This is a genomic window from Ruegeria sp. CDSA077 (genome assembly GCF_059612265.1).
In genome coordinates this window covers 1-56,568 of the sequence record NZ_JBXWQG010000013.1, presented here as the reverse complement: position 1 = coordinate 56,568, position 56,568 = coordinate 1, and the positions used below count along the sequence as shown (strand labels likewise).

57 protein-coding genes, 1 tRNA gene and 1 riboswitch (1 of these 59 only partly in view) are annotated in these 56,568 nt (G+C 56.8%); of the genes, 33 read left to right on the top strand and 25 right to left on the bottom strand.

Annotated features, from left to right (window positions below; translation table 11 throughout):
• Together AC2FLE_RS18365 and AC2FLE_RS18360 are read left to right on the top strand one after the other, a co-directional pair.
• On the top strand, positions 1-388 hold the 3' end of the coding sequence (locus tag AC2FLE_RS18365) for an NAD(P)/FAD-dependent oxidoreductase (protein ID WP_496698812.1). It extends 917 nt beyond the left edge of the window; the window shows 388 of its 1,305 coding nt (coding positions 918-1,305); the start codon falls outside the window, past its left edge; its stop codon occupies positions 386-388.
• A 55-nt stretch (positions 389-443) separates the two neighbouring features.
• On the top strand, positions 444-1,166 hold the full coding sequence (locus tag AC2FLE_RS18360; RefSeq protein ID WP_496698811.1) for a hypothetical protein: 723 nt from the start codon (positions 444-446) through the stop codon (positions 1,164-1,166).
• Between the two features lie 20 nt (positions 1,167-1,186).
• On the opposite strand, the gene AC2FLE_RS18355 is transcribed toward AC2FLE_RS18360, so the two are convergent.
• On the bottom strand, positions 1,187-1,546 hold the full coding sequence (locus AC2FLE_RS18355) for a DUF3307 domain-containing protein (protein WP_496692932.1): 360 nt from the start codon (positions 1,544-1,546) through the stop codon (positions 1,187-1,189).
• Positions 1,547-1,790: 244 nt separating this feature from the next.
• On the opposite strand from AC2FLE_RS18355, the gene AC2FLE_RS18350 reads away from it, so the two are divergent.
• A complete protein-coding gene (locus AC2FLE_RS18350) occupies positions 1,791-4,787 on the top strand; it encodes an ABC transporter transmembrane domain-containing protein (RefSeq protein ID WP_425595606.1) in 2,997 nt (998 codons plus the stop codon).
• Here AC2FLE_RS18350 and AC2FLE_RS18345 read toward each other — a convergent pair.
• The 9 genes from AC2FLE_RS18345 to AC2FLE_RS18305 all read right to left on the bottom strand — a co-directional run bounded on the left by AC2FLE_RS18345 (position 4,784) and on the right by AC2FLE_RS18305 (position 12,962).
• Positions 4,784-5,077, bottom strand: a complete 294-nt coding sequence (locus AC2FLE_RS18345) for an ArsR/SmtB family transcription factor (RefSeq protein WP_142639497.1) — start codon at positions 5,075-5,077, stop codon at positions 4,784-4,786. The genes AC2FLE_RS18350 and AC2FLE_RS18345 overlap by 4 nt on opposite strands.
• 109 nt (positions 5,078-5,186) lie before the next feature.
• On the bottom strand, positions 5,187-6,419 hold the full coding sequence (locus AC2FLE_RS18340; RefSeq protein ID WP_496698808.1) for a mandelate racemase/muconate lactonizing enzyme family protein: 1,233 nt from the start codon (positions 6,417-6,419) through the stop codon (positions 5,187-5,189).
• Between the two features lie 24 nt (positions 6,420-6,443).
• Positions 6,444-7,538 (bottom strand): zinc-binding dehydrogenase, encoded by a 1,095-nt coding sequence (locus AC2FLE_RS18335; protein ID WP_496698873.1) that lies wholly within the window; start codon positions 7,536-7,538, stop codon positions 6,444-6,446.
• Between the two features lie 82 nt (positions 7,539-7,620).
• Entirely contained in the window at positions 7,621-8,820 is a 1,200-nt protein-coding gene (locus tag AC2FLE_RS18330; protein ID WP_496690370.1) for a TCR/Tet family MFS transporter, read from the bottom strand.
• A gap of 73 nt (positions 8,821-8,893) precedes the next feature.
• Positions 8,894-9,619: an alpha/beta fold hydrolase gene (locus AC2FLE_RS18325; protein WP_496698806.1), complete on the bottom strand. Its 726-nt coding sequence runs from the start codon at positions 9,617-9,619 to the stop codon at positions 8,894-8,896.
• A gap of 12 nt (positions 9,620-9,631) precedes the next feature.
• A complete protein-coding gene (pcaD, locus tag AC2FLE_RS18320; protein ID WP_496698804.1) occupies positions 9,632-10,420 on the bottom strand; it encodes a 3-oxoadipate enol-lactonase in 789 nt (262 codons plus the stop codon).
• Between the two features lie 57 nt (positions 10,421-10,477).
• A complete protein-coding gene (locus AC2FLE_RS18315) occupies positions 10,478-11,452 on the bottom strand; it encodes a threonine ammonia-lyase (RefSeq protein ID WP_496698802.1) in 975 nt (324 codons plus the stop codon).
• A complete protein-coding gene (locus AC2FLE_RS18310; RefSeq protein ID WP_496698800.1) occupies positions 11,449-12,276 on the bottom strand; it encodes an alpha/beta fold hydrolase in 828 nt (275 codons plus the stop codon). Before AC2FLE_RS18310 ends, AC2FLE_RS18315 begins: the two co-directional genes overlap by 4 nt.
• Positions 12,276-12,962, bottom strand: coding sequence for a haloacid dehalogenase type II (locus tag AC2FLE_RS18305; RefSeq protein ID WP_496698799.1), 687 nt, complete (start codon positions 12,960-12,962; stop codon positions 12,276-12,278). The genes AC2FLE_RS18310 and AC2FLE_RS18305 overlap by 1 nt, the downstream gene beginning before the upstream one ends.
• 109 nt (positions 12,963-13,071) lie before the next feature.
• On the opposite strand from AC2FLE_RS18305, the gene AC2FLE_RS18300 reads away from it, so the two are divergent.
• Positions 13,072-13,500: an FKBP-type peptidyl-prolyl cis-trans isomerase gene (locus AC2FLE_RS18300; RefSeq protein ID WP_142639411.1), complete on the top strand. Its 429-nt coding sequence runs from the start codon at positions 13,072-13,074 to the stop codon at positions 13,498-13,500.
• Between the two features lie 15 nt (positions 13,501-13,515).
• On the opposite strand, the gene AC2FLE_RS18295 is transcribed toward AC2FLE_RS18300, so the two are convergent.
• The 4 genes from AC2FLE_RS18295 to fabA are packed head-to-tail and all read right to left on the bottom strand — an operon-like array spanning position 13,516 to position 16,328.
• Entirely contained in the window at positions 13,516-13,701 is a 186-nt protein-coding gene (locus tag AC2FLE_RS18295; protein WP_142639413.1) for a hypothetical protein, read from the bottom strand.
• 59 nt (positions 13,702-13,760) lie between these two features.
• The gene (locus AC2FLE_RS18290; RefSeq protein WP_142639415.1) at positions 13,761-14,552 is read right to left on the bottom strand and encodes an enoyl-ACP reductase FabI; all 792 of its coding nucleotides are present in this window, start codon (positions 14,550-14,552) and stop codon (positions 13,761-13,763) included.
• 5 nt (positions 14,553-14,557) lie between these two features.
• Positions 14,558-15,787, bottom strand: coding sequence for a beta-ketoacyl-ACP synthase I (fabB, locus tag AC2FLE_RS18285; protein WP_142639417.1), 1,230 nt, complete (start codon positions 15,785-15,787; stop codon positions 14,558-14,560).
• A gap of 31 nt (positions 15,788-15,818) precedes the next feature.
• Positions 15,819-16,328 carry a bifunctional 3-hydroxydecanoyl-ACP dehydratase/trans-2-decenoyl-ACP isomerase gene (fabA, locus tag AC2FLE_RS18280; protein WP_142639419.1) on the bottom strand — a complete coding sequence of 170 codons (510 nt, stop codon included), beginning with the start codon at positions 16,326-16,328 and terminating at the stop codon, positions 15,819-15,821.
• Between the two features lie 187 nt (positions 16,329-16,515).
• Here fabA and irrA point away from each other — a divergent pair, with 187 nt between their 5' ends.
• On the top strand, positions 16,516-16,932 hold the full coding sequence (gene irrA / locus AC2FLE_RS18275; protein ID WP_142639421.1) for an iron response transcriptional regulator IrrA: 417 nt from the start codon (positions 16,516-16,518) through the stop codon (positions 16,930-16,932).
• A 2-nt stretch (positions 16,933-16,934) separates the two neighbouring features.
• On the opposite strand, the gene AC2FLE_RS18270 is transcribed toward irrA, so the two are convergent.
• The gene (locus tag AC2FLE_RS18270) at positions 16,935-17,825 is read right to left on the bottom strand and encodes a LysR family transcriptional regulator (protein WP_496698796.1); all 891 of its coding nucleotides are present in this window, start codon (positions 17,823-17,825) and stop codon (positions 16,935-16,937) included.
• 86 nt (positions 17,826-17,911) lie between these two features.
• On the opposite strand from AC2FLE_RS18270, the gene AC2FLE_RS18265 reads away from it, so the two are divergent.
• On the top strand, positions 17,912-18,709 hold the full coding sequence (locus AC2FLE_RS18265) for a phytanoyl-CoA dioxygenase family protein (RefSeq protein ID WP_271951572.1): 798 nt from the start codon (positions 17,912-17,914) through the stop codon (positions 18,707-18,709).
• Between the two features lie 5 nt (positions 18,710-18,714).
• Here AC2FLE_RS18265 and AC2FLE_RS18260 read toward each other — a convergent pair whose 3' ends face one another.
• Positions 18,715-19,578, bottom strand: coding sequence for a glycosyltransferase family protein (locus AC2FLE_RS18260; protein ID WP_496698871.1), 864 nt, complete (start codon positions 19,576-19,578; stop codon positions 18,715-18,717).
• A gap of 121 nt (positions 19,579-19,699) precedes the next feature.
• Between AC2FLE_RS18260 and miaB the strand changes: the two genes are divergently transcribed.
• The 19 genes from miaB (at position 19,700) to AC2FLE_RS18165 (ending at position 39,677) form a co-directional block, all read left to right on the top strand.
• Entirely contained in the window at positions 19,700-21,019 is a 1,320-nt protein-coding gene (gene miaB / locus AC2FLE_RS18255; protein WP_496698794.1) for a tRNA (N6-isopentenyl adenosine(37)-C2)-methylthiotransferase MiaB, read from the top strand.
• Between the two features lie 182 nt (positions 21,020-21,201).
• Entirely contained in the window at positions 21,202-21,966 is a 765-nt protein-coding gene (locus tag AC2FLE_RS18250; RefSeq protein WP_496698792.1) for an outer membrane protein, read from the top strand.
• Between the two features lie 142 nt (positions 21,967-22,108).
• Positions 22,109-23,131: a PhoH family protein gene (locus AC2FLE_RS18245; protein WP_142639428.1), complete on the top strand. Its 1,023-nt coding sequence runs from the start codon at positions 22,109-22,111 to the stop codon at positions 23,129-23,131.
• Between the two features lie 39 nt (positions 23,132-23,170).
• Entirely contained in the window at positions 23,171-23,665 is a 495-nt protein-coding gene (gene ybeY, locus AC2FLE_RS18240) for an rRNA maturation RNase YbeY (protein WP_496698791.1), read from the top strand.
• 35 nt (positions 23,666-23,700) lie between these two features.
• Positions 23,701-24,588: a hemolysin family protein gene (locus AC2FLE_RS18235; protein WP_142639432.1), complete on the top strand. Its 888-nt coding sequence runs from the start codon at positions 23,701-23,703 to the stop codon at positions 24,586-24,588.
• Entirely contained in the window at positions 24,585-26,081 is a 1,497-nt protein-coding gene (lnt, locus tag AC2FLE_RS18230; RefSeq protein WP_496698790.1) for an apolipoprotein N-acyltransferase, read from the top strand. Before AC2FLE_RS18235 ends, lnt begins: the two co-directional genes overlap by 4 nt.
• A gap of 42 nt (positions 26,082-26,123) precedes the next feature.
• Positions 26,124-26,172, top strand: a riboswitch (SAM-SAH riboswitch).
• Between the two features lie 5 nt (positions 26,173-26,177).
• Entirely contained in the window at positions 26,178-27,359 is a 1,182-nt protein-coding gene (gene metK, locus AC2FLE_RS18225) for a methionine adenosyltransferase (RefSeq protein WP_142639436.1), read from the top strand.
• A gap of 129 nt (positions 27,360-27,488) precedes the next feature.
• Positions 27,489-28,199, top strand: a complete 711-nt coding sequence (trmB, locus tag AC2FLE_RS18220) for a tRNA (guanine(46)-N(7))-methyltransferase TrmB (RefSeq protein WP_496678946.1) — start codon at positions 27,489-27,491, stop codon at positions 28,197-28,199.
• Between the two features lie 69 nt (positions 28,200-28,268).
• Complete coding sequence (aroA, locus tag AC2FLE_RS18215; RefSeq protein ID WP_496698788.1) at positions 28,269-29,621, top strand: 3-phosphoshikimate 1-carboxyvinyltransferase; 1,353 nt, start codon at positions 28,269-28,271, stop codon at positions 29,619-29,621.
• Between the two features lie 5 nt (positions 29,622-29,626).
• Complete coding sequence (locus tag AC2FLE_RS18210; protein ID WP_281973467.1) at positions 29,627-30,244, top strand: (d)CMP kinase; 618 nt, start codon at positions 29,627-29,629, stop codon at positions 30,242-30,244.
• Between the two features lie 101 nt (positions 30,245-30,345).
• The gene (locus AC2FLE_RS18205; protein ID WP_496698786.1) at positions 30,346-30,861 is read left to right on the top strand and encodes a hypothetical protein; all 516 of its coding nucleotides are present in this window, start codon (positions 30,346-30,348) and stop codon (positions 30,859-30,861) included.
• 254 nt (positions 30,862-31,115) lie between these two features.
• Positions 31,116-32,801 (top strand): tryptophan halogenase family protein, encoded by a 1,686-nt coding sequence (locus tag AC2FLE_RS18200; RefSeq protein WP_496698785.1) that lies wholly within the window; start codon positions 31,116-31,118, stop codon positions 32,799-32,801.
• Positions 32,802-33,101: 300 nt separating this feature from the next.
• Positions 33,102-34,778 (top strand): 30S ribosomal protein S1, encoded by a 1,677-nt coding sequence (gene rpsA, locus AC2FLE_RS18195; RefSeq protein WP_142639449.1) that lies wholly within the window; start codon positions 33,102-33,104, stop codon positions 34,776-34,778.
• A 270-nt stretch (positions 34,779-35,048) separates the two neighbouring features.
• Entirely contained in the window at positions 35,049-35,333 is a 285-nt protein-coding gene (gene ihfB / locus AC2FLE_RS18190) for an integration host factor subunit beta (protein ID WP_037310872.1), read from the top strand.
• A 6-nt stretch (positions 35,334-35,339) separates the two neighbouring features.
• Positions 35,340-35,690 carry a lipopolysaccharide assembly protein LapA domain-containing protein gene (locus tag AC2FLE_RS18185; protein WP_271951622.1) on the top strand — a complete coding sequence of 117 codons (351 nt, stop codon included), beginning with the start codon at positions 35,340-35,342 and terminating at the stop codon, positions 35,688-35,690.
• Positions 35,691-35,698: 8 nt separating this feature from the next.
• Entirely contained in the window at positions 35,699-36,349 is a 651-nt protein-coding gene (locus AC2FLE_RS18180; RefSeq protein WP_496698782.1) for a phosphoribosylanthranilate isomerase, read from the top strand.
• Between the two features lie 92 nt (positions 36,350-36,441).
• Positions 36,442-37,689: a tryptophan synthase subunit beta gene (gene trpB / locus AC2FLE_RS18175; protein ID WP_281973469.1), complete on the top strand. Its 1,248-nt coding sequence runs from the start codon at positions 36,442-36,444 to the stop codon at positions 37,687-37,689.
• A 366-nt stretch (positions 37,690-38,055) separates the two neighbouring features.
• Positions 38,056-38,130, top strand: a tRNA-Asn gene (locus AC2FLE_RS18170).
• A 401-nt stretch (positions 38,131-38,531) separates the two neighbouring features.
• On the top strand, positions 38,532-39,677 hold the full coding sequence (locus AC2FLE_RS18165) for a slipin family protein (protein WP_496698780.1): 1,146 nt from the start codon (positions 38,532-38,534) through the stop codon (positions 39,675-39,677).
• A gap of 42 nt (positions 39,678-39,719) precedes the next feature.
• Here AC2FLE_RS18165 and AC2FLE_RS18160 read toward each other — a convergent pair whose 3' ends face one another.
• The 7 genes from AC2FLE_RS18160 to AC2FLE_RS18130 all read right to left on the bottom strand — a co-directional run bounded on the left by AC2FLE_RS18160 (position 39,720) and on the right by AC2FLE_RS18130 (position 45,739).
• Entirely contained in the window at positions 39,720-40,094 is a 375-nt protein-coding gene (locus tag AC2FLE_RS18160; protein ID WP_142639459.1) for a DUF2237 family protein, read from the bottom strand.
• Between the two features lie 9 nt (positions 40,095-40,103).
• Positions 40,104-41,267 carry a serine hydrolase domain-containing protein gene (locus AC2FLE_RS18155; protein ID WP_496692952.1) on the bottom strand — a complete coding sequence of 388 codons (1,164 nt, stop codon included), beginning with the start codon at positions 41,265-41,267 and terminating at the stop codon, positions 40,104-40,106.
• A gap of 82 nt (positions 41,268-41,349) precedes the next feature.
• Complete coding sequence (gene pth / locus AC2FLE_RS18150) at positions 41,350-42,030, bottom strand: aminoacyl-tRNA hydrolase (protein WP_496698869.1); 681 nt, start codon at positions 42,028-42,030, stop codon at positions 41,350-41,352.
• Between the two features lie 137 nt (positions 42,031-42,167).
• On the bottom strand, positions 42,168-42,821 hold the full coding sequence (locus AC2FLE_RS18145; protein WP_142639464.1) for a 50S ribosomal protein L25/general stress protein Ctc: 654 nt from the start codon (positions 42,819-42,821) through the stop codon (positions 42,168-42,170).
• 243 nt (positions 42,822-43,064) lie between these two features.
• A complete protein-coding gene (locus AC2FLE_RS18140; protein WP_496698777.1) occupies positions 43,065-44,231 on the bottom strand; it encodes an alpha-hydroxy acid oxidase in 1,167 nt (388 codons plus the stop codon).
• A 152-nt stretch (positions 44,232-44,383) separates the two neighbouring features.
• The gene (trpA, locus tag AC2FLE_RS18135) at positions 44,384-45,175 is read right to left on the bottom strand and encodes a tryptophan synthase subunit alpha (RefSeq protein WP_142639469.1); all 792 of its coding nucleotides are present in this window, start codon (positions 45,173-45,175) and stop codon (positions 44,384-44,386) included.
• Between the two features lie 78 nt (positions 45,176-45,253).
• Positions 45,254-45,739 carry an acyloxyacyl hydrolase gene (locus tag AC2FLE_RS18130; RefSeq protein ID WP_496698775.1) on the bottom strand — a complete coding sequence of 162 codons (486 nt, stop codon included), beginning with the start codon at positions 45,737-45,739 and terminating at the stop codon, positions 45,254-45,256.
• Between the two features lie 194 nt (positions 45,740-45,933).
• Here AC2FLE_RS18130 and ychF point away from each other — a divergent pair, with 194 nt between their 5' ends.
• On the top strand, positions 45,934-47,031 hold the full coding sequence (ychF, locus tag AC2FLE_RS18125; RefSeq protein ID WP_281995894.1) for a redox-regulated ATPase YchF: 1,098 nt from the start codon (positions 45,934-45,936) through the stop codon (positions 47,029-47,031).
• A gap of 11 nt (positions 47,032-47,042) precedes the next feature.
• Positions 47,043-47,546, top strand: coding sequence for a GNAT family N-acetyltransferase (locus AC2FLE_RS18120; RefSeq protein WP_496698773.1), 504 nt, complete (start codon positions 47,043-47,045; stop codon positions 47,544-47,546).
• Between the two features lie 62 nt (positions 47,547-47,608).
• Here the strand turns inward: AC2FLE_RS18120 and AC2FLE_RS18115 are convergent, their stop codons facing one another.
• Complete coding sequence (locus AC2FLE_RS18115) at positions 47,609-49,234, bottom strand: GMC family oxidoreductase (protein WP_496698771.1); 1,626 nt, start codon at positions 49,232-49,234, stop codon at positions 47,609-47,611.
• Positions 49,235-49,337: 103 nt separating this feature from the next.
• Here AC2FLE_RS18115 and AC2FLE_RS18110 point away from each other — a divergent pair, with 103 nt between their 5' ends.
• Positions 49,338-50,216, top strand: a complete 879-nt coding sequence (locus AC2FLE_RS18110) for a LysR substrate-binding domain-containing protein (protein WP_496698769.1) — start codon at positions 49,338-49,340, stop codon at positions 50,214-50,216.
• A 4-nt stretch (positions 50,217-50,220) separates the two neighbouring features.
• Here AC2FLE_RS18110 and AC2FLE_RS18105 read toward each other — a convergent pair whose 3' ends face one another.
• Positions 50,221-50,790 (bottom strand): helix-turn-helix domain-containing protein, encoded by a 570-nt coding sequence (locus AC2FLE_RS18105; protein WP_496698867.1) that lies wholly within the window; start codon positions 50,788-50,790, stop codon positions 50,221-50,223.
• A gap of 180 nt (positions 50,791-50,970) precedes the next feature.
• On the opposite strand from AC2FLE_RS18105, the gene glyA reads away from it, so the two are divergent.
• From glyA to AC2FLE_RS18080, 5 genes are all read left to right on the top strand, one after another.
• Positions 50,971-52,224: a serine hydroxymethyltransferase gene (gene glyA / locus AC2FLE_RS18100; protein ID WP_496692960.1), complete on the top strand. Its 1,254-nt coding sequence runs from the start codon at positions 50,971-50,973 to the stop codon at positions 52,222-52,224.
• 9 nt (positions 52,225-52,233) lie between these two features.
• Complete coding sequence (gene lpdA, locus AC2FLE_RS18095; protein WP_496698767.1) at positions 52,234-53,616, top strand: dihydrolipoyl dehydrogenase; 1,383 nt, start codon at positions 52,234-52,236, stop codon at positions 53,614-53,616.
• A 14-nt stretch (positions 53,617-53,630) separates the two neighbouring features.
• Positions 53,631-54,575 carry a lipoyl synthase gene (gene lipA / locus AC2FLE_RS18090; RefSeq protein ID WP_496692962.1) on the top strand — a complete coding sequence of 315 codons (945 nt, stop codon included), beginning with the start codon at positions 53,631-53,633 and terminating at the stop codon, positions 54,573-54,575.
• Positions 54,576-54,600: 25 nt separating this feature from the next.
• Entirely contained in the window at positions 54,601-55,974 is a 1,374-nt protein-coding gene (locus AC2FLE_RS18085) for an alanine/glycine:cation symporter family protein (protein WP_282022286.1), read from the top strand.
• 78 nt (positions 55,975-56,052) lie between these two features.
• Positions 56,053-56,475, top strand: a complete 423-nt coding sequence (locus AC2FLE_RS18080) for a universal stress protein (RefSeq protein WP_496698765.1) — start codon at positions 56,053-56,055, stop codon at positions 56,473-56,475.
• The last annotated feature ends 93 nt before the right edge of the window (positions 56,476-56,568 follow it).

Below are 56,568 nucleotides of genomic sequence, written 5' to 3'. Positions count from 1 at the left end.
TGACGTAACCTATAATCGCGACTTTACCGACCAGTGGACGACACAAGCGATGCGCTATGCCCAGAGAGTGCCTAGCCTTGGCATTCCTTCCAAGACCCGCGGTGTGGTGGACCTGTATGATGCGTCGACGGATTGGATTCCAATCTATGACCAATCCAGCCTTCCCGGTTTTTATATGGCCTGCGGATCCAGTGGAAATCAGTACAAGAACGCGCCGATTGCAGGCAAGATGATGACGGCGCTGATCGGGTATTGCGAAGACGGCGCGGATCATGACAGTGCGCCGCTACAATTTGAACTGCCCTATATTGGACGCACAATCGACGTCGGTTTCTATTCCCGCAAGCGCCCGATCAACAAAGAAAGCAGTTTTTCCGTTTTGGGCTAGCCGACGCGTCCTGATGCACTAGCATTCAAGGGATCAAGTTGAGCCCGGACGCATAATGACCAAATCGAAGAACAAGGTTCTGATCCTCGGCAGCGCCCCCACGGCGCTGCGTGCGCGGGACTGGGCGCGTACGCTGTTCACGCATATAGTCGCTATCAACAATGCCTGGCGGGTCCGCGCAGACTGGGATTTTCTGATCCACCCCGAGGATTTCCCGACCAAGAACATGCCCACATCTGTCAGTGACATTCAGCGTATAGTCACTGCAAATGAATACGTTCCGATACAGAACGGTTTCGGTGGATTTGTCTATGCCGGGGGAACGATGGCCTTTACGGCCGGATACTGGGCTTTGTCTGCATTGCAGCCCTCGGTTCTGGCTTATTGCGGTTGCGATATGATCTATTCCGGACAGGGTCGGACACATTTCTACGGCAACGGAGCCGCAGATCCGTTGCGACCCGATGTGACCTTGCGACTGCTCGAGGCGAAGTCGGCGCGACTAGGATTGTTTGCTGCGGCGCAGGGCTGTCGCACAGTGCGATTGTCCGAAGGACCAAGCCGACTGGTTTACCCCTCGGTCAGCAGCGAAGATTTGTCTTCGGTCGAGATGCCTTCTACATCGGGGATGGCTGAGATCATACGGTCGGAGTCGGATCTTGGGTATTTCGTGGAGTCTGGCCGGTACTGGGAAGTTGAGACCGAGTTCGACCCGCAGAAGATCGATGCCATAGACCAGCGGTGGCTATCGCTCTATCCATCGGCCACTCAGCTCTGAATTGCTGTGGTAATTCTGGTTCAGGCCGCGAATGTCGCCCAGGCCCAGACCATTGCCACATAGGTCAGATTATGCATGCACTGATCCAGCCCGGCTGCACGCCAAAAGGCTGCCTGAGTCGGCATAAGCTGTTTTTTGTCGGAATAGCTGGCTTTGGCAAAATCAATGTTGAAATGAACTATCCACTCTAGCGCGGCAATGATCAGGATAAACGGCAGCGGAGCGCCGAAAACCAAAAAGACCAATACCGAACCAACAACATGCACAGCAGCATGTTGCGCGCGTCCCCAGTGAAAATACTCACCCCGGCCTGACAGCATCTTGGGCGTCTGGAGGTAAAAATCTGCAAACATATGTTTGATCTGCAATAAGCAGAGCATCAATAACACAGTGCCTAATGTGGCAGGCAAAAGACTCCTCCCGATATCGTCCTAAAGCGAACAGTAGGGGCTAATGTGAGGTTGCGCAAATGAACTTGTTCACATTCGGCAAATATCTGTTCAATTCGGAAACTATTTGCGTCTGCAGGCTTGATTGCGGTAAATTCAGACTGTTGAATTTACGAGAATTTCGTAAAGACGGGGTCAGTGATCCGCAGCAGGGGCAGGTTCCATAGAACGCACGATTTTCCGTTTTATCTGGAAATATTCAAAGCGCGACCAGCTGATTTTGCTGGCCGTAACCACGTCTTTGTTTCCGCTGCTTTACCTGACGCTGGAACTGCCCAAGCGCATCATCAATGACGCGATCGGGGCTGCGACCCCTGTTGTTGATGTGCTGGGCTACAGCCTGTCGCAAACGAATTTTCTGATCATATTATGCATTGGGTTTCTGCTCGCCGTTCTGGCGCATGGTTTGATGAAAATGCGCATCAACACCATGAAAGGCGTCCTGAGCGAACGGATGCTGCGCCGATTCCGGTATCAGATGATCAGCCGCGCCTTGAGATTTCCGCAACCCTATTTCGAACGGGTCAGCCAAGGCGAAATGGTGTCGATGATCACCGCTGAAAGCGAGCCGATGGGTGGGCTGATGGGCGATGCGATCAGCCAGCCGGTATTGCAGGCGGGACAGATGATCACGATCCTGTCCTTCCTGTTCCTACAGAGCTTTTGGTTCGGGCTTGCTGCCGTTTCCCTGATCCCGTTACAGGCCTGGTTGATCCCAAAGCTGCAGCGCCAGATCAATCTGTTGAACAAAAGCCGCATCCAGGAAGTGCGCGTGCTGGCTGCACAGATCGGTGAAAACGCAGCAGGTGCGTCAACGCTGCGGGCAAATGGTGGCTGGCGGTATCGCCGGGCAATGATCTCGGATCAGCTGGGCCGGTTGTTTGAAATTCGCTTCGATATCTACCAGAAAAAGTTCTTTATGAAGTTCATCAACAACTTCATTTCGCAGCTTACCCCATTCCTGTTCTATCTGGTTGGCGGCATTCTGGTCTTGCAGGGCTCGGTCTCGTTGGGGGCGTTGGTTGCGGCTTTGGCGGCTTACAAGGATCTCAGTTCGCCTTGGAAAGAGTTGCTCACATATTACAACCAGACACAGGATATGTCCCTGCGCTGGGATGTTGTGATCGAACGCTTTGCGCCCTCTGGAATGCAGGACGAAAGCCTGTTCGAGGGCGAGCCCGACAAACATCCCAGGCTGGACGGGGATATTGTTCTGAAACATGCATCTGTTCGTGACATGGATGGGAATCTGGTTCTGGACGACCTCGATCTGACATTCCCAGGCGGTAAAACCATCGGAATCGCTGCGCCCAGCGAAGAAGACCGGCGCGCGGTTTCGGAATTGCTGACCCGAGAGATCCTGCCCAGTTCCGGCAGGGTAACGGTCGGGCAGGAAGATTTGTCAAAGCTGCATCAGGGGGTCATTGCTGCGCGGATCGGTTTTGCCTCATCGCGACCGGTTATGTTCCAGGGAACTTTGGGCGACAATGTCATGATGCCGATGCGTCTTCGTCCTCTGTCGACAGAATCAGACGACCCCGGCTTTGCTGAAACAAGACGAGCGGGCAACAGTACCGACCCGTTTAGAGTTGATTGGCTGGACCCGTCGCTGGCTGGTTTGAACACCGTGGAAGACCTGCGCGACTGGTGGTTACAACTGATCGACGGTCTAGGTTCGGGCGCTGCCCTGTTTCAGCGCGGGGCTGAACAGACATTCGAAGCCAACGAGCACCCCGAGTTGGTCAGAAAACTGGTTGAACTACGGCCTAAAGTTCAGGAGGCGGTGGTCAAAGCTGGGCTGCAACAGCAGGCTCTGATCTTTGACCGCAATGCATATAATGCGGCCTTGCCGGTCGCGGAAAACCTGCTTTTCGCGACACCCTGTGTTCCGGTCACTCAGGAAATACTAACCCGTCAGGGCGTGTTTTTGGGGCAGCTGCGCGAGCTGGGCTTGGACGAAACCCTGGTCAGCCTGACGCGCGATGTCATTGATATGTTGCGCCAGATCTTTGGATTGGACGGCACGGACCACCCGTTGTTCCGCAAGCTTGGCCTGCAGGCCGAAGTCTACGAAGCTGCAGTCGAACTGGTAGAGCGCACCCGAAACGAAGGTGTCAGCGGTCTGGATGATGGGCAACTGGCCAACCTTCTGGCGGTTCCGTTTGTCATCTCGGCAGAACAGATTGGCCCCGCGTTTACGGATGAATTGAAAAACCGCATACTTGAATTGCGGCAAAGCCACTCCGAAAAGCTGCTGCAACATCTGAATGATGTCTTCGTGCCGCTGAAGGAAACCGAGTTTGCCCCCGGTCTGACCGTGATGGAGAACGCTTTGTTCGGTAAGGTCAGCCAGATCGGCGGCGCGCGATCAGATGAGGTACGTAAGCTGATCGTTGATGTCCTTTCTGAAAACGGTGCCCGACCTTTGGTGGTCGAGCTGATTTACGATGTACCGGTCTCGCTGGGCGGGCAGAACCTGCCTGCGGTTTTCGCCGAACCTTTGGCCTTTACGCGGGCTACGATCAAGAAACCCGACATTCTGATCCTGGATAATGCTTTGGCAAGCTATGACATGGAAACTCAGATTGCGGTCTATAAAAACCTGCGCGCCCTGTTGCCAAATGCGACGGTGATTTATCTGAACGATCAGTACGAAAACCCTGACGTATTCGACATGTTCATAGAAATAAGGCAAGGTCGTGTGGTTTCAGACGAAGGACCCGCCGACGTGGAAGAAGATAGCGCAGCATCAGCCGATTTGGCGCGCAAGCTTCGTGCGCTGGAACAGACGCCGCTGTTTTCCGGTCTTGACCGCAGACAGCTGCGCCTTCTGGCATTTGGTGCGCGCTGGTTCCAGGCCCAACCGGGAGAGGTGGTGTTCCTGAAAGACGACCAGCCCACCGATGGGGCCTATGTCGTTTTGGAAGGCGAGGCAGGCCTGTATTTGCCGCAACCAGAAGGTCCCGATCAACTGATCGCAACGGTTGGCTCCGGCGCATTGGTCGGAGAGTTGGGGTTGATCCGAAAGGAACCCCGCGCCCTGAGCATGATTGCGGAAACCGACCTGTCTTGTCTGCGTATCGGTGAGGAAGAATTCCTGGCCGTGGTCGAAAACGATGCCGCAACCGCTTTCAAGCTGATGCAGGTGATCGCCGGCTATGTTTCGAACTAGGGGTTGGCTTCAGGTTTGCAGAACAGGTCGTATAGCAGCTGGATGACTTTCGCTGTATTTCCGTCCTGCAGGGAATAGTAGATGGTTTTGCCATCGCGCCGTGTCGACACCAGCTGTTCTTCTCGTAGGCGTGCCAACATCTGACTGACTGCGGCCTGCCGGATTTGCAGCAGTTTTTCCAGCTCACCAACCGATTTCTCGCCATCACCCAGATGGCACAAAATCATCAGGCGGCCTTCATGCGCCAGCGTCTTCAGGTACGCGGCGGCACGTGCGGCACTTTCCTGCATGCCGGGCGGAGTTTCGTCCGTATTCAGTGTTTCGTGGTCTTGAACTGTCACGTGCGTATTGGTTCCAAACTTGGCTTTGGCGCAATATGACTCAGAATTTCAGTACTTGTCACCCCTTTGAAGCAGGGGCACCGCCCTGAAAGGCGTTGCCGTTGGCATAGTCGCAAGGTTCTTCCTGCATCTGAAGGTGCAACCCATCGCCGGTATAGGGGTGTGAGCGGGCCAGATCTTCGTTCACTTCGATCCCCAACCCTGGCGCATTCGGTGCCACGACAAAGCCATTTTCAACGCGCAGTGAACCTTTGATCAAAGCGTCGTGATACGGCGTATCAATGGTTTCCAGCAACAGCAGATTTGGGATTGAGGCTGCCAGATGGATATTGGCGGCCCATTCAACTGGACCAGCATAGAGATGCGGAGCCATCTGGGCGTTGAATATCTCGGCCATGGCGGCGACTTTCTTCATCTCCCATATCCCACCTGCACGCCCAAGGGCGGGTTGCAGGATTTCTGCAGCACCTGCGCGCAAAACTGCACCGAATTCGGCTTTGGTGGTCATGCGTTCCCCGGTTGCCACGGGTATTCGCACGTTGCGAGCGACGCGGGCCATGTCTTCGATCATGTCAGGTGGGGTAGGTTCTTCGAACCAAAGCGGTGAATAGGGTTCCAGCGCCTGACCCAGCCGGATTGCGCCTGCGGTGTTGAACTGACCGTGGGTGCCAAACAACAGGTCGGCCCTGTCGCCGACCGCTTCACGGATCGCTTTGCAAAAGGCAACTGACATCGAGATGTCGGACATAGCAGGCATATGCCCGCCACGGATCGTGTAGGGACCAGCGGGATCAAATTTTACTGCCGTGAAGCCGCGGCTCACCATTTCAGCTGCACATTCCGCGGCCTGGTCGGGCGAAGTCCAAAAGTCGGCCAGGTCATGCCGGGGCAGGGGGTAAAGGTAGGTGTAGGCCCGGATGCGTTGATTAACCAGCCCACCCAAAAGCGCATAAACCGGACGGTCGCGATCTTTACCCAGAATGTCCCAACACGCGATTTCCAGCCCTGAAAACGCACCCATTACGGTCAGGTCGGGGCGCTGGGTAAAGCCGCTGGAATAGACGCGGCGGAACATAAGCTCGATATTCTCGGGGTTCTCGCCGAGCATATGCCGTTCAAAGACATCCCGGATTACGTGACACATAGCTTCAGGTCCAATGGATGAGGCATAGCATTCGCCCCAACCGGTGACGCCTGTGTCGGTGGTAACCTTTACCAGTATCCAGTACCGGCCACCCCAACCCGGAGCAGGGGGGGCCGTGACAATGATATCGAGATCCTGCAGTTTCATAGGATATACTCCAGCCGGGGCTGCTTAGGCCCTGTCAAACATGATGACGTTTCGTTTGGCCGATCCGGTTTTGGTATCCGCAATCGCCTCGTTGATTTGCGACAAGGACCAGCGGCCCGAGATCAGTTCATCCAGCCTCAGCCGCCCCTGTTCATACAGGTCGATCATCCAGGGAATATCACGTTGGATCACCACATCCCCCATCTTTGACCCGATCAGCCCCTGACCAAGTGCGGCCAGGACAACAGGTTCATAGCTTGCCATGTCGCCGGAATGGGGCATCCCGATCATGATGGCCTTGCCGCCTCGGCCAAGATAGCGAACGGCCTGGTCATAGGCCGGGATCGCACCGACTGTGATCAGGACGGCATCGGCCCCTCGACCGCCAAGTGCGCGGTAAGCTGCCTTCCATGGTGCGTCCAAAGTGGCCAGAACGCTGTGGGTTGCACCAAATTCCTTTGCAATGGCCAGTTTGTCCTCGGTCATGTCGACCGCAACGATACGCCGGGCACCCGCAATCCGTGCGCCTTGTATGGCGTTCAGGCCAACGCCTCCGGCCCCGATCACGACGACATCCTGACCCGGGCGCAGACCGGCGGCATTCACGGCAGCGCCCACACCGGTGATCACCCCGCAAGACAGCAGGCTGGCCACATCCTTTGGCAGGGCCTCGGGAATTTTCACGATCTGCCGGTGGCTGACCACGACTTTTTCGGCAAAAGCCCCGCACGCCATTGCTTGCTCCAGCGGGCCCCCGTCAGCGGTGCGCAACGGACCTTTTACAGTGTCGTGGGGTGTTTCACATAAGGTTGGCTTGCCACCCGCGCAGGAGGGGCAGGAACCGCATGCACGGATCAGCGTCACCACGACGGAATCGCCAACCTCGAACCCTTCGGTCATGCCGCCCGTTGCGGTGATCACACCCGCGGCCTCATGGCCATAAACAGCGGGCAGGAATCCACCCCAGGCGCCGCTGGCGAAAGAAATGTCGGAATGGCAGATCGCAACCGCATCCAGGGTGACCTCGACTTCGCCGGCGGCGGGCGGGGCGATCAGTACGTCTTCTATGACCAGGGGTTTGTCGAATGCCCGACATACGGCCGCCTTGATGGATTGCATGATGTCCTCGTATTCGGTTTTAATCACGGTGGCGCGGTTCGGAATGCCCTGCAAGGCCGAAACCGTCATCGTCATGTCGTTGTTATGCAGAAATGGGGCGAGATCTGTAAAAAAGGATAAGGCCGACAATCATAAGGCACATGGCCAGAAGAAACGGCGCGCCGGGAAAATAGATGGCGGTGCCGGGCTTTGCGAACCAGGCAAATACGCTGCTCATGACCAGAGGGGAAATCACCATGGAAAGCGCGTGCAGTGAAGTTAGCACGCCCTGAAGCTCTCCTTGTTGCGAATCTGGTGTTGCGCGCGAGGCCAGAGCCTGGATTGCCGGGGTTGCGACTGCGCCGATAGCCGTGATCGGGATCAGCATCAGCGCGATTATTCCATTGGTCAGAAAAGCCAGAAGCAGAAAGCTGACAATCTCGAACACCATCCCGAGAAGGATTGTTACGCGTTCGCCGAGATAACGTGTGGCGGGGCGTATCAATCCGCCCTGAACTGCGGCCATTCCAATTCCGTAAAGACCCAGCGACACACCAATCATCTGGGGTGACCATCCAAAACGCTCGGCGGTGAAATAGGCCCAAATGGCCGGATATACATAGATTGAGACAGAATAGAGGAAATAGACCCACAACATCGGACGGATCCCCGGCAGCGCCGCGATGGCACGCAGTGAATTCACGGGGTTAGCGCGGCGCAGGCTGAACGGGCGCCGGTTCTTATCGGTCACCGTTTCAGGCATCACCATCAAACCGACGCCGAATGTTATGGCCGAAAGCGCTGCGGCAGCCCAGAAGGGCGCACGGGTTCCATATTCGCTGAGCAATCCGCCGATGACCGGACCCAGGACAAAGCCAACCCCGAATGCCGCCCCTAACAGACCGAAATTCGCAGCTTTTTCGTGGGGTTTCGACACATCCGCCATGAACGCCGCGGCGGTGGAATGAGTTGCGGCTGTGATCCCGCCGACGATCCGACCGGCAAGTAATAGCCAGATACTGCCAGCAAGCGCCATGACCACATAGTCCAACGACATAACAAACAGAGATACCAACAATACACCCCTGCGCCCGAAAGCGTCAGACAGGTTGCCCAGGATCGGTCCAAAGATAAATTGCATCGCTGCAAAAGCGGTGCTTAGGACGCCGCCCCAGATCGCCGCGCTGGCCAGCGTACCACCCTGAACATCAATAATGAGCTCGGGCATAATGGGCAGCACAAGGCCAATCCCCATTGCATCAATCATAACAGTGGCAAGAACAAACAGGAAAGGTAAGCGCATGGGAACCGACAAAGAAAGTTTCGGGCACCCTATCGGGGGTCAGGTTCAGAGGAAAGCCGCAAGATTTCGCAGATCAGTCAAGAGTATCAAAGCCCTGCGCGATGTCGTCCAATAGATCGGCCAGTTTTTCAGGGTGCGAAAAGAATGGCGAATGAGAGCTTTGGATGGAATGGCGCATTCCCTCGGGCATGCTGAGGCTCATGATGTGCTGGTATTCAGGCGGGATGGTATGGTCGTCGAGTGTTCGGATATATGCTTTGGGCATATCCTGAAAATGTTCTGTCAGGGTAAGCCGTGTCTCCTGAGGTGCAATGGCCTGCGGGCAAAGCCGAGCCAGCGCATAAAGCAGGACCTCTTCCGGGCAGTCGTGGTAAAACAAGGCCTTCACGCTATCGGGTTTGACCGTATAGGACAGCCCGTCAGTCGATTTTTCGACGGCATCAACTATTGTTTGCCGCGGTGATTTCCGGCGCAGCTCGACCATCGACAATCCGTTCTCGGGGACGTAGGCGGACAGGAAAACAAGTCCGCGCATCGCATCCGGTCTCAATTCGGCGGCGGCACTAATGGGGTATCCCCCCCAAGAATGGCCGACGATGATCGTATCCGATCTGCTCGCAGCCAGAACGGCGTTCCGGCAACTGTCCAGGGTCACCTGGTCGACCGACGTCGGGTCAGATCCGTGGCTGGGCATATCAATTGCGCGGACCGAATGGCCGCGTGTTTCAAGTGCTGGGATCAAATCTCTCCAACACCAGGCACCATGGCATGAGCCATGGACCAACAGAAAATCCGCCAAAGCAATGCTCCTTCAGATATGACCGATGCCAGTCAAAAAGTCTTTTAGTAGCGCCGCGTATTCAATGGGTTGTTCGACGCAGGGCAGATGGCCCGCTTTGCGTATCAATTCGAAACGGGCACCGGGAATAAGATCAATGGTTTCTTTTACTAGATCCGGCGGGGTAGAGCCATCCTCGCTGCCCGCAATGCCCAAAGTCGGCAAACGCAGGCCACTTGTCGGCGTGTAAAAATCGGTTCCGGAGATGGCGGCGCAACATCCCAGATAGCCTTCAACAGGTTGCCGCACCATCATGTTGCGCCATAGCAGGTGCTGGGGCGACGCGTGGAAAGCCCGCGAGAACCAGCGCTCCATAGTTGCGTCGGCTAACATTTCGATGCCGCCGATCCGGACGGCTTCCATACGGTCCGCCCAAATCGCCGGGGTGGCTATTTTGGCCGCTGTATTTGACAGAACCAGCCCGCGAATCAAATCCAGGCGTTTGACGGCCAGACCCTGCGCGATCATCCCGCCGATGGACAGACCGACAAAAACGCAATCTCGGACCTTTAGGTGATCCAGAAGGCCTTCGGCATCGCGGATCAGCGCCCCCATCGAATAGGGCGCCTGAGGCGCCGAGGACAGGCCATGCCCGCGTTTGTCGTATCGAATGACTCGCAGCCCATCAGGCAGGTATGGCAGCATCGCATCCCACAGGCGCAGATCGGTGCCCAGCGAGTTCGCGAACACGATCGGCGCGCCTTGTGGGTCGCCGTCGATCCGGTAATGGAGCTGTACATCCCCAAGGTCAGCTATCTGCATAAAGATCCTCTGTCTTTGCATGCTGAACTGGCACGCTGCCGGAACCGACGGCGATTGTCAGGTCAGGAACTCCATAGCTTTGGCAAAGACGTCCGGGTCCGCATTGCCACCCGATGCGACAATGATAACGGCGTCTCCTTGAATTTCGGACCTGCGAAACAACGCTGCGGCCAGGGAAACCGCACCGCCCGGTTCAAGCACGATCTTCAGGCGCAGAAAGGCCAAAGCCATGGCGCGCATCGCCTTTTCTTCGGTCACAGACAGGCCGGGACCGCACAGCCGTTGCAGGATCGGAAAGGTGATGTCGCCGGGTTGCGGGGTCAGAATGGCGTCGCAGATATTGCCAGATGTGGCCGCGTTGTTCTGTATTCGTCCCAGCGCCAACGAGCGTTTGACGTCGTCAAACCCTTCGGGCTCGCAGGGGCGGGCGCGCAGACCGGGTGCGTGCCCCTCGAGCGCAAGCGCAATACCCGAGGTCAGCCCCCCGCCGCCGCAACAGACCAGCACATCAGCCTGTTCGACGCCCAGCACAGCCGCCTGGCGCGCGATTTCCAGCCCGGTTGTGCCTTGCCCGGCTATCACCAGCGGTTCATCATAGGGGCGGATCAGGGTCAGGCCATGCTTGGCCGCCACGGCCTCCCCGATTTCTTCGCGGCTTTCACTGGAGCGGTCATACAGAACCACCTCGGCCCCCAGAGCGCGCGTGTTGTCGATTTTGAGCTTTGGGGCATCCGAGGGCATGACGATAACAGCCGAAATACCATGCTGTGCGGCGGCATAAGCCACGCCCTGAGCATGATTGCCCGAGGAATAGGCGATCACGCCTTTCTTTCGGTCTGCTTCACTGAGGCCCGAAATGGCCGACCACGCCCCGCGAAACTTGAAACTGCCGGTGTGCTGCAGGCATTCCGGTTTTACCAACACGCGGCGTCCCGCGATTTCATCCAAAAACGGAGAGGTCAGGATTGGTGTTTCTCTGACGTGCCCTTGCAGACGCAGGGCTGCGGCTTCGATCATTTCAAGTGTGCTCATGCCGCGTCCAGTACTTTGCGAATAACGCCCAATGATTGAGGTTCGTCCAGAAACGGTACGTGTCCGCGATCGGGCACGGTAGCCGAGATCAACCCCGGATGCCGGTTCTGCATCTCGGCCAATGTCTGCGCGCTCAGAAGATCGGAATTTTCACCGCGAATGACACCCGTTGGGATGTCGTGCAGGGCCTCGAAGAACATCCACATATCCGGGATTGCCCCGGCTGCGGCCTGTTCCAGCAGCGCTGTGCGCAGGGCCGGATCATAGCGCAGGGTCAAACCCTCTGTCGTTTCCTGATTTTGAAATTCAGCAATCTGCCGCCATCTTTCCAGCGAAATCCCTGGAAACTGCGGGCCCATCATGTGCTGAAGCGCCTGCGCGGCCTCGTCATAGGTTTTCGAGACCGGTTGCTTGCCGACATATTCCATTATTTTGGCGATGCCCGATGGGTTAAAGACCGGACCAACATCATTGAGCACAACAGCCGCCAGCCGCTTTGGGTGGGTGGTGGCCAAGGTCATCGCGATCAGGCCTCCACGTGAGGTCCCAATCACGGTCACCTGATCCAGGCCAAGATGATCCAGCAGATCAATCACGTCCTGAGATTCGCGTAACAGGCTATAGTTCCCGTGATCCGAGTCATGCTCGGATTGCCCGCGCCCGCGATAATCCATCGCGATAATCCGCCAATCGGTCATGTGCGGGGCAAGAAATGAGAAATCCCGGCTGTTTCGGGTAAGGCCTGCCAGACACAGGACCGGCTTGCCGCTGCCGGTGTCTTCGAAATAGAGGCGTTTGCCGTCGTTGGTCGAAAAAAAGGGCATCAGAGTCCTGCAAGTTCCGGAATGGATGTCAGGTCGGACAGTACATGCGTTGGCTGCCATGGCAACCGATCCATTGGTTCGTTCGTTCGGTTGACCCAGGCGGTGACGAAACCATAGCCACTGGCCCCCGCTGCGTCCCAGCCATTTGAGCTGACGAACAAGACTTCGTCGCGCTCGCAGCCGAAGCTCTGCGCGACCAGATCATAAACCTTGGCATGCGGTTTGAAGATGCCGACGCTTTCGACCGACAGAATATCATCCAGAACGCCGCTTATCCCTGCGGATTGAACCGCACCATCCAGCATCGGCGGTGATCCGTTCGACAAGATCGCAGTCTGCATCCCGCCGGCCTTCAGGGTGGCCAGCATTTCGGGAACCTCGGGATAGGCCTGCAATTCCCAGTAGAGATCAAGCAGGCGCTGGCGTAGGGCCGGGTGCTGGTCCAGCCCCGTTGCCTCTAGTGCCCAATCCAGACCGTCTTGCGTGACGTCCCAGAAATCTGCATGTGCATCGGCCACCGCACGCAGCCAGGTGTATTGCAACTGTTTCAGGCGCCAGTGATTGGCCAGATCCGGCCATTTCTGCTGTAACGCCTCAAAGCCGGGTTCTGATGCAGCTTGCCTTGCGGCTGCGGCCACATCGAACAACGTGCCGTATGCATCAAAAATGCAGGTTGTGATCGGCATCAATTCCCCTCCGTTCATTCGGTGCAGGTTTGCAAAAGTGCTAAGGGTTTACAATGTTGCTTCATTGCCTAGGTTTGACCGCTCAATTTTCTATCGGCCGGAGGCCAAAATGACAGCGATAAAACAGGGCGACACAGTTCGCATCCACTATACCGGTACGTTGCAGGACGGGAATGTCTTTGACAGTTCACAAGGGCGCGATCCACTGGAATTCGAGGTGGGGTCCGGGCAGATTATTCCCGGATTGGACAGTGCAATGCCTGGTCTGGTGGCCGGGGACAAAAAACGTGTCGAGATCGCCTGCGTTGATGCTTATGGGCCGATCAATCCCGAAATGCGTCAGAGCATACCACGCGAAGGTATTCCGGACGACATCCCGCTTGAACCCGGCACCCAGTTGCAGATGCAAACGCCCGAAGGGCACGCATTGCCGGTAACTGTTGTCGAGGCTGATGAGGTGACCGTCACGCTAGACGCGAACCATCCTCTGGCCGGAAGGGACCTGATTTTCGAAATCGAAGTGGTTTCGGTGAATTGAGTTTCGTGATCTGGATCAGCCTGAAAACAGGCTGGTCCATGATGCAAAGATCTCGCGTACATGCGGCTGAGTGAAGAATACAAACAGCATCAGCAGCATTGTTAGGGTCATCAAGGCGACGCGGCCCCTAAACCCCAGAAAACCCGGTTTTCGGCGGGAAACCCGCTTGCTGCTGGCGATGATTTGCTCTGCTTTGTTCATGCAACTATCCCTGCCTGCGAAAGATGGTCAAATCTTGGCACTGACAGGGAAAGAAATGGTCACATATGGTCCGGTTGAGGCATTCCCAGAACGTGGAAGCCACCATCAACACGAATAACTTCGCCCGAGGTGCAGGCCCCCGCATCCGAAGCCAGATAAACCGCGGTGCCGCCGACAGCCTCAAGCGTGGCATTGCTGCGCATCGGTGCGTTCTGGTCGCAGAACTTGAAGGTTTTGCGGGCCCCACCGATGGCCGCACCGGCCAGAGTTTTCATCGGACCCGGAGAGATTGCGTTCACCCGGATTCCGTCAGGTCCAAGATCGTTGGCCAGATAACGGGTCGCTGATTCCAGCGCAGCTTTGGCCACACCCATTACGTTGTAGTTGGGCACAACCCGGTTAGACCCCTGATAAGTCAGCGTCAGGATCGTGCCGCCGTTTTCTTTCATCATCGGATAGGCGCGGCGGGCCACTTCGATCAGCGAATAGGCCGAAATATCCATCGAATTCTTGAAATTCGCCCGGCTGGTGTCCAGGAACCGTCCGGTTAGTTCGGACTTGTCGGAATAGGCGACGGCGTGGACCACAAAATCTATGGTGGGCCAGCGCTGGGCAAGCTCGTCAAAAGCGCGATCCAACGACTCGTCATCGGTGACGTCCGCATCGACCATGAAATCGCTGCCAAGGCTCTGCGCCAGCGGTTCCAGCCGCTTTCCGAATGCCTCGCCCTGATAGGTGAATGCCAATTCGGCGCCCGCTTCGTGCATGGCTTTTGCGATGCCCCATGCAATCGAACGGTCATTCGCCACGCCCATAACGAGGCCGCGTTTGCCTTTCATTAGATCTGACATTCCATTCACCCGTTATACTTTGAAAGAACCATGGACCCGTTCGTCCCACCAAAGCCGAAGCTGTTGGTCATGACGCTGTCCAAACCTGCATTTTCAACTAGCTGAGTTGCAATTTCTCCGGGCTGGATGCCCTCGGCAAGCGTGTCGACGTTGATCGACGGCGTTATAAAATCATGTTCCAGCATCAAAAGGCAGAAAATAGCCTCCAGCGCGCCAGCCGCACCTTGTGCATGGCCTGTCATCGACTTGGTCGAGGAAATCGGCGGCACGCTACCCTCGCCAAAAATACGGCGTACAGCTTCGACTTCGCCGACATCTCCGACCGGGGTCGAGGTGCCATGGGCATTGATGTAGTCGACCTTGCGGCCTTCGGGCAGGGTGTCCAGCGCCAGACGCATGGCGCGTTCGCCACCTTCGCCAGAGGGGGCTACCATGTCGTGACCGTCGGAGGTTGCTGCAAAACCCGTCACTTCAGCATAGATTTTGGCGCCGCGTGCCAATGCGTGTTCCAGATCTTCCAGCACGACAATACCGCCTCCGCCGGATATCACGAATCCGTCGCGGTCTTGGTCGAATGCACGAGAAGCTTTTTCGGGCGCATCGTTGTATTTCGACGACATCGCACCCATTGCATCGAACAGACAGGACAAGGTCCAGTCCAGCTCTTCCCCGCCGCCCGCGAACATTACATCTTGTTTGCCCATCATGATCTGCTCTGCGGCATTGCCGATGCAATGCAACGAGGTCGAACAGGCCGAAGTGATCGAGTAATTGATGCCCTTGATCTTGAAGGCGGTCGCAAGGTTGGCCGAAATGGTTGAGCACATGCATTTAGGAACTGCAAACGGACCGATTCGCTTGGTTGCCCCGTTTTTCAGAACGGTCTGATGCGCCGTCAGCATGGCGCTGGTCGACGGTCCGCCCGATCCGGCGACAAGGCCGGTACGTGGGTTGGCAACCTGGTCTTCGGTCAATCCTGAATCGGCAATCGCCTGGCTCATCGCGATATGCGCATAGGCCGCTCCGGGACCCATAAAGCGCAGGGTGCGCTTGTCCACATGTTCGCTAACGTCGATTTTGAGCGACCCGGCGATCTGGCTACGAAAGCCATGTTCGACCATCTGGTCATTGGCCACGATGCCGGACTTGCCGGCCTTGAGTGAGGTCAGAACCTCTTCGGCATTGTTCCCGATGGAAGAGACAACTCCCAAGCCGGTGACAACTACTCGACGCATGTGCGTGCTCCTTATTTGGGGCCGGTCAGGCTCAGGCTTCGGACAGAACTACTTTCATGTCCTTGACATCGTAAATCATCTCACCGTCGGCTTCGACGATACCATCTGCGACACCCATAGTCAGGCGGCGGGTCTGGATCGCTTTCTTGAAGTCGATTTTATAGGTCAGCATCTTGCGGTCCGGGCGTACCATACCTGTCAGCTTGACCTCGCCCACTCCAACGGCCATGCCGCGCCCTTGCCAGCCGCGCCAGCCCAAGTTGAATCCGGTCAGCTGCCACAAACCGTCCAGGCCCAAGCAGCCGGGCATGATCGGGTTGCCGGGGAAATGGCAATCAAAGAACCAAAGGTCGGGCGTAATGTCGAATTCAGCGAGAATATGACCTTTGCCATGGGCGCCACCATCGGCCGAAATCTCGGTGATCCGATCCATCATCAACATCGGCGGGGCGGGCAACTGTGCGTTCCCGGGGCCGAATAGTTCGCCGCGGGCGCATTTCAGCAGATCGTCCTTGTCAAAGCTGCTTGGGAATTGGGCCATTCTGCGCCTCTCCTGCCTGGGGTCTTTCCATCTAATTTGGTCTCGTCTAGCACCCGTATGCAAGGTCCTGCAAGAGCAGTGGCCTACATCATGTTGTGTTTACATTATTCTCTGCGAATGAAATTCATTTGAAATTACCTGACTACAGCACTTATATATACCTCAGCAACAAATTGGTATTGGACTGATGACAGCAGATTGCCAGAGCATAGCCACAGGTTGGTTGGTTCACGCCGGATTGCGTCCGACGCGTCAGCGCGTAGCATTGGCAGAGCTGCTGGTCGGTGATGGCCGCCATCGCCACGTCACCGCCGAAAGCCTGTTTGAATCGGCCAAACAGAACGGAGATGCTGTTTCTCTGGCGACGGTTTACAACACGTTGCGCGCCTTTTGCGATGCCGGGGTTCTGCAAGAAATTACCGTTGACGGATCGAAAAGCTATTTCGACACCAACACGCATGATCATCCGCATTTTTATTGGGAAGATGAGGGCCGGCTCAGCGATGCTCCGTCCGAACAGCTGGTCATCCAGCGACTGCCCGACGCGCCTGAAGGGGTTGAGATCGCGTCAGTCGACGTTGTGATCCGTCTGCGTAAAAAGTAAATTTACGTCATCAGTCCGGTCAGGATGTGCTGTGCCTTTTCGCTATGCGGATCCATAGGGCCTGTTCCATGCCGTGCCACAACAACGGGTTCTGCTGCGATTTCATCTGACACAGGTATGCTGACCAACGGCATCCCGTCATAGCTGGTCTTGGCAGGAATGTTGGCATAGCTGATGGCAACGCCTTCGCCATGCGCCGCGAGGCTGCGTTGGATCTCGGGCGACGCGGCCCGATGTGCGACATTGGGGTTCTGCCCAAGTTGACGGAAGAGACTCAGGAAATGCTGCGCAGATAGTCCCTCGTTCGAAAGGATCAGGGGGTAGGCCACGACATCCTGCAATGATACCTGCGCCCGATTGGCCAAGGGGTGGCCTTTTGTCATAACCGCGATTGGTCGATTGGTGAACAAGGTGGTCGTGGAAAAGGCCGCATCCAGTGTCAGACCATAAGTCAAGGCAAGGTCGATCTCACCATTGACGAGGCCGGAAATCAGGCCCTGAAATTCGTCTACGCGATATGTGATATCAACTTCGGGCATGTTCTGTCGCAGGCTATGCAGAGCTTTTGCCAGCAGGAAAGGCGCGAGGTCGTCGAAACAGCCCAGACGCAGGCGCGTGTTTGCGGTTCCGTCTGTACCAGAATTTTCCAAACGTGCGGCACGTGTCAGCAGGGCCTCGGCGTTTTCAATAAAGCTGCGTCCCTGCGGTGTCAGCGCCATGGCCGCTCCGCGCTTTCGGATAAACAGCGGATAGCCCAACTGGTCTTCGACCCGGGTTAGCGCATTCGACAGGGCTGGCTGCGAAACATTTAGATGCAACGCTGCAGCAGACAGGCTGCCATGCCGTCCGATGGCGCAGACATATTCATATTGGCGTAGGGTAACGTATAACATAAGGTTAACTATACATTTCAAAGATATTATTTGAATAGATGAAAATTTCATGAGCAAATTCAGGTTAAATTCGAACGGAGGCACAGATGGCTCACCCCCTGGTTACGCAAGAGATGATTGACACATACCAACAGGACGGCGTGGTTCTGATCAAAGGTTTGTTCGCCGACTACGTGGATACGCTGCGTGACGGCATCGCGGCCAATATGGCTGAACCCGGACCATATGCGTCGGACAACCAAAAACAGGGCGAAACCGGTCTGTTCTTTGATGATTACTGCAACTGGTCGCGTATCGAACAGTTCCAGAACGTGATCCACAATTCACCGGCAGCCGAGGTCGCAGCGGATCTGATGCAGTCGCAAACCGTACAAATGTTCCATGACCATGTTCTGGTGAAAGAACCAGGCACGTCGATGGCAACGCCGTGGCACCAGGATGGGCCATACTATTTCGTCGAGGGCAGTCAGACGATCAGTTTCTGGTCGCCATTGGACCCAGTGACACAGGCCACCCTTCGTTGTGTGGCAGGTTCACATAGATGGGAGAAAGAGGTTCTGCCCACGCGCTGGGTCTCGGAAGAAGGGTTTTTCGCGGATGAAGGCCAGTACATCCCCATTCCCGACCCCGATGCCGAAGGTATGAGGGTGGTTGAATTCGAAATGGAACCCGGTGACGCGGTTGCCTTCAACTACCGTACGCTGCATGGCGCGCGTGGAAACCAGTCTGACAGCCGCCGCCGTGCTTTTTCCTTGCGGTTGGTTGGGGAGGATGCGCGATATGTGGAACGTCCGGGGCGCACTTCGCCTCCGTTTCCGGGCCACGACATGCAGCCCGGGCAGCGTTTGCGGGAGGATTGGTTCCCGGTTCTGCTGCGACGCTGAGCTGCCTAGAACCACTGCCCCGATTCGATGAGCCCCAGTTCCAACAGCTGCTGGGATGACCACTGGAACCGAGCCGAGTTGCGCCAGCGGAAACTGGGGATGTCGAAGGTCGACCCCGCGTTGCTTTTAAGCGCCTTGGCTGCGCGGAAGGAACAGATCGCCGCCGTCAGATTGTGGTGCCAGGGGCAGGAATAGGTGTTGTACTCGGGCTCATTGAACGTGTGGTCGGGCAGTAACAACAGATCATTTCGCGATTTGAACAGCCCGATTCTGTCGATGCGGCGGCGTTCATAGGGGATGTGATCTTCGAACCGCCAGCGCAAACCGCCGGATATGTCCAGCTGTCTTTCCAGCGGGTGTCCTTCGGCGTTGTGTCGGGCATGTGCGTAATACCCGGTGCTGTCCAGCATGGCTTGGTCAGGGGCAACCCCGTTTGGAAAGGCGCCCAGGTCATCAGCATACAGGTCGATCACATGGGTTAGCATGGCGTTCCGGCGTTCTTCGGTGTGAAAGGCCAGTAACTCGCCGATCGTGCGCGATTCGCAGAAGGGGAAGAACAGGTATTCAGCGTTATAGCAGTAATACATCCAAAGGTCAGGAGCGGCCTGGATGACCTGATTAACCGTGTCAAAGACGACGGTTCTCGGTGCACATGTCAGCGTCACCCTGTGGATGCGCTCGGTCAGTTTGGGATCCAGCGCAAAGGCCTCGGGCATAAACACGATCAGTGATTTGAAGCCAAGGTTCAGATGGTGCCGGATGGTGCCGTCGATCTCGACATCGTCTTCGGCGAAGATCATCGCAACCGGACCTTTGGCCAACGCGGCCTTGCCGGATTGAAGGAAAGAAGTGAGACTGTCGTACTGCATTGCCTGTCCGGCCCCGTCTAACTGGAGTTTTCGGCCAAAATCGGGTAATCGCGCTGGCATTGCAAGCGGCGTTCGTTGGGTATAGATGACGCCGATCCCGCGAACGCAAAGGCCCAACCCCATGTCAGAACCCAAAAAGCTGTACATCAAGACCTATGGTTGCCAGATGAACGTCTATGACAGCGAGCGTATGGCCGAGACCCTGGGGGGGCAGGGCTATGTCGAAACCCAGAGCCCGGATGACGCGGATATGATTCTGCTGAACACCTGTCACATCCGGGAAAAAGCAGCCGAAAAGGTCTATTCCGAGCTGGGGCGTTTCAAAGGGTTGAAAGCCGAAAAACCCGATCTCAAGATCGGGGTCGCGGGCTGCGTCGCGCAGGCCGAGGGCGAAGAAATCATGCGCCGTCAGCCCCTGGTCGATCTGGTGGTTGGCCCGCAAAGCTATCACCGTCTGCCTGAGATGGAAGCCAAGACGCGCGAAGGTGCCAAGGCACTGGACACGGATTTCCCCGAAGAAGACAAGTTCGAAAAACTCAAGAATCGTCCCAAAGCCAAACGTGGCCCCACCGCTTTTCTGACGGTTCAGGAAGGCTGCGATAAATTCTGCGCCTTCTGCGTGGTGCCCTATACCCGTGGCGCCGAGGTTAGCCGTCCGGTGGACCGTATCGTCCGCGAGGCACAGGATCTGGTCGAACGTGGCGTGCGCGAGATCACTCTGCTGGGTCAGAACGTCAACGCCTATCACGGTGCTGGACCGAACGGCGACATGACGCTGGCGGGACTGATCTGGGAGTTGAACAAGGTCGACGGGCTAGAGCGCATCCGCTTTACCACGTCGCACCCGAATGACATGGCCGACGACCTGATCGAGGCGCACGGCACCTGCGAAAAACTGATGCCCTATCTTCATTTACCGGTCCAGTCGGGTTCGGATCGCATTCTGAAGCGAATGAACCGCAGTCACACAGCCGAGAGCTATTTGCGTCTGATCGAGCGTATCCGCGCTGCGCGTCCGGATATTGTCATGTCTGGTGATTTCATCGTTGGGTTCCCTGAAGAAACCGACCAAGATTTTCAGGCCACCATGGATTTGGTCGAGCAGGTCAAATACGGCTATGCCTATTCGTTCAAGTATTCGACGCGCCCGGGAACGCCCGCAGCCGAGCGGTCTCAGGTTGATCCTGGGGTGGCGGATGACCGCCTACAGCGGCTGCAGGGATTGATCACGCGTCATCAGCGCGAAATTCAGGATGCCATGGTTGGACGCAAAGTCCGCGTTCTGTTCGAAAAAACCGGCCGGTTGCCGGGACAGATGGTGGGAAAATCTGAATATCTTCATTCGGTTCACGTCTCTGACGCGGATGTGGAGATTGGTGCGTTGCGGGACGTTTTGATCACCGGATCAGGTGCGAATTCTCTGGCGGGCCAGTTGCTCTGACCGGTCCTTTATCTGTGATGCGGATACCATCGCTGGTATTTGTTTCCAAGATTTACCCTTGATTTATCACTTGGAATTATGTTCCGAGAAAAGTCAGGTTTTTTCGGGGCCTAGGCTAACGCCTCCTGAAACGGCATATCAGTGCTGATCCTGGTGTCGGATCGGGATGACGGAGGGTACGAGTGAAACTTTTGAGATTTAGTGCAGGGCCTAATATCAGGGTTGCTCTTCCCGCAATGGCCGCGTTGTTTCTGGTACTCAATTCCGCTGCCGCAGGGAATCTGGATCCGGATTTATCTGAACCGCCGGTAATATCGTCAGCACGGTATGGCAGCGATGTCAGCGCCTTCTATCTGGGTTTGACAGCCGGCTATTCGACCAGCGGCTCGGACCGCTTTGGCCTGACGACGCCTACAGATACGTTCGCTGTCGGCGAATTGGACCTCACCGGCAGTTACGGTGGTATTCGGGGCGGTTGGCGCGGTCTTCTGCCCGCAAAAGGCGGGCGTGACTACGTCTATGGGGTCGAGTTGGGCTATGATTTCGGATCTCTGGACGATGAAGTGTCGACGCAGATCGGAACCTCGGTCGTCAATGGCGGTTCAGAGATTTCGGATGTCATCTCAATTCGCTTTCGGAACGGTCTGACAAACCCAAGTGGCAGAGTGTTATACTTTATTTCCGTTGGTTACGTGCATGGCGATATAACCACGACCAGTTCGATTACATCCGGGGCAACAACCCAGTCCTTTCAGGATAAAGACAGTCGAAAAGGGTTCTCGGCCAGCATTGGCGCCGAGCACAAATTGAATGAGAACTGGTCGATCACTGGGGAATATGAATACGTCCGGTTCGATTCTGAAACCGTCGAATTTGACAACGGGTTTACGACCAAATCGACGCCCCGTTACCGTGGTTTGCGGTTTGGCCTGAACTATCAGTTCTAGGTTTGCCTGTATGGAACGTTCGCGGTGCCTCCAACTTGATCGGCGGTTTTACCATTCTGTACGGAAAATTTGAATCTCTGGCTTGCGCCCACCAAGAAATGTTGTCTACGCTTGGGGTGAAACGCCCAGACAGGAGAGCGGATTGGCCATTGGCGCCCTGAACCCACCGCAAAATGAAACGCCCCAGCGGGAAGCGTTTGTTGAATTTCCAGACAATCGGTTATTGATAGATCTTTGCGGCGAATATGACCGCAACCTGACCGAAATCGAACAGAAGCTGACCGTACAGATTGTGCGCCGTGGCAACCAACTGGTTGTCATGGGTGACGACGAATCCCAAAAACAGGCGATCGAAGTTCTGCAAGCGCTGTATACCCGCCTGGAAGGTGGTCGTGACGTAGAAGCAGCGGATGTAGACCGCGAACTTCGCATGGGCGGGTCGGAAACAGGAACCGGCAGCCGGGATGGCGATCAGCTTGAGATGTTCAAGGGTGGTTCGGTTGAGATCAAAACCCGCAAAAAGCTGGTCGAGCCGCGTACTGACGCCCAGAAAGTCTATGTTCAGTCCTTGTTCAACAATGAGCTGGCCTTTGGCATAGGTCCGGCGGGCACAGGGAAGACCTATCTGGCCGTGGCCGTTGGCGTATCGATGTTTATCGGCGGGCATGTCGACCGCATCATCCTCAGTCGTCCCGCCGTCGAAGCGGGCGAAAAGCTGGGATATCTACCTGGCGACATGAAGGACAAGGTCGATCCCTATATGCAGCCGCTCTATGATGCGCTGAATGATTTTTTGCCTGGGAAACAACTGGCCAAACTGATCGAGGAAAAGCGCATCGAGATTGCACCTCTGGCGTTCATGCGTGGCCGTACGCTCGCGAACGCCTTCGTTGTGCTGGATGAGGCGCAGAACGCCACGACCATGCAGATGAAAATGTTCCTGACCCGTTTGGGCGAAGGCAGCCGCATGGTCATAACAGGCGACCGGTCACAGGTTGACCTGCCGCGCGGGGTTCAGTCGGGATTGGCGGATGCAGAACGGCTGTTGAGCACGATACCAAATATCAGCTTCAACTATTTCACCTCCAAGGATGTTGTCCGGCACCCACTTGTCGCCGCGATCATCGAAGCGTATGAGGCCGATACGGGCCGTGAAACGGGTTGATCTTCTGGGTCCCGGTATCGGGATTTTGGACATGGTGGCATGAACCTGGAACTATCGGTTGAAGACCCGCGCTGGGACGGGCTCGAGTTTTTGGCAGAGCGCGCCACAAGGGCGGTTTTGGATCATTTCGATCTTGATGCGGACCTGTGTGAGGTTAGCCTGCTGGGATGCGACGATGCACGGATCGCCCAGTTGAACACGGAATTCCGCGAAAAGGCGTCACCGACCAATGTGCTTAGCTGGCCAGCCGAAGATTTGGCTGCGGACTCCGCCGGGCAGACTCCGATACTCCCTGAACCCGATTTCTCAGGGGAAATTGCTCTGGGCGATATCGCGATTTCTTATGATACTTGTGCCCGCGAGGCGGCGGAGGCAGGGAAAAACATGGATGATCATGTCACACATCTGATCGTTCACGGCCTGTTGCATTTGCTGGGTTATGATCACATTCGTGATCTCGACGCCACGCTGATGGAGGGTGTTGAGGTGGAGATACTTGGCAAACTGGGTATTGATGACCCATATAATGCTTAGAGCGAGCCTTTCGGCTTATCATTTGGAATGGGAAAATGGGCGAAACAGACGGCAGTTCTATGGCGGCGCAGGGCGCGCAACCGAAGGACGGCAACGAAAATGTCACTGAGAGACCAGGACTTTTCTCTCGAATAGTGGATGCGTTCTCAACGCAGAGTGAAGACTCGGCTTCTGAGGTCAATGGGCAAGAGGTCGATCCGGCTCAACCTCGCGGCATGATTAACCTGCGCCGGATGCGGGTCGAGGATGTGGCGATTCCCACGGTCGAGATCGTGTCAGTACCGTCGACGATATCCAAAGATGAGCTGGCCCAGGTTTTCCGGGAAAGCGGTCTGTCCAGGATTCCTGTATATGAAGGAACGCTGGATACGCCTTTGGGCTTTATCCACCTGAAAGATTTCGCGTTGACGCACGGGTTCAACGGCGGCTCGACTGAGTTTGATCTGGTGTCGATGTTGCGGACATTGCTGTTCGTGCCGCCGTCGATGCCGATCGGTGTGCTGATGACCAAAATGCAAACCGAGCGCCGCCACATGGCATTGGTGATCGACGAATATGGTGGTGTCGACGGGTTGCTGACGATCGAAGACCTGATCGAACAGGTTGTTGGTGAGATCGCGGACGAACATGATGCGGATGAAAGCCAACTTTGGGTTCAGGAAAAACCTGGATGTTATGTGGTGCAGGCGCGGATACCCCTTGAAGATTTCGAAGCCGAGATCGGGCGTTCCTTGACCAGCCACGAGGATGTCGATGAGGAAGAGATCGACACGCTTGGCGGGTTGGTCTTCATGTTGTCCGGACGGGTTCCGGCACGAGGAGAGGTTGTTCTGCATCCGGAAGGGCCTGAATTTGAGGTGATTGATGCGGATCCGCGGCGCATCAAACGGCTGCGTGTCATGCTGCCGGATATCGTTGCATGAGCCTGATACGGGCTTGGCCCATTTGGCTTAGATTTGTCCTTTCTGGTTTGTTGGGAGGACTGGCTGCATTTGGTCTGGCTCCCTTTGGGTATTGGGTGGCTTCTGTATTGGCGTTGGTGTTGGTCGCACCGATATTTCAGAGCACCGAGACACGTGCGCGTGCGGCGTGGATCGGTTGGGCGTTTGGGACCGGGTATTTCGCCCATGCACTCAGCTGGATTGTCGAGCCGTTTCTGGTGGACGCCGATCGTCACGCTTGGATGGCTCCGTTTGCTTTGGTCTTCATGGCTGGTGGTTTGGCGCTGTTCTGGGCGCTGGCATTCTGGGTTGCTCGCAGGCCCGGCGCGCGCGGGGTTTCACAGGCGTTGTTTCTCGCCTTGGCAATCTCGTTGGCGGAATGTGCCCGGGGTTATGTTCTGACCGGGTTCCCCTGGGCCGGGCTGGCGCAGGTCTGGGTCGAGACCCCTGTTGCGCAGCTACTGTCACTTTTTGGGCCTTACGGGCTTGGGGCGCTGACCTTGGTGGCGACTCTGCCACTAGGGGCGGCTTTGGCGCTGCGTTCCAGAGTATTCGTGCCCTTGGGCATCAGTGTGGCATCGGTCGCATTGGCTTTGGGCTATGCAGGGACGCGGCCCGCTGTGGTCGAAACGGGACATATCGTTCGCTTGGTTCAGCCCAATGCGTTGCAACATCAGAAATGGGATCCAGAGTTTGCACCTCTTTTCTTCGCACGTCAGATTGAGTTTACTGCCGCCGAACCACAGCCAGACCTGATCGTTTGGCCTGAAACCTCGGTTCCCGCCTGGCTGGGCAGCGCGCAGCCGTATCTGGATGCCATCGCCGAGGCGGCGCAAGGCACGCCGGTTGTTCTGGGAATTCAACGAGGCGACGGGCCGCGTATCTACAACTCGATGATCTACCTTGATGTGGATGGGGCTCAGCAGGGGCTGTACGACAAACATCATCTGGCGCCTTTTGGCGAATATGTTCCGTTTGGCGACGTGATGGCGCGGTTCGGGATCTATGGCATGGCTGCAACCACCGGACATGGGTTCAGCGCCGGGTCGGGGGCGGCGCTGCTGGATGCCGGCCCATTGGGTAAAGCGCTGCCGTTGATCTGCTACGAAGCTGTGTTCACCCAGGATGTCCTATCCGCGCCGGGGCGCGCTGATTTCCTTCTGCAAATCACCAATGATGCGTGGTTCGGAACGCGCTCAGGACCGTATCAGCACCTGGCTCAGGCACAGATGCGCGCCATCGAGCAGGGGCTGCCCATGATGCGTTCGGCCAATACCGGCGTCTCCGCCATGATTGACCCGCTGGGCCGGATCACCGAGGCCCTGCCGCTTGGGCAGGCGGGCTATATTGATGCCGGACTTCCGGCGCCTCATTCTCCGACGGCTTATTCCCGAATGGGGGATAATACTGTCTTTGCCGTGTTATTGGTGCTGTTTAGCCTGTTTTGGTACGGGCTGCGGCGGCGAAACCTATGATTTCGCATTGACCCTCAGTTTCGGGGGGCTTATCCCCTCTTGTGCCCATCACAACGGCTTCCTGGCGTGACGGGGTAATCTTAATGGAGCACTTGTATGTCCCGACAGAACTATACCTTTACTTCGGAATCCGTTTCCGAAGGGCATCCGGATAAGGTTTGTGACCGTATTTCCGATGCTGTACTTGACGCATTTCTGAACGAAGAACCCGAGGCACGCGTTGCGTGCGAGACCTTTGCGACAACGGATCGCGTCGTGATCGGCGGCGAAGTGGGGCTGTCTGATCAGGACAAGCTGCATGACTATATGGGCCGCATCGACGAGATCGCCCGCGCCTGTATCAAGGATATCGGCTATGAGCAGGATAAGTTCCACCACGAGACGGTAGAAGTTACGAACCTGCTGCATGAGCAATCTGCACATATTGCGCAGGGCGTAGATGCGTCGGGTGACAAGGACGAAGGTGCTGGTGATCAGGGCATCATGTTCGGCTATGCCACCACCGAGACACCCGCGCTTATGCCTGCGCCGATCCAGTATTCCCATGCAATCCTGCGCCGTCTGGCCGAGGTGCGCAAGAACGGGACCGAGCCAGCGCTGGGCCCGGATGCGAAATCGCAGCTGTCAGTGATCTACCAGGATGGCAAGCCGGTTGGCGTCAGCTCGATCGTTCTGTCGACCCAGCATCTGGATGAGACGCTGAGCTCGGCCGATATTCGCGCCATTGTTGAGCCGTATATCACCGAAACCTTGCCCGAGGGTTGGCTGACCGATCAGACCGATTGGCACGTGAACCCCACCGGCAAGTTCGTCATTGGCGGTCCGGATGGCGATGCGGGTCTGACCGGTCGTAAGATCATCGTGGACACTTATGGTGGTGCAGCGCCTCATGGTGGCGGAGCGTTTTCGGGCAAAGACCCGACCAAGGTAGACCGTTCGGCGGCTTATGCCGCGCGTTATCTGGCTAAGAATGTCGTGGCCGCGGGAATGGCCGAGCGTTGCACGATCCAGCTGAGCTATGCCATTGGCGTTTCCCGGCCTCTGTCGATCTATGCGGACACGCATGGCACGGGGCAGATCGCGGATGATCGGATTGAAAAAGCCGTCGGCCAGGTGATGGACCTGACCCCACGTGGCATCCGTCAGCATCTGGAGCTGAACAAGCCGATCTATCAGCGCACAGCAGCCTATGGCCATTTTGGTCGCCAGCCGGAAGCGGATGGGGGTTTCAGCTGGGAGCGCACAGATCTAGCAGACGCGTTGAAAGCGGCGGTTTGATCTGACTGGTATTAATAGGTGCGCCCTTGCGGGCGCGCCTATTTCTTGGGAAATGTATGAGAGGCGGCGGCTATTCTGCTCTGCCGCCGCCCCTTGCCTCTGAGCCGTCCCCGCAGTATGGGCACCGCCATGAGCACCCAGACACCCCAACGCCCCCGCAGAAACTTTTATGGCCGGTTCAAAGGCAAGACCCTGAAGCAAAGCCAAAAGACGTATCTGAGCGAAGACCTCGATGCGCTGTCTCCGGGTGCTGTGGACTGGGAGAGCAATCCTGAACGCAATCCGCTGGATCTGAAGGAACTGTTCGGTGGCAAGGATGTCTGGCTTGAGATCGGCTTTGGCGGCGGCGAGCATCTGGTGCATCAGGCGGCCAGCAATCCCGATATCGGTATCATTGGGGCTGAACCCTATATCAATGGTGTTGCCATGTTGTTGGGCAAGATTCGCAAAGCTGGGGTCGAGAATCTGGCGGTGCATCCCGGCGATGCGCGCGATCTTTTTGATGTCTTGCCCGAAGCCAGCATATCACGCGCCTTTCTTTTGTACCCCGATCCCTGGCCCAAAACCCGGCATCACCGCCGTCGGTTCGTGACCCCAGAACATCTGGAGCCGTTGGCGCGGTCGTTGAAACCGGGCGCGATCTTTCGCGTTGCAACAGATATTCCCGACTATGTCCGCCAAACGTTGGAAGAGGTGCCTGGCGCTGGTTTCGAATGGTTGGCGGAACGCCCCACCGATTGGCGTGAGCCTTGGGAAGACTGGATTTCCACGCGCTATGAGCAGAAGGCCCTGCGCGAAGGGCGGACACCGCATTACCTGACCTTCCGCCGCAACGACTGATTGCGGCTGGACCAAGCGCCTCCAATTCGCTAATCGGCTTGGGAACTGATAGCGAAAACAGGAGCCCCCATGTCCGGACACGGCACGCCCATCCCGATGACCTCGCACCCTTGCGGTCCGCTGACCGGAACGGCCGAGGTACCTGGTGACAAGTCGATCTCGCACCGATCGCTGATCCTGGGCGCGATGGCCGTGGGTGAAACCCGGATCACCGGTCTGTTGGAGGGTGAGGACGTTCTGGACACCGCAAAGGCGATGCGTGCCTTTGGGGCTGAGGTGACGGATCACGGGGGTGGCGAATGGTCTGTCCATGGTGTGGGCGTCGGTGGCTTTGCCGAACCCGATCAGGTCATTGACTGCGGCAATTCGGGCACCGGCGTTCGGTTGATCATGGGTGCGATGGCGACCTCTGCGATTTCCGCGACATTCACGGGGGATGCCAGCCTCAACAAACGCCCTATGGCGCGGGTAACCGATCCTCTGGCGTTGTTTGGTGCGCAATCTGTGGGACGCACCGGGGGGCGCCTACCTATGACGATTGTGGGTGCAGCAGACCCTGTCCCAGTAAAGTACGTGGTTCCCGTTCCCTCCGCGCAGGTGAAATCTGCCGTTTTGCTGGCGGGGCTGAATGCTCCGGGCAAAACCGTGGTGATTGAGGCCGAAGCGACCCGCGACCATTCCGAGCGGATGCTGGCTGGGTTTGGTGCCGAAATCACAGTCGAGGATACCGATGAGGGGCGTGTTATCACCCTGACCGGGCGCCCCGAACTGAAGCCGCAGGTCATTGCCGTTCCGCGCGACCCCTCAAGCGCGGCCTTTCCGGTCTGTGCTGCGCTGATCACGCCCGGATCCGATGTTCTGGTTCCGGGCATCGGCCTGAACCCGACCCGCGCGGGTCTGTTTACCACTCTGCGTGAGATGGGTGCTGACTTGACCTATGAGAATGAGCGCGAAGAGGGCGGCGAACCGGTTGCCGATCTGCGCGCACGCTATTCGCCCGATATGAAGGGAATCTCGGTTCCTCCGGAACGAGCGGCCTCGATGATTGACGAATACCCGGTTCTGTCTGTGGTCGCGGCAAATGCCACGGGCACCACGATGATGGGCGGCGTGAAAGAGCTGCGCGTCAAGGAAAGCGACCGTATTGATGCGATGGCCCGCGGCCTGCGCGTTAATGGCGTCACCGTCGATGAGGGCGATGATTGGTGGTCTGTGGATGGTTTGGGAATTGGCAATGTTCCCGGCGGCGGCACCTGTGAGAGCTTTCTGGATCACCGGATCGCGATGTCCTTTATGGTTATGGGTATGGGGGCGAAAAATCCGGTCGGGGTCGACGATGGCGGCCCGATCGCAACGTCTTTCCCGATCTTCGAACCGTTGATGGCTGGCCTTGGTGCGCGGCTGCAGCGAAACAACCGGTAAATGCGATGGCAGTTGCCAGTTTCACCATAGCAATCGACGGCCCGGCAGCAGCGGGGAAGGGCACAATTTCCAATGCCGTTGCCGCCCATTTCGGGTTTGCGCATCTCGATACCGGCCTGCTTTACCGTGCGGTTGGCCGCAGAACGCTGGAAGGTGCCGACCCGGTTAGTGCCGCGCAAACGCTGACAGCCGAGGACCTGGATCAGGGTGATCTGCGCACGGCTGAAATCGCGCAAGCGGCCTCAAAAGTTGCAGTTATCCCCGAGGTGCGGGCTGCATTGGTCGATTTTCAGCGCGCCTTTGCGCGCCGCGCGGGCGGTGCGGTGTTGGACGGTCGTGATATCGGAACCGTTATTTGCCCGCGGGCCGAGGTGAAACTGTTTGTCACCGCCAGCGCCGAAGTGCGCGCTGAGAGACGGTTTCTGGAACTGGACGCCAAGGGCCATCAGGTTACACGCGCACAGGTGTTGGCCGATGTGCGAGAGCGGGACGCTCGGGATGCCGAACGCAGCACGGCACCTATGAAGCCAGCTGAGGATGCGGTCATACTGGATACCTCGGACCTGAGCATTGACGCAGCTCTCGCCCGCGCGATTGAGGTCATCGAACCAGTTCTGCCCTAGGGACGTTTGCCAGAGCAAACACAACTTTGTTCACTAAGCTTTGTTTGGCCAGCGCCCGAGGCGTCGATTACCTTTGTATCGACATCTGCCGGAGGTAATCGATGTTCCGCCTGATTTTGATTTTTACCTTTCTCGCCAGTGCGCTTTCAGCGCAAGAGGCAGAACCGCCAATGACCTACGAGCGTTTGGGCAAGATATTGTTTGCGCTTGACCCCGAGACAGAGCCTCTTGGGCCGGGCTTTCAGCTTACCATCGCGGAGGTTCCCGTTCTGGTGATTACTGACGTCAATGCGGACCGGATGCGGGCCATGGTGTCGATCCAAAGTGTCGAAGATCTGAGTGCTCAGGACATGCAACGGATGATGCAGGCGAATTTCGACAGTACCCTGGATGCGCGATATGCGATTGCCAATGGCATCTTGTGGGCTGCGTTCATCCACCCCTTGTCGCGGCTTGAAAGGGATCAGTTGATCTCGGGGCTGGCCCAGACGGTGAACATCGCCAACACCTACGGCACCTTGTATTCCAGCGGAGTTGCGGAATTTGGCGGCGGCGATAGCAACGATCTTCAGCGCGCTCTGATCGAAGAGCTTCTGAAAAAAGGCGAGGATATCTGACGCAGGGCCGGTACTTGCGCATATCCTTTCTCGTAGCATCCACCATCCTAAAGAAAGTCGCGCAGTGGCGAGCGGCCTGTGTTGCCGGGTCTGATGACCCGATATGTATGCAGGTTCGGCCGTCATAGTGCCTAGCTGGATGCAGGAAAGCTGTTATAGTTTCTCTCAGGCAAAAAGGGAAAGCTGCTTTACAAGCCCCAAAATCAAAAAGGGCAGGCGGCTAAAAAACCCCAAAACCAACAGGGACAGAAAATATGAATAATCGTTTGCGCAAGATCACCATTGTGGGTGGCGGCACGGCAGGTTGGATGACCGCGCTGATCCTGGAAATGGTGTTTTCACGCACGTCAGCACCCAAGGATCGCCCGCGTATCTGCCTGATCGAAAGCCCCAATATCTCGACTGTGGGCGTTGGCGAGGCCACGGTTCCACGGATGCCGATCACGCTGCGCCAGGCCGGCATTTCAGAGCGGGATTTCTTCCGTGAGACCAACGCCTCGTTCAAGCTGGGCGTGAAGTTTTGTAATTGGAACAAGGACGCCAAAGGCAATCGAATTGATTACGTGAACCCTTTTGCGCATGGCCAGTTGTTAGAGGGGTTAGAGCCCGCAGAATACTTCCTGCGCTTTGGCAATGGCGATAGGGATTTCACGCAGTCCATCTCGCCCCATGATGATCTGGCGCGCCTGTGCAAAGGTGGGCGGCCACTGGGTCAACCAGAGTTTGAGCAGCGGTTCGGCTATGCCTATCATCTGGATGCTGTGAAGTTTGCAGGCATGTTGACCAGGGTTTGCACCAAGCGCGGCGTTGAGCATATCCAGGACGAGGTGAAATCGGTCGAGCTGGATGAGCAGGGCAATGTCAGCCATCTGATGCTGGAAAAGAAAGGCCGCCATGACATTGAGATGGTCGTGGATTGCACCGGGTTTCGCGGCTTGATTATCAACAAGGCGCTGGGCGAGCCTTTCATGGATTATTCTGACTATCTGCCCAACGATCGCGCCATGGCGTTGCAGATCGAGCACCCGGATCCAGAAAAAATTGAAAGCGTCACACGGTCCACCGCACTTGGTGCAGGGTGGACCTGGCGGGTGCCACTCTTTAACCGTGTGGGCACGGGCTATGTCTACTCATCTGCGCATCGCACGGATGAACAGGCGGCGGATGAATACCTCGAATGGCTGGGCGACAGCGGCAAAGGTGCGACGCCGCGCGTGATCCCGATGCGTATCGGACGAGTGCGCAATGCCTGGGTCAAGAATTGCGTGGCGATCGGACTGGCCGGAGGGTTCATCGAACCGCTGGAAAGTACAGCGATCCACATGATTGATCATGCGGTGCGCTGGTTCGCCGAGCATCTGCCTACGCGGGACATCGAACCGTCGCTGCGGGCGAGATATAACAAGCAAATGGACAAGCTCTATGACGAGGTTCTGGATTTCATTTGTCTGCACTACCGCTTGGGCAACCGCACGGATGATCAATATTGGATCGACGCGCGGACCGAAATGAAGATACCGGATCGGCTGGCCGAGAACCTTGAACTGTGGCAGCACCGCCTGCCTTTGGAACGAGATATCGAGTTTGCAACGCTTTTCGATTTCCGCGTCTATCAAACGGTTCTTTTGGGTAAGCAGGTCTATGATACGGGCTATGGCGCCGGCATCCGCGATCGCTTGCGGCCGTTGAAGAAACCGATCTGGTTCCAGTGGTGGAAAGGCGCGAAAGTGGATCTTGCGCAGATACTCAGATCAATGCCTGATCACAAAACCCTGCTGCGCGATATCCGGGGCGAGCTAGAGCGCCCAGCCTTTGGAAAGGCCGCAGCAGCGAAGCCAACCGTCGCGATGCCGGGCGCGGCCCCGGCACCATTGGCGGTCCAGAACATGCCGAATTTTGCCGAAATCCAAAGCGGCTCAAAAGATCTGCAACTGTTTTAGGCGCTCAGTCCTTTCGGAGCTGAAGAAGAATGCAAATCGACCCGACCTCAGCCATGCAAGGCTGGGGTTTGCGTGTTATTTTGTGATATGCACGGTAAAACTTGCAGCGCTAGTGCGAACCCGTTATAGAGCGCGCGTCGACAAGGCGATTTGAGCCATAAAACAATGAGACGAGCAGGGTCGGACCAACCGGCCCTCTTTGTTTTGCGGTATATGTCAGGTCGTCTGACCAATCCACTAAGACCGGCGGAGACAACCGCTCGGCCAGCAAAAACGTTATGTAAAGGAAAACACTGCCAGATGGCTGATACAACCATGGAGGAATTCGAAGCCCTCCTTAATGAAAGCTTCGAAATGGACACGCCCGAAGAGGGTTCTGTTGTCAAAGGTAAGGTTCTGGCGATCGAAGCCGGCCAAGCCATCATCGACGTCGGCTACAAAATGGAAGGCCGCGTTGATCTGAAAGAATTCGCAAATCCTGGCGAAGCCCCTGAAATCACTGTTGGCGACGAGGTTGAAGTTTACTTGCGCGCCGCAGAAAACGCCCGTGGCGAAGCTGTCATCTCACGTGAGATGGCCCGCCGTGAAGAGGCATGGGACCGTCTGGAAAAAGCATATGCCGACGACCAGCGCGTCGAAGGTGCAATCTTTGGTCGTGTCAAAGGTGGCTTCACCGTCGATCTGGGTGGTGCAGTTGCGTTCCTGCCCGGCTCGCAGGTTGACGTGCGCCCCGTACGCGACGCTGGCCCTCTGATGGGTCTGAAGCAGCCGTTCCAGATTCTGAAAATGGACCGTCGCCGTGGCAACATCGTTGTTTCGCGCCGCGCAATCCTGGAAGAATCGCGTGCCGAACAGCGCGCCGAGGTTATCGGCAACCTGACCGAAGGTCAGACCGTAGAAGGCGTGGTCAAGAACATCACCGAATACGGTGCGTTTGTTGACCTGGGCGGCGTTGACGGCCTGCTGCACGTCACCGACATGGCATGGCGCCGTGTGAACCACCCGTCCGAGATCCTGACGATCGGCGAGACCATCAACGTTCAAGTCATCAAGATCAACAAAGAGACCCACCGCATCAGCCTGGGCATGAAGCAGCTGCAGGAAGATCCGTGGGATCTGGTTGCAGCCAAGTATCCGCTGAGCTCGGTTCATCAGGGTCGCGTCACCAACATCACCGACTACGGCGCGTTCGTCGAGCTGGAAGCCGGTGTCGAAGGTCTGGTGCACGTGTCCGAGATGTCCTGGACCAAGAAAAACGTCCACCCCGGCAAGATCGTTTCGACGAGCCAGGAAGTCGACGTCATGGTTCTGGAAATCGATGGCGCCAAGCGTCGCGTGTCTCTGGGCCTGAAGCAGACTCAGCGCAACCCGTGGGAAGTGTTTGCAGAAACACACCCCGAGGGCACCGAAGTCGAAGGCGAAGTCAAGAACATCACCGAATTCGGTCTGTTCATTGGCCTCGAAGGCGACATCGACGGCATGGTTCACCTCAGCGATCTGTCCTGGGACGAGCGTGGCGAGGATGCCATCCAGAACTACCACAAGAACGACGTGGTACAGGCCGTTGTGTCTGAAGTGGATGTCGAGAAAGAGCGTATCTCGCTGTCGATCAAAGCCCTGGGCGGTGACAAGTTCGCCGAAGCCGTGGGCGGCGTGAAGCGTGGCTCGATCATCACCGTTGAGGTCACCGCGATCGAAGATGGCGGCATCGAGGTAGAGTACGAAGGTATGAAGTCGTTCATCCGTCGTTCCGACCTGAGCCGTGACCGTGCCGAACAGCGCCCCGAGCGTTTCTCGGTCGGTAACAAGGTCGACGTCCGCGTCACCAATGTCGACAGCAAGACCCGTCGTCTGGGTCTGTCGATCAAGGCACGTGAGATCGCCGAAGAGAAAGAGGCCGTGGAACAGTACGGTTCTTCCGACTCGGGCGCATCACTGGGCGATATCCTGGGTGCAGCGCTGAAGTCGGGCGACTAAGTCCGAGCCTCTGCCAAGCCGAATTTGCGGCCCCGCGTGAAAGCGCGGGGCCGTTTTTGTTGCGAATCAACATGTTCGCATTTTCAGGCTAATTGGGGCTTAGGTTCATGCATTTGTCGGGCAAATTACATGAACTGGCAAAAATTCGCGTTACTTAACTGTAATTTTCAGCCTTTGCCCGCAGAGTTTACGTTCCCCCGAACCCAGTTTTTTCCTATACTGTTCAGAATAATAGGCATGGTTAACCGGTCGCCTGGGAGGGTAACGCACATGATCCGTTCAGAACTGATTCAGAAAATCGCCGACGAGAACCCGCATCTTTATCAGCGTGACGTCGAGCGAATCGTGAATACCGTGTTCGAAGAAGTAACGGATGCGATGGCGCGAGGGGATCGGGTTGAACTGAGAGGCTTCGGGGCGTTTTCAGTGAAACAGCGCGATGCCCGTGTGGGTCGTAACCCGCGCACCGGCGAAACTGTGCAGGTCGAAGAAAAATGTGTTCCGTTTTTCAAAACTGGCAAGTTGCTAAGGGACCGGTTGAACGGTAAAGCCTAGGCCATGATGCGCTACCTTCGATATGCTTTTCTCGCGGTCCTCGGGATCGTCTTGATTTCAGTCTCTCTGGCCAACCGCGAAGCGGTTGAGCTGACGCTTATTCCCTCGGCTATAGCCGATTTGCTTGGCTTCAATTTCAGCGCCTCGTTGCCGCTGTTCGTGGTGGTTCTGGGTGGCATCGTCGCAGGCCTGGTCATTGGCTTTCTTTGGGAATGGCTGCGCGAGCACAAGCACCGCCGCGATGCTACCGCCAGCAAAGGTGAAGTGCGCAAGCTTGAGCGTGAGGTCAAGAAGCTCAAGAAAGCGCAGAACGAAGGACAGGACGAAGTTCTCGCCCTGTTGGATGAGGCCAGCTGAGGCCCGGAATGTCGGATGTATCGGTTAAAATCTGCGGCCTGACTGCACCAGATCACGTGCGCGCAGCTGCTGATGCGGGTGCACGGTATCTTGGTTTCAACTTCTTTCCGAAATCGCCTCGATATGTTTCGCCTCAACAGGCAGCAGCTTTGTTCGAGCATGTCCCCGTTGGGGTTGCAAAGGTCGCCTTGGTTGTGAACGCCACGGATGAGTTGTTGGACAGTATCACCGCAGCCGCCCCTTTTGACATGTTGCAGCTGCATGGCTCAGAATCTGTCGAGCGGGTGCAGGAAATCAAGGCGCGCTATGGGTTGCCTGTTATCAAGGTGGTTGGTGTTGCAGATGCCGAAGACCTGGCCGCCATTGATACTTATAGCGATGTTGCCGATCAGTTGCTGATAGATGCCAAGGCGCCAAAGAGCTCGATTCTGCCGGGTGGAAACGGGCTGGCGTTTGACTGGCGTTTGCTGGCTGGGCGCAAATACTGGCGCAAGCCCTGGATGCTGGCCGGTGGGTTGAACCCCGGCAATGTGGCCGAGGCCATCCGTATGACGGGCGCGCGTCAGGTCGATGTCGCCTCGGGCGTGGAAAGTGCACCGGGCATCAAGGATGCCGCGATGGTTCGTGCGTTTGTAGACGCTGCAATTCGGGCCGGCTGAGGTATCACATCTAAGGATTCCCATGTGCGTTTTGTCATGGCAAATCCCGCCGCTACCTCCTATGAACAACGGGTACGACGATGGAGACACCCATGGCCAACGATCTTTTCAATTCCTTCATGTCCGGCCCAGACGAGCAGGGCCGTTTCGGCATTTTCGGCGGGCGTTTTGTCAGCGAAACGCTGATGCCGCTGATCCTGGCGCTGGAAGAGGAATATGAAAAGGCCAAGGACGATGCCACATTTTGGGCCGAGATGGACGATCTGTGGGCCAACTATGTGGGACGCCCCTCGCCATTATATTATGCCGAGCGCCTGACCGAGCATCTGGGTGGCGCCAAAATCTATCTGAAGCGCGATGAGCTGAACCACACCGGCGCGCACAAGATCAATAACGTATTGGGCCAGATCATTCTGGCGCGGCGCATGGGCAAGACCCGGATCATTGCTGAGACCGGCGCAGGGCAGCATGGCGTGGCCACAGCCACCGTTTGCGCCAAGTTCGGTTTGAAATGCGTGGTCTATATGGGCGCGCATGATGTGCAGCGACAGGCCCCGAACGTGTTCCGCATGCGCTTGCTGGGGGCCGAAGTGATCCCTGTGACGTCAGGTCGTGGCACATTGAAAGACGCGATGAACGATGCGTTACGTGACTGGGTGACCAACGTGCGCGATACTTTTTATTGCATCGGTACAGTTGCTGGCCCGCACCCGTATCCGGCGATGGTGCGCGACTTTCAGTCGATCATCGGCAAGGAAGCAAAGGAACAGATGCACAAGGCTGAGGGCCGTTTACCCGACACGCTCATCGCCGCCATCGGTGGTGGATCGAACGCAATGGGTCTGTTCTATCCGTTCCTGGATGATAAATCCGTCAACATCATCGGTGTCGAAGCCGGTGGTAAGGGCGTGAACGACAAGATGGAACATTGCGCCTCGCTGACCGGCGGCCGCCCGGGTGTTCTGCATGGCAACCGCACCTATCTGCTGCAGGATGATGACGGGCAAATCCTCGAAGGATACTCGATCTCGGCTGGTCTGGATTACCCGGGCATTGGCCCTGAACATTCATGGCTTAATGATATCGGCCGCGCGCAATATGTGTCGATCACCGACAAAGAGGCGCTTGAGGCGTTCCAGCTTTGCTGTGCAACCGAAGGCATCATCCCGGCGCTTGAACCTAGCCATGCGCTGGCTCATGTGATGAAGATCGCGCCGGATCTGCCCAAGGATCACCTGATCTGCATGAATATGTGTGGACGTGGTGACAAGGATGTTCAGACCGTGGCGAAATATCTGAACTTCGACATGTCGGATACCGAAGGTCGCAGCGCCGATTGACCAGGCGGTAAAATTTGAAATTTCTGACAAAAGCTGTGTGCCTTTGAACGGTGTGCAGCTTTGGTTTCCAGCCTGCGGCTTTTCGAATGTTGCGCAGCTGGGTAATTTTGTTGCGCACCCGCCACAGGTGCATTTCCACCTCTCAGAATATCATTGAGCGAATCCTGCCTCTTCGCCTAAACCCGCCGTTACCGGTCAAAACGGGCCGGACCCTAGCGAGCAGAGGTGATCACTCTCTCGGTGCGGACGGCGCTGCCGAAACCGTATGCCAGGGCCGAAACCGGGGATTGGTACATGCTTTGTAGCTCAGGTGGAAGAGCGGCAGATGGCAAGTCTGTGAGCGAAGGTTCGACTCCTTCCAAAGCTCCAAATGTAGCTCATTCTGGTTAGAGCAATCGACTGTTAATCGATGTGTAGCGGGTTCGAGTCCCGCCATTTGAACAAACGCTGTTAGGTCAGCACCGGCCTTCAACGCCGGTCCGTGAAAACGGTCCAAATCATTAAGATCCGAGTGTTCCCCAGCAGGGGTGGCACCGCGCTACGTCAGGCTTTGGTCGGGCGGGGCAGGGGTCTTCGCTGCTCTGGTCTTGGGCCGGAGGGCAGATGACGGTGTCGCCGGATTGACGCCCCGCTTGATCCCTTGGGAACAGGCGGCGCATTGGTCCCGCGCCCCTCTCTCTGACCCTCTCGCAAAAGGGCACGGCGCGGGGGATGCCCGGTCTTTCACAGCCTTTATCCGAAGGCTTCACACCTGTCACCCAATCGGGGTGCAACCCACTGAAAACATGAAAAGGAGTTCGCTTTTGCGACGACGATAGAGCGAGATGAAAAGGAGAAATGAAATGATACTATTCCAAGATCTGATCGACCGGCTGACCGGTCATCAACGGCTGACCCTGACCGAGACCCAGCGGATGCTGGTTTTGCGCAAGGGGGTAATTGACACCATCCTCGGCCCCGGGAAACACCGGCTGCCACGCAGGGATGTGCTGACCGAGCTGCACGATCTGGAGGCTCTCTTTTTCGTGTCGCCCTATGAGCGGGCGCTGATGCAGAACCGGCTCGAACTGGCCGAGGCGCACCTGACCGAGTTTCGGGCAGGGCCCGACGAGGTTCTGGTTCTGCTTCGGGATGGCGTGCCCGCTCGAGTGCTGATTCCCGAAGTACGGGCGCTAGTTTGGAAGGATGCCGGCCCCTGGGCCGTTGAGCAACACGCGCTGACCGAGTCCATGGTTGTGCACAAAGCGGTCGCGCAGCGGCTGGTTCGGGTAGGGCTGCAGATGCACCTGACGCGGGTCGAGATTGCCGAAGGGCATGTCGGTTTGCTGACGGTGGATGGCGTGCTGGTGGATCGGCTGAACCCCGGCGCTCATGCCTTCTGGAAGGTGGGCCGGAACGTCGAGGTCAAGCAGATCGACCTGCGGCAACGAACCCATGAGGTAACGGGTCAAGAGATACTGACCAAGGACCGGGTGACCATCCGGGTCAACCTCAGCGCCGATTACCGGGTCGTCGATCCGGTCAAGGCGATGGGGGCGGTGAAGGATTTTGATCAGGCCCTGCACCGGGCCCTGCAACTGGCGTTCCGGAAGACCCTTGGGTCGATGACGCTTGACCGGCTACTTGCCGAGAAGGTGGGCGTTGACACCGAGGCTGCGGATCGGGTGCGGACACAAATGGCCGGGATCGGCATCGAAGTGGGTGAGATCGCGTTGAAAGACGTCATCCTGCCCGGCGAGATGCGCGAAATCCTGACCGCCGTGGTCGCGGCCGAGAAACAGGCCGAGGCAAACGTCATCCGGCGGAGGGAAGAAACCAACGCCACGCGGTCTTTGCTGAACACCGCGAAAGTGATGGCGGAAAACCCGGTGATGCTGCGACTGAAAGAGCTGGAAGCGCTGGAAACCATCGCCGGCAAGGTCGAGCGGCTGACGGTTCATAACGGAACCGAGGGTCTGATGTCTGACCTTGTGAAATTGCGGGATTGATCCCGAATAAGGGCCGGTCCGGGTGATCCCGGGCCGGTCTGCCTAGTCCTGAACCGCGTGTTGGTTGAGAATGCGCAGAGGCACGATGTCCAGCGCCCGTTGATGTGTCGCCTCAAGATGAACCTTGGGCGCGCATCCTTCGTCATGGGCTTGCAGGAAGCGACCCGCACATAAACACCAGCTGTCACCGGCGCGCAGCCCGGGAAAATTAAACTCGGGGCGCGGCGTGCTGAGGTCATTGCCGACATATTTCGAATAGGCCAGAAACTCGACCGTCATTACCGCGCAAACCGTGTGGCTGCCCTGATCCTCGGGGCAGGTATTGCAGGCGCCATCGCGAAAGAACCCAGTCAGCGGATCGCGGGAGCAAGGGGCGAGCACGCCCCCCAGAACATTTATGCTTTCCTGTTTCTGCATAAGAGCATCTTACAGGCTTTGCGCAATCTTGCGGAACATTTCTATGTTGATCTCATTCACGCCAGGGTCTCGAAACTTGCGATCGGCCCCGGTGGACACGATCAGCACCCCGCGCGGCTGGTCGAAATAGATATACTGACCATAGACGCCGCGGGCCATGAACTCGCCCTCATGCGCGCCCACGGGAATCCACCACTGATATCCATAGCCGATCTTGCCCGATGCGGTCGGGGCACTGGGCAGGACCGAAGCGGCGATCCATTCAGCCGGTACTAGTTGCTGCCCATCATGAACCCCGTTTTGCAGGATCATCTGACCGAAACGCGCATAGTCGCGGGTGGTGAAATTCAAGCCCCCCAGAACAAAGGCAACTCCGGCCCCGTCGGTCACGTAATAGCCATCCCGCTCCAGCCCAAGCGGCTGTACAATGCGCTCTGTAAGCAGTTCGGCCACGCTGCGACCGGTTGCTCCTCGGACCACCATACCGATAACATGGGTGTCGATTGACACGTATTTCCAGGTTTCTCCGGGTGTTGCGAAACTGTCCTGCAGCGAGGCGGCGAAATCGTCCAGTTCTCGGCCTAAGGCGACCACTCGACCCATCCGGTTGATGTCAGAATTGTAATCCAGATAATCCTCGTTGAAGGTCACACCGCTGGCCATGTTCAACACGTTGCGGATCGTCGTGCCATCATAGGCCGTGCCTTTTAGTTTAGGCACGTATTGCACGACAGGATCGTCCAATGAGGCGATTGCGCCTTCGTCCAGCAATATGCCGAACAATGCAGAAAGATAGCTTTTGGCAACCGACCACGAAATGCGTCGATCGTCTGGTGTGGTGCCCAGATAGTATTCCTCAAACCGGATCTGCCCGCCCTGCATCACAAGCAAGGATGTGACCGACCGGTCTTCGATCCATTGATCCGTGCCTGCTGGCAGGTCAAACCCGGGCCCGTAAGGCAATTCCCATGTGGCCCCATCCCCGCGCGGCAAGTTGACGGTTTTGAAAGCTGCATCCATATGCGAGAAGTTGTGAACGATCTTTTCGGGGGAAAACAATGAGTTCACCGCCATCAAGCGTTGAATTTCCTCGCGTTTCCAGAACCCGACAACGGCGGCTGCCAGCACAAGCATCAGCGCGATACGCAGCACCCATTTAAACAAAGCTCTCATCTGTCGCCTCCCATGATTGCCGGTATTGGAGCCTGCCCGGGTAAATTCCGCAATCCGGACGTAGGGGCAACAGCAGAGCGCGCTATTTGAACTTGTCCATCAGCTTCTGCATGGCCGACCTGTTGTCCTCGGCAGGTTCTGCCATGGTCTGGGCGGTTGGTTTGGGCGGCTCGGACGGCGATTTGGACGAACGCGGAGGCGCCGTCCGCAGGGCAACGGCATTCATGAACTTACCGCCGTCACCATTGGCCAGGTGCCCCGCGCCATCTGCAACGCCGCGCAGAACATCTTCCAGCCAGTCAGCGTCGGCCTTTGCAAAATCACCCAATACATAAGGCGATACCAATTCTTTGCGGCCCGGATGCCCGACCCCAAGGCGCACCCGATCATAGGCTGGGCTGATATGTTCATGGATCGAGCGTAGCCCGTTATGGCCCGCATGGCCTCCGCCCGCTTTGACGCGAACCTTGCCGGGGGCCAAATCCAGTTCATCGTGAAAGACGGTGACATCCGTTGAATCCAGTTTGTAGAACCGCATCGCCTCGCCCACCGATTGGCCCGACCGGTTCATGAAGGTCTGAGGCTTGATCAGCAAAACCTTTTCATGACCCAGCCGCCCTTCGGCGATTTCGGCCTGAAATTTGGATTTCCAAGGACCAAAACCGCAATCCTCGGCAATCCGGTCAACGGCCATAAAGCCGATATTGTGCCGGTTACGAGCATATTTTGATCCTGGATTCCCCAGGCCGACAAACAGCTTCATCGTCATGTCCTTGTCTCAAGCGCGATATCGCAACTGGTTGATGGCACGGATTGGGGCCGATTTTCCAGCCCAACGGGCAAAAGAAAACGGGACCCCAATGGGGCCCCGTCACAAAAACCGAAACTTTGGGTCCGGCCTTATTCTTCTTCGCTTCCGACGACTTCGACTTCATCGGGTGCAACATCACCCTCTTCGCCCTCTTCGTCATCGCTTGTAGCCAGGCCGGTTGGCGCCGAGATGTTGGCGATCACAAAGTCACGGTCGATGGTCGGCTTGGTGCCAGCAGGCAGATCGACCGACGAGATGGTGACAACGTCGTTGATGTTCAGACCGGTCAGATCAACGGTGATCTTCTCAGGAATCTCACCAGCGGTACACATCAGCTCGACCTCAGGACGGACAACGGTCAGAACGCCGCCTTTCTTGATGCCGGGGGCCTCTTCCTCGTTGATGAAATCAACCGGAATAAACAGTGCGATCTTGGTGGTCCGACGCAGGCGCATCAGGTCCAGGTGGGTCGGCAGGTCTTTGACAACGTCACGCTGAACGTCGCGGCAGATGACGCGAACGTCTTCTTGGCCTTCAACCTTCAGGTTCCACAATGTCGACTTGAACCGGCCCGCTTTCAGGCGCTTGAACAGTTCGTTGAACGGGATCTGGATCGGCAGCGGCTCTTTGTCGCCACCAAAAACAATGCCCGGAACCATGCCGTCGCGGCGTGCCTGACGAGCGGCGCCCTTGCCTGTCCCCGTCCGTTCCAGAGCTACGAGATCAGGAATCTCTCCAGCCATGATATTTCTCCAATGTTAGGGCGGGTATCCTCCAAGGCTGTATACCCGCGTGAAGCCGCGTCCTTAGCTTGATTCATTGAGTTTGGAAAGGGGTTTTTGCAGCTCGTCAATTTTGCGAGGCTCTGTCTCGCGCTCCGAGGTATTTTCGGCCAGATGAAGCAGGGAATCCTTTCTTCAACTGGCTCTAAATATCTCGGGGGAGGCGGCCAAACGGCGACAAGGACAGAGCCCCCATGCGCGCGATCAATCTGTCCAGCTCCCTCCGAAGTCTTTCGGGACAAGCAAATTGTGCCGGCCCAGATCGCTCACATTGCGTTCACCGCAAAGCGCCATGGTCGTATCAAGTTCTTTCTGAATGATCTCAAGTGCCGTGGTCACGCCTTTCTGGCCCATTGCGCCAAGACCGTAAACAAAGGCGCGCCCGATAAAGGTGCCCTTCGCGCCAAGTGCCAGAGCTTTCAGAACGTCCTGGCCAGATCGGATGCCACTGTCCAGATGCACTTCGATGTCGTTCCCGACAGCGTCCATAATCTCGGGCAGGACACGAATGGAACTGAGCGCCCCGTCCAACTGGCGTCCGCCGTGGTTTGAAACCACGATGGCATCGGCGCCCAGCTTGGCGGCCATCTTGGCATCCTCGGAATCCAGGATACCCTTGAGGATCACCTTGCCGCCCCATTGGTTCATCAGCTTTTCAACCTTGCCCCAATCCAGGCTGGTGTCGAATTGTTCCGCCGTCCATGTGCCCAGCGATCTTGTATCAGTGATATTATCAACATGGCCAACAATATTGCCGAAGTTCCGCCGTTTGGCGCCTAACATTTCGATGCCCCAGGCCCATTTTGTCATCAGATTGGCGATGGTCTTGGGCGTCAGCTTTGGCGGCGCGGACAGACCATTCTTTAGGTCCTTGTGGCGCTGCCCGAGTATTTGCAAGTCCAGGGTGATCACAAGGGCCGAACATTTTGCATCCTTGGCGCGTTGGATCAGACGAGAGACATAGTCCTGATCCTTCATGGTGTAGAGTTGGAACCAGAAGGGCGCAGTGGTGTTCTCGGCCACCTCCTCGATAGAATTGATTGACATCGTGGACAGGGTAAAGGGGACGCCAAAAGCCTCGGCTGCTTTGGCGGCTTTGATCTCACCATCCGCGTGCTGCATGCCGGTCAGACCAACGGGGGCAAGGGCAACAGGCATGGTAACATCCTGTCCGATCATCTGCGACGCCGTCGTGCGCCCGGTCATATCAACCGCTACTCGCTGGCGCAGGCGGATATCTTCGAAATCCGAGCTGTTGTCGCGAAAGGTCTGCTCGGTCCAGCTGCCGCTTTCGGCATAGTCAAAGAACATGCGCGGGACGCGTCGTTCATAGATGTGTTTGAGGTCTTGGATATTGGTGATGACGGGCATGAGATGCGGCTTTCGAAAGATTGGTTCTTTTTCTTTACCAATTTTTTGAAAGCCTCGCAACGCCACGTTTCCGTGCGCAACATTAGGTGCAATAGAAAAACCGCAGCCGGGTTGCGCCGACTGCGGTCAAGATTGCGAAACTGGTCGTTGGATCAGGCCGAATGTGCCCCATCTGCCAGCGATTTGACAAAATCCAGAACTTCACCAACCGACTTCCCGGCGGCGATCTGGCTGACAATGGCCGAGCCGACCACAGCGCCATCGGCAACAGTTGCGATTGCCCGCGATTTTTCCGGGGTATTGATTCCAAAGCCCACGATTACTGGCAAATCCGTGGCGGATTTGATCCGAGAGACCTCGGGGCCTACATTCGTGGCCTGGGCTTCGGCTGCGCCTGTGATCCCCGTGATCGAGACGTAATACACAAATCCCGAAGTGTTCTGAAGAACGCGCGGAAGCCGTTTGTCATCCGTTGTCGGCGTGGCGAGGCGGATAAAGTTCAATCCAGCCGCCTGTGCAGGCAGACAAAGTTCGTCATCTTCTTCGGGGGGCAGGTCAACGACGATCAGGCCGTCGATGCCAGCCTCAGTAGCGTCCGCCAGAAACCTTTCCACACCGCGGCTGTAGATGGGATTGTAATACCCCATTAGCACAATAGGCGTTGTATCATCCGTTTCCCGAAAAGCACGTGCAAGATCCAGTGTGCGTTGCAGGGTCATCCCACCCTCTAGGGCGCGTTGTCCTGCTGCCTGGATGGTCGGACCATCCGCCATCGGGTCGGTGAACGGCAGCCCAAGTTCGATCACGTCGACACCGGCACCGGGCAAGCCCCTGACGATCTCAAGCGAGGTGTCGAAATCGGGGTCACCGGCCATGATGTAGGATACGAAGGCCTTTTTGCCCTCGGCCTTGAGGGCGGCGAACTTGGCGTCGATACGGGTCATCTGCGGTCCTTGCATACGGATTTGAACCTGATGTGCAGAAACTTTGCCCGGAAATCAATCCCGCCGGGCCAGATTGCTTCAGAACCCGTAGTGATAACGCATGAACACTGAGTTGACGCCGGGATTGAAACTGTCCGTGCTCGCGTTCGAATTATGGGTGATGGCCAGCGAGAGCTTGTTTCCGTTTTCCAGGGCATATCCAAAACCGAAAAGGCTGCGGATCTGGAAATTTCCGCCGAGATCATTGTCATCATTTGAGGCGTTGTAGTAACCAGGCATCACGCTGGCCTCTACGAACCACCGATCAGAGATCGTATAGAGACCGACCAAACCGGCGCCAATATGCGTGTCGGAATCTGCATCCACCGTCAGGGCCACACCCCAGCCAGCACTGAGGCGCGTGGCTTCGTGAAACGGGCTGTGCTGATATTCCAGTGACACGACCGCCTGATCATTGCTGCTGGTGTGGGTGAAATCCGCATATCCTGCTCCCAATACGATGGACTGCCCGTGTGCCATGGTCGTGGTGGCCAGCAAAGTGCTCATTAAGAAAAGTGTTTTCATCTCGGTACTTCTTAGTTTTCTCAACTCCCTGTCAGTTGGTGACGTGGCAGTGGCAAAATCAAGTATTCGAAGTACACGTTTGATTAACAGATAAGTGATGTTGCAACTGGGACTCGACCTGTTGCCGCCGTCCGGGTTGCGCATTTGCCCGGACGTGAATAGAAGACGCCGTCGTATCGCTTCAGGAGGCCGAGATGGGCTTTAAAATGGGAATCGTGGGTTTGCCGAATGTGGGCAAGTCGACTCTCTTCAATGCGCTGACCAAGACAGCGGCTGCTCAGGCGGCGAATTTCCCGTTCTGCACCATTGAACCCAATGTGGGCGATGTGGCGGTGCCCGATGACCGGCTGGACAAGCTGGCGGCGATTGCAAGTTCAAAGCAGATCATCCCGACGCGAATGACGTTTGTGGATATCGCGGGCCTGGTAAAGGGCGCGTCAAAGGGCGAGGGGTTGGGCAACCAGTTTCTGGCCAACATCCGTGAGACTGACGCCATCGCTCATGTGTTGCGCTGCTTCGAAGATGGTGATGTGACCCATGTCGATGGCCGCGTCGATCCCGTGGCGGATGCCGATACGATTGAGACCGAACTGATGCTGGCCGATCTGGAAAGTATCGAAAAGCGCCGTGCCAATCTGGTGCGCAAGCTGAAGGGCAACGACAAAGAGGCACAGCAACAGGAACGTTTGCTTGCCGAAGCGCAGGCCATGCTGGAAGACGGCAAACCCGCGCGTCTGGTCGAAGTTAGCGACGAAGACGATAAGGCGTGGAAAATGCTGCAACTGCTGACCACCAAACCGGTTCTCTATGTCTGCAATGTCTCGGAAGAAGAGGCCGCCGAGGGCAATGAATATTCAGCCCGTGTGGCTGAAATGGCCGCAGCGCAAGGCAACTCGCACGTCATTATCAGTGCCAAGATCGAAGAAGAGATTAGCCTGCTGGAAGAGGACGAAGCGCAGATGTTCCTCGAGGAAATGGGGCTGGAAGAGCCAGGTCTCGACCGTCTGATCCGCGCAGGCTACGACCTGCTGAAGCTGGAAACCTATTTCACCGTCGGCCCGAAAGAGGCCCGCGCCTGGACCATCCGCACCGGCACCGCCGCGCCGCAGGCAGCTGGCGTCATCCATGGCGATTTCGAAAAGGGTTTCATCCGTGCTGAAACGATCGCGTATGACGACTATGTTTCGGCAAATGGAGAGCAGGGCGCCAAAGAGGCAGGCAAGATGCGCGCCGAAGGCAAGGGCTATGTCGTCAAGGATGGCGATGTGATGCACTTCTTGTTTAATACTTAAGCGCCTTGGCATTGCGAACTGCAGAAAAGTCAGATGCCTCCAGTATCGCTGCCATCTCGATTGAGGTTTGGATCGGAACCTACCTCAAACATGGTGTCAGTGGGATTTTTGCGGATTTCGCCTTGTCGGAATTTACGCCAGGCAAAATCCTAGGACAGATTCAAAACCCGGATGAATTAGTTCTGGTGTCCGACAATAATCAGGGGATTGACGGGTTCATCCGTGTTTCCCCTGCACGCATCGCCCCTGTTTCCGGGTGGTGGGGCATGGAGATATCGACATTCTACGTCCAGCCGCGCCATCACGGAAAAGGTATCGGAAGTCGTCTTTTGGCAGCCGCGCTGGAACATTGCCGGGATCAGGGGGCAGATTTGGTCTGGCTGATGACCAATGCTGAAAACGCCTCGGCCATCAAGTTCTATCTGGCCAAGGGTTTTGAGTTCATTGGAGAGACCCACTTTCAGATCGACGATCAGAAGTATTTGAACAACGTCTATGCGTTGCATTTTTCCTGATCAGGGAATGAGGCCTCTTTCCAGGCCAAATATTCTGTAAGATGGTCTTCTTTCCCTCTGCTTCAAGCGTTCATGCGCTTTGTGGCATCTTCCAGAATGAGGTCCGCGCCGCGCGCGGCCAGCATCATCACAGGCGCATTGGTGTTGCCTGAGGTGATGCTTGGAAACGAGGACGCGTCGACCACCCTAAGGCCTGCCACCCCATGAACCCGCAGTCGAGAATCCAGAACTGAATCCTGTCCCGATGTCCCCATGCGACATGTACAGCTTGGATGAAATATAGTTCCGGCGTTGGCGCGGAAATTCTCTAACATCTGGTCGTCATTCATCCGCGTAACATCTGGTTCTATCCTGGTCCGCGTAACACTGCGGATCGCCTCAGTCTGCGCCAGCTTCTGTAACAGCCGACCCGCTTTGATAGCCATGTCGCAGTCATGGTTTGTGGAGAGAGAGTTTGGTTGGATGGCGGGTGCATCCATGGGATCTGCCGAACGGATGTTGATCTCCCCTCTGCTTGTCGGCCTGCAGGGCTGGGCGCAGAGAAGAAAGCCTGCTTCGGTATCAATGCCGGGTTGTCCTTTGGTGTCGGTCTTATAGGACATCGGATTGCAATAGATTTGCATATCAGCAAATTCGGCGGTTTCGTCCGAACGCACAAAGCCGCTGACCTGGTTGACGGGGACGCTGAGTGGCCCGCTGCGGGTCAACAGATAACGAATACCGGACAACATCTGTCCCAACCGATTGCCAAGCGTATTATTCAATGTCGGCTCGGTCGCATGAAAGAAATGGGATATGCCAAGATGATCCTGCAATCCCTGTCCAACCTGCGACAGGTTATGGCGCACTTTGATGCCGTGCCTTTTCAACAGGTTCGCAGGCCCGATCCCTGAAAGCTGCAAGAGCTGTGGCGAGTTTACGGCTCCGGCAGATAGGATAACTTCACGGGTCGCCATGGCCTCGGCCATTTGACCCCCGACACGATAGCGAACACCGGTGGCTTTGCCTTGATCCAGAATGACGTTCTGCACCAGAGCATTGGATACCACCCGTAGATTACCACGTTTCAGGGCGGGGTGCAGGAACGCGGCTGCTGATGACCAGCGACGACCATTTTTGACAGTACTGCGCAGCCTCATCATCCCTTCGGCGTCCTGACCGTTCAGATTGTCAGAAATATGCCAGCCCATCTGCCGTGAGGCCTCCAGAAAGTGGCGCGAAAACGGGTGCATGCCCTCACTGACATCGCTGACCACGAGAGGGCCGCCCTCGGAGGAAGGTGTTTGGCCTCTTTCGACATGGGTCTCGATCGCCTCATATGTCTGGCGTACTGTTTCCCAGTTCCAACCCTCTGCGCCTGCCTTGGCCCAGTCATCAAAATCATGCGAGAGGCCTCGCAAATATGCCATGGCGTTGATCGAGCTTGATCCGCCAATAACCCGCCCGCGCGGCCAATAGGCCTGACGGTTGTTCAACCCTGGATCAGCCTGGGCAGAGTAACACCAGTTCACCTTGGGATCGTTGAAGGTTTTGCCGTATCCCAGCGGTACATTGATCCAGAAACGGCGATCGGTTCCACCGGCTTCTATCAGCAATACTTTATGGCTGCCACACGCGCTCAGCTTGTTTGCCAGCACGCAGCCGGCAGATCCGGCGCCCACGATGATATAGTCGAAGGTCTGCGTCATCTCGAACCGTTCTGGGTAATTGGCCCCATGATTTGCACGCAATGATTGTCAATACAAACAATGTATATTATCCATTAGGCATAATTTTCATTGAAGGTAAGAAATGGCGAAACTGCCCCATGTCACCTGGTTGCGGGCTTTTGAAGTTGCCGCGCGTCACAACAGTTTCTCTGCGGCAGCAGAAGAACTGGGGCTGACATCAGCCGCCATCAGTCAGCAGATACGGTTGTTAGAGAAGCATCTAAACGTATCCCTGTTCGAACGCTTGCCGCGCGGGGTTGCCCTGACCGAAATCGGGCGGGCCTATGCGATGCCGGTTCAAAAGACGTTTTCCGAGTTAAGAGACGCAACCAGCGGCCTTTTCACCAATTCCCGCAGGCGGGTGGTCAAAATACGGGCCTCCATCTCATGTGCGGGGCTGGTAATCGCACCAAGACTGGCTGAGTTTGAAAACCTGCATCCTGACATCAAAGTGGACCTCTCCACATTCGTCTGGGCGAACCGCTTTGGCGAGGAAGAAAGCGATATTGATATCCGGTTCGGCTATGGTGACTGGGATGACGGGATCGTCTCGCATCTGGGCCATGAATGTGCGGTGCCGGTCTGCCATCCCGATTATGCGGCATCTTTTGGCGCAGATCTGAGCATTCAAAATCTGGCTCAGGGCCGGGTCGTCACAATCAAAGGGTCCGAGAATGACTGGATGAGATTGTCCGATCAATACACGCTCAATTTGGGCGCGCCCTCCAGAACGCTTCGAATGGATTCGTCACTTTTGGCCCTGCAGGCCGTCACGGCGGGGCAGGGCGCGGCCATGGTATTAGAGAGCTTTGCCCATGAGTACATTAAGCAGGGTTTGCTGGTGGCACCCTTTGATTACCGCCTGCCCATTCAGCCTTCGCACTATCTGGTTAAACGCAAAGGCGCTGAAGACCGCATCGAGGTACAGGTTTTCGCAAGTTGGGTGACGTCACTCTATTAGCGGGCTATTCCAGCGATACCCAAAGCACACGGGCATCTTCGGTACTGGTTGAAATACAGCCGTGCCCCATTCCACTGTCATAATAGAGCGAGTCCCCGGCTTTCATCGGCAGTGGACGGTAGTGTTCCGACACAAAAGTCAGCTCTCCGCTGAGGACAAACATGAACTCTTCTCCAGAATGGCGAATCCAGTTTTCAAATTCGGAAATGTCGCGCGCCTTGATTGTCGCGATATAGGGCAGCATCCGTTTGCTGGTCAGCTCTGAACACAGCAACTCATGGATATATGTGGAGGTGTCCTTGATCTCACCGTCGCCCTTGGGCGTATAATCGCGACGGCCTGATATACCCGATTGACCGGACTGTAGAAACAGCTGCGGTGTACTGAGGTCAAGCGCCTGTGTGAGCCGCCGAACAATATCAAAGCTGGGCTTTGTCTGGTTGTTTTCGATTTTTGACAGGGTTGATCGACCGATCCCGGCAGCACGACCGGCTTCTTCCAATGTCCAGCCTTTTGCACGGCGCGCGTCGCGGATCGAGCGGCCCAGAGCCATACCCTCGTCCTGATCGTCCATTCCGGAAACATCCGTTAAATTCTCTTCTGCCACGTGAAATCCCCCTGTTTTATCGATGCTTGCATAATTTCCAATCAAAATCAAATTCACCATTGTAAGAAAAATGTTGCCTTAAGGGTGAAAATTCCACTATAGGAAACAAAGTTTCACAATTTGGATTCGGAACCGTGGGAGGAGACCATGTTTAAAACGTCGCTGGCTGAGGCCGATCCGGTAATCTCTGCGTCGATTTCCCGTGAGGGTGCCCGTCAGGCGGATCAGATCGAACTGATCGCATCTGAAAACATCGTCTCGCAGGCGGTGATTGATGCGCAGGGGTCTGTGCTGACCAACAAATACGCCGAAGGGTATCCCGGTCGCCGGTATTACGGTGGCTGCGAATATGTCGACGAGGTCGAATCCGAAGCTATCGAGCGGTTGAAGAAACTGTTTGGGTGCGAATACGCAAACGTACAACCTCATTCCGGCGCTCAGGCGAATGGAGCGGTCAAGCTGGCGCTGCTTAGCCCCGGTGACACGATACTGGGAATGTCGCTGGATGCTGGCGGGCACCTGACCCACGGCGCGAAACCCGCGCAATCGGGCAAATGGTTCCGTCCGGTGCAATACGGTCTGAACGATGCCGGGCTGATTGATTATGATCAGGTCGAGGCATTGGCAGAAGCTGAGAAGCCCAAGCTGATCATCGCGGGCGCATCGGCCTATTCGCAGAAAATCGACTTTGCGCGCTTTCGGGCAATCGCTGACAAGGTTGGGGCCTGGCTGCTGGCAGATATGGCGCATATCGCGGGGCTGGTGGCGACTGGGCTGCATCCGTCGCCTGTTGGGCACGCTCATGTGGTGACGTCGACCACTCATAAGACCCTACGTGGACCACGCGGCGGGATCATCCTGACCAATGATGAAACACTGGCCAAAAAGATCAACTCGGCTGTGTTTCCGGGTCTGCAGGGTGGCCCGCTGATGCATGTGATCGCGGGCAAGGCCGTAGCCTTTGGTGAAGCTTTGAAGCCTGAGTTCAAAACCTACATGCAGCGCGTAGTCGACAGCGCGGCGGCTTTGGCGAATGTGATGATGGCGCGAGGCTGTGACATCGTTTCTGGCGGAACCGAGAACCATCTGATGTTGGTCGATCTGCGCCCCATCGGCGTGACCGGCAAAGATGCCGAAGCCGCGCTTGAGCGTGCAGGTTTTACTTGCAACAAAAACAGTGTTCCCGGCGATCCGCAAAAGCCAACGATTACCAGTGGTATTCGTCTGGGCACCGCTGCCGGATGCAGCCGTGGATTTGGCCCCGAAGAGTTTACGACGATCGGTCATCTGATTGGCAACGTGCTGGACGCTTTGGCTCAGTCTTCTGACGGGGATGCGACCGTCGAAAAAGAAACTCGTGAAAAAGTCCGCGCCCTGTGCGCGAGCCATCCGATCTATTGAGGTTAAATCATGAGCACCTATGACCTGATCGTTATTGGCGGTGGCCCCGGCGGATATGTAGCGGCCATTCGTGCCGCTCAGCTGGGCATGAATGTCGCTTGCGTCGAGGGGCGGGGTGCTCTTGGCGGGACCTGTCTGAATGTGGGGTGCATACCCTCCAAAGCGTTGCTGACCTCCTCGGCCAAATATGCCGAGATCAGCCATCTCTCCTCCCATGGCATTGAGGTCGAGGGGGCCAGCATCGACATCGGCGCGATGATGGGGCGCAAGGACAAGATCGTTGGTGACCTGACCAAAGGGATCGGATTCCTGTTCAAAAAGAACGGTATCGACCTGATCGAAGGTTGGGCCAGTATTCCGGCTGCAGGGCAGGTTCAGGTCGGCGACACGATCCATGAGGCAAAGAACATCCTGATCGCCACCGGGTCCGAGCCGACCTCGCTGCCGGGGATTGAGATTGACGAGCAAGATATCCTCAGCTCAACCGGGGCGATTGCGCTGGACACCGTGCCGGATCATCTGGTGGTGATCGGTGCCGGTGTCATCGGATTGGAACTGGGTCAGGTCTGGGCGCGTCTGGGTGCCAAAGTCACGGTGGTTGAATATCTCGACCGTGTTCTGCCCGGCATTGATGGAGAGATCGCCAAGCTGGCACAGCGCGCCCTGTCAAAGCGCGGGCTGAAATTCCAACTGGGCAGGGCGTTGAAATCGGTCGGGAAAACCGACGCGGGCCTGTCCCTGATCGTGGACCGAGTTGGCAAGGACAAGGAAGAAGTGATCGAGGCCGACAAGGTCCTGATCGCTGTAGGCCGCCGCCCTGTGACGCGCGGACTGGGGTTGGAAGATCTGGGCGTTGCCATCAACCAACGCGGTTTTATCGAGGTCGATGGAGCGTTCCAGACCTCGGTGCCCGGTATCTATGCGATTGGTGATTGTGTGCCCGGACCTATGCTGGCGCATAAGGCCGAAGAAGACGGCGTCGCCTGTGTCGAAATCCTGGCCGGTCAGGCCGGGCATGTGGATTACAACACCGTTCCGGGCGTGGTTTACACCGACCCCGAGGTCGCCTCGGTCGGTTTGACCGAGGAGGCGCTGAAAGAGGCTGGCACTGACTACGCGGTCGGCAAGTTCGCCTTCATGGCCAATTCTCGGGCGCGTTCGGCCGGTGAAACGGATGGTGCGGTCAAGGTTCTGGCTGGCGATGACGGTCAAATCCTGGGCGCGCATATCTGCGGCGCGCATGGCGGCGACCTGATTGCCGAGCTGGTTCTGGCCATGACCAAAGGCGCAACAGTTGCTGAAGTTGCCGCAACCTGTCATGCGCACCCTGCCATGGGCGAGGCGGTCAAAGAGGCCTGCCTTGACGCCCTGGGCCGTGCGATTCACGCTTAACGAGGATCAGCCAGATGACCATCCAGCTTCGACCTCGCCACCCGGAAAAAGCCAAAAAGGCTGACAGTGTCATTCCGCGTAAACCGAAATGGATTCGGAAGAAACGGGTTGAAAGCTCAGAATATTACGAAACCCGCCGCCTGATGCGTGACCATAATCTGGCTACCGTTTGCGAAGAGGCTGCTTGCCCAAATATCGGCGAATGCTGGTCCAAGCGCCACGCCACCATGATGATCATGGGCGAGGTCTGTACCCGCGGCTGTTCCTTCTGCAACGTTGCCACTGGCCGCCCCGACGCTCTGGACCAGTTCGAACCCGGCCGTGTGGCCGTTGCGGTGAAAAAGCTGGGCCTGCGTCATGTCGTGATCACCTCGGTTGACCGGGATGATCTGGCTGATGGCGGCGCTGAACATATTGCCCAAACCATCCGTGCTGTGCGCCACCAGAATCCCGGCACAACGGTAGAAGTTCTGACCCCCGACTTTCTGGGCAAAGGGGACGCGGCCGATCTGGTATTTGCGGCCGCCCCCGACGTATTCAATCACAATCTCGAAACGGTTCCGCATCTGTATCCCACGGTGCGTCCGGGCGCGCGGTATTACACTTCGCTGCGTCTGTTGGACGATGCCAAGCGCGCCAACCCCGAGATCTTTACCAAATCCGGCTTGATGGTTGGCCTGGGCGAGAGCCTGAATGACGTGCGTCAGGTCATGGACGATCTGCGCGCGGCTCAAGTCGATTTTCTGACAGTGGGGCAATATCTGCAGCCGACCGCAAAACATCACCCGATTGACCGGTTCTGGACACCGGAAGAATTCGCCCAGCTTGAGCAGATCGCACGCTCAAAGGGCTTTCTGCACGTGTCAGCCACGCCGCTGACCCGTTCGTCGTTCCACGCGGACGAAGACTTTGCCGCCCTCAAGCAAGCTCGCCAACGGGCGATTGCTGCCGGGGCATAATCCAAACGCGCTAGGGAGGAATACCATGGAAGCGTTAAATTCAATCGTAGGGGCCATCAATGGCGTCGTGTGGGGGCCGCTGATGCTGGTCCTCATTCTTGGCGTTGGCTTCTTCCTGCAGGTGGGGCTGAAATTCATGCCGATCCTGCGTATCGGCACGGGCTTTAAGCTGCTGTTCGCCGGTCGAGAAAGTCAGGGCGATGGGCAGATCAGCCCGTTCAACGCACTGATGACGTCGCTGTCGGCGACCATTGGTACGGGTAACATCGCCGGTGTGGCTACTGCTGTCTTCCTGGGCGGTCCGGGCGCTTTGTTCTGGATGTGGATGACCGCCCTGGTGGGCATGGCCACCAAATATGCCGAGGCTGTTCTGGCGGTGAAATACCGTGAGAAGGACGAGCTGGGCAACTTTGTCGGTGGTCCGATGTACTACATCAAGAACGGTCTGGGTGCGAAATGGGCCTGGCTGGGTGTTGCATTTGCCCTGTTCGGCGCAGTTGCAGCCTTTGGTATCGGCAACGGTGTGCAAGCCAATGGTGTTGCACAGGTTCTCGAAGCCAATTTCGGCCTGAATACCTCGGTCACCGGTGTGGTGCTGATGGTTCTGACCGCCGCTGTAATCTTGGGTGGTATCACGCGTATCGGTGCCGTTGCCGGTAAACTGGTTCCGTTCATGGCGATTGCCTATATCATCGCGGGTCTGCTGGTTCTGTTGATCAATATCGGTGAAATCGGCAATGCTGTGTCGTTGGTCTTCACCTACGCCTTCACACCCTCGGCCGCCGAAGGTGGCTTTGCGGGCGCCGCCGTTTGGGCCGCCATTCGCTTTGGTGTGGCACGCGGTGTCTTTTCGAACGAAGCCGGTCTGGGTTCCGCCCCGATCGCGCACGCAGCAGCCGAAACCAAAGGTCCGGTAAACCAGGGCCTGATCGCGATGCTGGGAACGTTCATCGACACTATCATCGTCTGCTCGATCACCGGTTTGGCAATCATCGCCTCAGGTGCGTGGACCACGGGTGAATCCGGTGCCGCGTTGACTTCGGCCGCCTTCGAAATGTCGTTGCCGGGCATTGGTGGCTACTTGATCGCCATCGCGCTGTCGATCTTTGCCTTTACCACCATCCTCGGTTGGTCGTTCTATGGCGAAAAATGCGTCGAGTTCCTGTTGGGTGTGAAATCTTTGGTGCCATACCGCGTCTTGTGGATTATCATGATCTACTTCGGCGCAACCGCGGATCTGGGCTTTATCTGGCTGCTTGCAGATACGCTGAACGCCATGATGGCTATCCCGAACCTAATCGCTTTGGCATTGCTGAGCCCAATCGTCTTCAAATTGACGAAAGAGTTCTTTGCCTCCGGTGGCAAGTCCGAAGAGCCGGGCGGCACGCCTGCCGAATAATCCGGGCACTGAAAACCTACGGGGGGCCATTCCGGCCCCCCGACTTGAAACAGAATTCCTATCTCGAGGAGAGGCGTGATGGCCACGAAAATCCTGCTGCCGATTGATCACTCTGACGACCGTTCCTGGAAACAGGCATTGCCGGTCGCATTGGAACAGGCGAAATTCTACGGTGCCGAACTGCACGCGGTCGCCGTCATCCCCGAGATCATCCAGCTTCCGAACCTGCCTGCCAATTATGGCGCGGGTGCCAGAGAACATGTGCGTAACGCGGTTCAGACCATTTTGGACAATTGTGGCGCTGCTGGCGTAGCTGTCCATGTCCAAGAGGGCAGCGTCTATCGCGAAATTCTGAAGTTCGCTCACAAAGAGGGCTTCGACCTGATCGTCATGGCGTCGACCAAGGGCGATTTCCCGAATTATGAAATTGGTCCGAACCTGGCACGCGTGGTGCGCAATGCGCATTGCACCGTCATGGTAGTTCGTGACCAGTCCCGCTGATCGAAAGGTACCTGAAATGACGGATATTAAGCGCACGCCTTTGCATGGTTTGCATGTTGAGTTGGGTGGGAAGTTGGTTGATTTTGCGGGCTG

Bases quoted from the DNA above. Each gene is read 5' to 3' on its own strand.
- AC2FLE_RS18335 (WP_496698873.1), bottom strand. From the start codon at position 7,538: ATGCAATCCATCAAGGCGGCCGTATGTCGGGCATTCGACAAACCCCTG.
- AC2FLE_RS18115 (WP_496698771.1), bottom strand. From the start codon at position 49,234: ATGACGCAGACCTTCGACTATATCATCGTGGGCGCCGGATCTGCCGGC.
- ybeY (WP_496698791.1), top strand. From the start codon at position 23,171: ATGAACCTGGAACTATCGGTTGAAGACCCGCGCTGGGACGGGCTCGAG.
- AC2FLE_RS18205 (WP_496698786.1), top strand. From the start codon at position 30,346: ATGTTCCGCCTGATTTTGATTTTTACCTTTCTCGCCAGTGCGCTTTCA.
- AC2FLE_RS18355 (WP_496692932.1), bottom strand. From the start codon at position 1,546: ATGCTCTGCTTATTGCAGATCAAACATATGTTTGCAGATTTTTACCTC.
- AC2FLE_RS18260 (WP_496698871.1), bottom strand. From the start codon at position 19,578: ATGCAGTACGACAGTCTCACTTCTTTCCTTCAATCCGGCAAGGCCGCG.
- AC2FLE_RS18360 (WP_496698811.1), top strand. From the start codon at position 444: ATGACCAAATCGAAGAACAAGGTTCTGATCCTCGGCAGCGCCCCCACG.
- AC2FLE_RS18130 (WP_496698775.1), bottom strand. From the start codon at position 45,739: ATGAAAACACTTTTCTTAATGAGCACTTTGCTGGCCACCACGACCATG.
- trpA (WP_142639469.1), bottom strand. From the start codon at position 45,175: ATGACCCGTATCGACGCCAAGTTCGCCGCCCTCAAGGCCGAGGGCAAA.
- lnt (WP_496698790.1), top strand. From the start codon at position 24,585: ATGAGCCTGATACGGGCTTGGCCCATTTGGCTTAGATTTGTCCTTTCT.
- AC2FLE_RS18180 (WP_496698782.1), top strand. From the start codon at position 35,699: ATGTCGGATGTATCGGTTAAAATCTGCGGCCTGACTGCACCAGATCAC.
- trmB (WP_496678946.1), top strand. From the start codon at position 27,489: ATGAGCACCCAGACACCCCAACGCCCCCGCAGAAACTTTTATGGCCGG.
- pth (WP_496698869.1), bottom strand. From the start codon at position 42,030: ATGAAGCTGTTTGTCGGCCTGGGGAATCCAGGATCAAAATATGCTCGT.
- glyA (WP_496692960.1), top strand. From the start codon at position 50,971: ATGTTTAAAACGTCGCTGGCTGAGGCCGATCCGGTAATCTCTGCGTCG.
- lpdA (WP_496698767.1), top strand. From the start codon at position 52,234: ATGAGCACCTATGACCTGATCGTTATTGGCGGTGGCCCCGGCGGATAT.
- fabA (WP_142639419.1), bottom strand. From the start codon at position 16,328: ATGGCCCAATTCCCAAGCAGCTTTGACAAGGACGATCTGCTGAAATGC.
- AC2FLE_RS18345 (WP_142639497.1), bottom strand. From the start codon at position 5,077: ATGCAGGAAAGTGCCGCACGTGCCGCCGCGTACCTGAAGACGCTGGCG.
- AC2FLE_RS18300 (WP_142639411.1), top strand. From the start codon at position 13,072: ATGACAGCGATAAAACAGGGCGACACAGTTCGCATCCACTATACCGGT.
- AC2FLE_RS18185 (WP_271951622.1), top strand. From the start codon at position 35,340: ATGCGCTACCTTCGATATGCTTTTCTCGCGGTCCTCGGGATCGTCTTG.
- AC2FLE_RS18310 (WP_496698800.1), bottom strand. From the start codon at position 12,276: ATGCCCTTTTTTTCGACCAACGACGGCAAACGCCTCTATTTCGAAGAC.
- AC2FLE_RS18160 (WP_142639459.1), bottom strand. From the start codon at position 40,094: ATGCAGAAACAGGAAAGCATAAATGTTCTGGGGGGCGTGCTCGCCCCT.
- rpsA (WP_142639449.1), top strand. From the start codon at position 33,102: ATGGCTGATACAACCATGGAGGAATTCGAAGCCCTCCTTAATGAAAGC.
- AC2FLE_RS18305 (WP_496698799.1), bottom strand. From the start codon at position 12,962: ATGCCGATCACAACCTGCATTTTTGATGCATACGGCACGTTGTTCGAT.
- AC2FLE_RS18340 (WP_496698808.1), bottom strand. From the start codon at position 6,419: ATGAAACTGCAGGATCTCGATATCATTGTCACGGCCCCCCCTGCTCCG.
- lipA (WP_496692962.1), top strand. From the start codon at position 53,631: ATGACCATCCAGCTTCGACCTCGCCACCCGGAAAAAGCCAAAAAGGCT.
- AC2FLE_RS18290 (WP_142639415.1), bottom strand. From the start codon at position 14,552: ATGTCAGATCTAATGAAAGGCAAACGCGGCCTCGTTATGGGCGTGGCG.
- AC2FLE_RS18165 (WP_496698780.1), top strand. From the start codon at position 38,532: ATGATACTATTCCAAGATCTGATCGACCGGCTGACCGGTCATCAACGG.
- AC2FLE_RS18235 (WP_142639432.1), top strand. From the start codon at position 23,701: ATGGGCGAAACAGACGGCAGTTCTATGGCGGCGCAGGGCGCGCAACCG.
- AC2FLE_RS18265 (WP_271951572.1), top strand. From the start codon at position 17,912: ATGGCTCACCCCCTGGTTACGCAAGAGATGATTGACACATACCAACAG.
- metK (WP_142639436.1), top strand. From the start codon at position 26,178: ATGTCCCGACAGAACTATACCTTTACTTCGGAATCCGTTTCCGAAGGG.
- AC2FLE_RS18270 (WP_496698796.1), bottom strand. From the start codon at position 17,825: ATGTTATACGTTACCCTACGCCAATATGAATATGTCTGCGCCATCGGA.
- miaB (WP_496698794.1), top strand. From the start codon at position 19,700: ATGTCAGAACCCAAAAAGCTGTACATCAAGACCTATGGTTGCCAGATG.
- AC2FLE_RS18110 (WP_496698769.1), top strand. From the start codon at position 49,338: ATGGCGAAACTGCCCCATGTCACCTGGTTGCGGGCTTTTGAAGTTGCC.
- trpB (WP_281973469.1), top strand. From the start codon at position 36,442: ATGGCCAACGATCTTTTCAATTCCTTCATGTCCGGCCCAGACGAGCAG.
- ihfB (WP_037310872.1), top strand. From the start codon at position 35,049: ATGATCCGTTCAGAACTGATTCAGAAAATCGCCGACGAGAACCCGCAT.
- aroA (WP_496698788.1), top strand. From the start codon at position 28,269: ATGTCCGGACACGGCACGCCCATCCCGATGACCTCGCACCCTTGCGGT.
- AC2FLE_RS18295 (WP_142639413.1), bottom strand. From the start codon at position 13,701: ATGAACAAAGCAGAGCAAATCATCGCCAGCAGCAAGCGGGTTTCCCGC.
- AC2FLE_RS18210 (WP_281973467.1), top strand. From the start codon at position 29,627: ATGGCAGTTGCCAGTTTCACCATAGCAATCGACGGCCCGGCAGCAGCG.
- AC2FLE_RS18140 (WP_496698777.1), bottom strand. From the start codon at position 44,231: ATGCCCGTCATCACCAATATCCAAGACCTCAAACACATCTATGAACGA.
- AC2FLE_RS18315 (WP_496698802.1), bottom strand. From the start codon at position 11,452: ATGAGCACACTTGAAATGATCGAAGCCGCAGCCCTGCGTCTGCAAGGG.
- AC2FLE_RS18080 (WP_496698765.1), top strand. From the start codon at position 56,053: ATGGCCACGAAAATCCTGCTGCCGATTGATCACTCTGACGACCGTTCC.
- AC2FLE_RS18145 (WP_142639464.1), bottom strand. From the start codon at position 42,821: ATGGCTGGAGAGATTCCTGATCTCGTAGCTCTGGAACGGACGGGGACA.
- AC2FLE_RS18155 (WP_496692952.1), bottom strand. From the start codon at position 41,267: ATGAGAGCTTTGTTTAAATGGGTGCTGCGTATCGCGCTGATGCTTGTG.
- fabB (WP_142639417.1), bottom strand. From the start codon at position 15,787: ATGCGTCGAGTAGTTGTCACCGGCTTGGGAGTTGTCTCTTCCATCGGG.
- AC2FLE_RS18200 (WP_496698785.1), top strand. From the start codon at position 31,116: ATGAATAATCGTTTGCGCAAGATCACCATTGTGGGTGGCGGCACGGCA.
- AC2FLE_RS18105 (WP_496698867.1), bottom strand. From the start codon at position 50,790: ATGGACGATCAGGACGAGGGTATGGCTCTGGGCCGCTCGATCCGCGAC.
- ychF (WP_281995894.1), top strand. From the start codon at position 45,934: ATGGGCTTTAAAATGGGAATCGTGGGTTTGCCGAATGTGGGCAAGTCG.
- irrA (WP_142639421.1), top strand. From the start codon at position 16,516: ATGACAGCAGATTGCCAGAGCATAGCCACAGGTTGGTTGGTTCACGCC.
- AC2FLE_RS18085 (WP_282022286.1), top strand. From the start codon at position 54,601: ATGGAAGCGTTAAATTCAATCGTAGGGGCCATCAATGGCGTCGTGTGG.
- AC2FLE_RS18330 (WP_496690370.1), bottom strand. From the start codon at position 8,820: ATGCGCTTACCTTTCCTGTTTGTTCTTGCCACTGTTATGATTGATGCA.
- pcaD (WP_496698804.1), bottom strand. From the start codon at position 10,420: ATGCAGATAGCTGACCTTGGGGATGTACAGCTCCATTACCGGATCGAC.